Source organism: Pseudomonas frederiksbergensis, assembly GCF_003732665.1.
Lineage (GTDB): Bacteria > Pseudomonadota > Gammaproteobacteria > Pseudomonadales > Pseudomonadaceae > Aquipseudomonas > Aquipseudomonas frederiksbergensis_G.
In genome coordinates this window covers 37,524-95,194 of the sequence record NZ_MOBP01000011.1, presented here as the reverse complement: position 1 = coordinate 95,194, position 57,671 = coordinate 37,524, and the positions used below count along the sequence as shown (strand labels likewise).

Here is a 57,671-nt window from a genome sequence, read left to right as displayed (position 1 = left end):
GACCTGGTGGGTGTCGACCTTGTCCTTCTTGAACTGGGCGAATTCAGCCTTGGCATCGCTGATACCGTCTTCCAGCGCCTTGCGTTGTTCGGCGCTGAGGCTGGTGAGTTTGAATGGCTGTCCGCCGACGATGCCGATCTTGGCGAAGCGTGCCAGCAGGTCTTTTTCCACGTCCTGGGGCGGGGCGAAACCGAGCATGAAATTGAGGTAGCGAAACAGGTCCGGGGTGTCGCTCATGTCGGCCGTAGGCTTGGGCCAATCGACCTTCGGTGCAGCCGCGGGCGCCGGTTGCTTGAGGTACTGGCTCAGGGTCTGGACCTTGTAGGCGTTCTGGATCAGCTTGACCTTGGCCAGGTCGGCATTGTCGAACAACTGCGTGCGATACAACGCGTAGGCGATATTGCTTTCGCTGCGCACCAGGCGATCAATGTTCACCGGTTGCTGACCCTGCCAGTCCGGGCCGGCGACCATAAACGTGCCGCCCTTGTTGCCAGTGCTGCGGGTGCCCAGGTAGGCGAAGTTCTGGGTGTAGAGGTCGATCAGTTGCACCGAGTAATAACGGCTTTCCGCAATCGGCGGCAGGGTCAGCACCACCGGTTCGGCGCGCAGGTCCATCCAGACGAAGGAGTAGGGCGTATCGGAATTCGGCGTGACAAACGCGGTGTCCGCCGGGGTGAAGACCTTGGCGGTGTTGCCGATCTTGTTGAACGGCGCCTTGAAATTCGGCCCGGCCTTGTCCACCGCCTGGGTGTAGAGGGTCTTGTACATCTCCACCACCGGGAAGCCGTACAGATACGCCTCTTTGGCGATGCCCCGCGCTTCTTCCGGGGAGGCGCTGAAGTCGGCCCAGGCGCTGCAACTCAGCAGGAGCGAAAGACTGACGAGCAGTAGGCGTGGGGCTTTTTCAAAACGCATGGGGTGTCCTTTCAAAGTAATACCGGGTTAGCCACAACCCCTGTTGGAGCGGGCTTGCTCGCGAATGCGTCGGCACTGTCACTACAGGTGTCGTCTGATACACCGCCTTCGCGAGCAAGCCCGCTCCCACAGGTTGTTCAGTGATGACAGGCTGCGTGTCGATTTCCTGGGCCTGGGCGCCGACGCCGCAACTGACGAACGCCGCCATGATGCTGAAACCAGCGGCTCGAAGTGCAATGTGCATATCAATCTCCTTACTTGCCGAACGTGACGTTGATCCCGGCGAACAGCGTGAATTGCGGCAGGCCATCGCCTTTGCGTTCCACGGTCCATTGGGGCTCTACGAAGGTGTTGAAAATGTTGGTCCCGGATTTCCAGACCTTGCCGCCACCGAAACCGATGGGGATGTAATGGGTGTCGTTCTTAAGGTCGAAGGTCCAGGTGCCGGTGGAGCGCAAGTACCAACCTTTTTCCAGGTTGTGAATGATGAACGGCTGCATCGTCGCGGTTTCGACGTGGGCGCGGTCATGGTCACCGGCGAACGAACTCTGGTACTGCACCAGCGCACCCAACAGGCCACGGGGGGACGAGTCGATGGCGACAGCGGCCAGGCCGGCCTGCCATTTGCCGGTGCCCAACTCGTCCTGCTCGGCGGTGGGCGCGCTGATTTGCGGGCCGATGCCCAACTGCACGCCGTCGGTCTTGAGCAGGAAGATATCGAACAGGTTCAGATCACCGATGCCGGTGCTGTAGCCGTTGTGCGGGTCGGGGCGGGTGCTGATCGGCAGGGTCGCGCGTAGCAATTGCGGGACGCCGATGAAATCGTTGGGCGCCACCGGCAAGGTGCCGCGCAGCAACGCGTCATTGGTGTGGACGTTGGTATCAAAGAGTTTGGGCGTGTAGTAATCCTGCAGATTCGCGCCCGGCGCGAGGTTCAGCGGGTTGTTGCTTTTGTTGGCTTCCTCGGCGTTATCGGCGTGCGCACAAAAGGCAGACGTCAGGAGTGCCGCCAACAAAAAGGCGTGGTTTCCCTGAATTTTCGACATGATTCCCCGGTTCCCTGGTGGCTCAGTGGACGAACTCGGCCATATGTTTGGCCGTTACTACGTAGTCTTTTTCCTAATCAAGCCTGTAGGACACGTCTTTTGAAGCTAGCAGCTAACCGGGAGTTATCCAGCCGAAAGGGTTAACTCTTTCGCTTTATTCGCGAATTGGCGTTTTTTCTGTGTACTAAAAAGTTAATACGAATCAGCGGGTTGATGGCGGGGTGTGAAAGAGGTTGTGAGGTTTTAATCAGTTGAGCCGGGCGCAAATGCTGTGCCCGCTAAAGATTTAACTGTGGGAGCGGGCTTGCTCGCGAAGGCGTCGTGTCAGGCAATCTAACTATCGACTGACACGACGCCTTCGCGAGCAAGCCCGCTCCCACAATGGATCACCTGTTCAGGTAGATCATCTATCTAAATATTCAGTTCTTTTTCGCCTGCTCCCGCACTCGATCTTCCTGTTCCCGCAACTGCGGCGTGAACTCGGCACCGAAATCCTCTGCTGCGAATACCTGGCGAATCTCGATCTCAGCCTCGGTCCCCGGCATCGGGTTCGGGCAGCGCTTGACCCATTCGATGGCTTCTTCTTTTGACTTCACGTCCCACAACCAATACCCGGCGATCAATTCCTTGGTTTCGGCAAACGGCCCGTCGATCACCGTGCGTTTTTCGCCCGAGAACCGCACACGGGCGCCTTTGCTGCTGGGTTGCAGGCCGTCGCACGACAGGAGAATACCGGCCTTGGCCAGTTCCTCGTTGTAATTGCCCATCGCGGTCAGCAGTTCCTCGGTGGGCATGACACCGGCCTCGGAATCCGGGCTGGCTTTGACAATGATCATAAATTGCATGGCGTTATCTCCGCTGGAGGTGAGTGATTCACTGCTAGTCGAACAGGCATCGCCAATATCGACAACGCATCCAAAAATATCTTAGGCGTTTGTCCCGGAACATCGGATTGATTTCAGGTAGCTAAAACACCTTCCAGCGTTCCGGTTATATAGAATTTTTTTATTATTGAAAATAAATATTAAAACCTGTCAATTATGACAGTTGTTGAGTTTTATGAAGGCGCTTAATGTGAAAATTACCGGGTTGTAGTTGCTTCATTGATCCGGCGTTTGTGGGTGTTAAGTGTTTTTTTGAGTGTTTAGTTGTGAAGGTCATATGTTTAATAAACGATTAAAAATGTATTGATTAAGGAGATCTGCGATGAGCGAAAAAACTGTTGGCAAGTCCATAGAGGATTCGCCTAAACGCCCCAATGTATTGTTTGCCATTATCAATTCGGCAGCCTCGGATGCCAGTAGCGCTTGGAATCAAAAACCGAAGGATGAAAGTGTGAGCGGGTCAGTTCAAGATGTGTCGCTACAGTCAGGTGAAACGACGGTCCATGTAAGGACAGAGGGGGGGTCGATGCAGGGGTGGGTAAAATTTCCATGGACAGTGGTAGGGGATCAAATCAGGTTTGGAAATGTCCAGTACAAGATCGATAGAGGGGCAACCCCAGGAGGCAATCAAGCCAGAATTTGGGGGTACGTTATGGCTGGAAGTACTGGGGACTTTAGTAAAACAGGCGGAATTCAAGACAATCAATGGCATGATTTAGGGGGGAGTATGAGTATTTATCTAGGCTCTTTTATGATTCTGATAGTCGCAATAAGGTTTGATAGGAGTGGTCAGTGGGACTTGGAGGGTGAAGGTGCTGAACATGTTATCTTTTAATGTTCGACCGGCGTCGTGTGTTCACGCAGATGGGGCGTGAGATCGTTATCGAAATCCTCGGTATAAATAGTCCGAGAAACGTGTACAGATCACTTAATGGGTGAGGGTATCTAGAGGGGGATGTGTCGCCATTTGAGCGTGGTGGCAGGCTGCGCGTCTCCTGACCAATGGAATGCCTGCCAATCATGCCCACCCTGATCCTCAAGCGCACCCCGACGCAGGTCATCGACTTCTGTCTGGAAGGCATCAACTTCCCGAAAATCTTCCCCGAACGTGTCACGCCGCTGGGGGATATCAACATCAATAACCTGCGCATCGAGGCCGGGCGTCAGTTTCGTTTTCGGCACTGGATGTTCAACCTCATTCCGTCGAACTGGACGGTGATCATCCGGGAAGTCGACGACACGCATTTCATCGACGAAATTCTCAACGGGCCGATGGCTGCCTTTCGTCATGAACACCGGGTAGCGGCGGGAGAGGGCGGTACGCTATATACCGACCGGGCGACCTACGCGGCTGTTGCTGGCCTGAACACAAACCTGTAGGAGCGAGGCTTGCCCGCGAAGAACGATGATGCGGTCTGCCTGATACACCGCAGTGTGGCCTTCGCGGGCAAGCCTCGCTCCTACAGGGTTTTTGTGTCGCTTGTAAGAGTTGTATCCAATTTGTGCGCTGGCACATCACAATTTGTATCCGGGCATAGGTCGGCAGACCATTTCGTGGTTAACTTCGGCCTCTTCAGATTTCCAACAACACCATCAGAAGGACTCCGTTCATGGCTCAAGTCACTCTTAAAGGCAACCCGGTTCAAGTCAACGGCCAACTGCCACAAGCCGGTTCCAAGGCGCCAGCCTTTTCCCTGGTTGCCGGCAATCTGTCGGACGTGACCCTGGCGAGCTTCGCCGGCAAACGCAAAGTGCTGAACATCTTCCCAAGCGTCGACACCCCGACTTGCGCCACTTCGGTACGCAAGTTCAACGCTCAGGCCAATGACGTCGCCAACACTGTCGTGCTGTGCATCTCCGCTGACCTGCCGTTCGCCCAGGCCCGTTTCTGCGGCGCCGAAGGCCTGGAAAACGTGCAGAACCTGTCGACCCTGCGTGGCGCCGAGTTCATCGAAAACTACGGCGTGGCCATTGCTGACGGCCCGCTCAAAGGCCTGACCGCTCGCGCTGTCGTAGTGCTGGATGAAAACGACAACGTGCTGCACAGCGAATTGGTAAAAGAAATCGCTGAAGAGCCTAACTACGAAGCGGCACTCGCTGTTCTGAAGTAAGCGCTTTTACAATTGTTAACGGCCTGGCACTCGCTAGGCCGTTTTCATTTGTGCTTCAGTGTTTTAGACAAACATCCTGTTACGTAAGCCGAAGGTAAATTGCCGGTAAAGCCGCTTTGCTTAATGCGCGCCAGTGCTTATCGTTCAGCCTCCTGTAAAAGAAGCCCCCGCGCCCATGGTTGATCATTCAATGCAATCCTCCTCCCGTAGTCCCCGTCGCTGGCTGTTCGGCCTGCTTGTCCTGTTGGTCGTCGCTGCTGTGTGCTGGAAATTCTGGCCGGCCGGTACTGACCATAAAACGGGCGAAAAGCCGAAAGCCGTCGCCGGGCATACGGGCAAGGCCGGGGGCATGCGTCCGGGCTTTGGCGGCGCGACCGGGCCGATCCCGGTGCGGGTGGCTCCGGCGGTCAAGGGTGATTTCCCACTGTATTACAAGGCGCTGGGCACGGTGACGGCGCTGAACACCATCAATGTGCGCAGCCGCGTGGCCGGCGAGTTGATGAAGATTGCCTTCGAGGAAGGGCAGATGGTCAAGGCCGGGGACTTGCTGGCCGAGATCGACCCGCGTCCTTACCAGAACGCCTTGCTCCAGGCTGAAGGCACCTTGCTGCAAAACCAGGCGCAATTGAAAAACGCCCAGGTCGATGTCGAGCGTTATCGCGGCCTGTTTAAAGAAGACAGCATCGCCAAGCAGACCCTCGACACCGCCGAAGCGCTGGTCGGCCAATACCTGGGCACGGTCAAGACCAACCAGGCGGCGGTCAACGACGCCAAGCTCAATCTCGAATTCACCAAGATCCGCGCACCGATTACTGGGCGTGTCGGCTTGCGTCAGCTCGATGTCGGCAACCTCGTCGCCGCCAACGACACCACCGCCCTGGCGATCATCACCCAGACCCAACCGATCAGCGTGGTGTTCACCCTGCCGGAAAACAACCTCGACACCGTGCTCGCCCGCTACCACACCGGCGCCAAGTTGCCGGTGGAAGCCTGGGACCGTGGCGACATGAAGATGCAGGCCAGCGGCGTGTTGCAGAGCCTGGACAACCAGATCGACGTCACCACCGGCACCCTGAAATTCAAGGCCCGCTACGATAACCGCGATCAGGCGTTGTTCCCCAACCAGTTCGTCAACGTGCACCTGCTGGCCGACACTCTCAAAGACGTGGTGCTCGCGCCTTCGGCTGCGATCCAGTTCGGCACCAACGGCACCTTCGTCTACGCCATGGACGGGGACAAGAAGGTCAAGATTCGCCCGCTTAAAGTCGGCGCCAGTGACGGTGACAACACCGTCATTACCGAAGGCCTGGCCGTGGGTGATCGCGTAGTCCTGGAAGGCACCGACCGCCTCAAGGAAGGCAGCGAAGTGGAAGTGGTCAACGACAGCCAGGACGTACCGACCACCCCGACCGAGCACCTGCAGGGCAAATCGGCGACGAAAACCTCGGAAACCACCGCCAATGACAAGGTGAAGAAGGGCGCATGAACATCTCGCGGCTGTTCATCCTTCGCCCGGTCGCCACGACCCTGAGCATGCTGGCCATTATCCTGGCCGGCATCATCGCTTATCGCTTGCTGCCGGTGTCGGCGCTGCCCCAGGTCGATTACCCGACCATCCGCGTCATGACCCTCTATCCCGGCGCCAGCCCGGATGTGATGACCAGTGCGGTCACCGCGCCCCTTGAGCGCCAGTTCGGGCAAATGCCGGGCCTGACGCAAATGGCGTCCACCAGTTCCGGCGGTGCCTCGGTGCTGACCTTGCGTTTCAGCCTCGACATCAACATGGACGTCGCCGAGCAGCAGGTGCAAGCGGCGATCAACGCCGCGACCAATCTGCTGCCCAAAGACCTGCCGGCACCGCCGGTGTACAACAAGGTCAACCCGGCGGACACCCCGGTGCTGACCCTGGCCATTACTTCCAAAACCATGCTGCTGCCCAAACTCAATGATTTGGTCGATACGCGCATGGCGCAGAAAATCGCCCAGATCAGTGGCGTCGGCATGGTCAGCATTGCCGGCGGCCAGCGTCAGGCCGTGCGGATCAAGGTCAATCCGGAAGCCCTGGCGGCCAATGGTTTGAACCTGTCGGACGTGCGCACCCTGGTCGGCGCGTCCAACGTCAACCAGCCCAAGGGCAACTTCGACGGCCCGACCCGGGTGTCGATGCTCGATGCCAACGACCAACTGACCTCGCCCAAGGACTACGCCAACCTGATCCTCGCCTACGCCAACGGCGCGCCGTTGCGGCTCAAGGACGTGGCGGAAATCGTCGACGGTGCCGAGAACGAACGACTGGCGGCGTGGGCCAATGAAAACCAGGCGGTGTTGCTGAATATCCAGCGCCAACCCGGGGCCAACGTTATCGAAGTGGTGGACCGGATCAAGGCGCTGCTGCCGAGCATCACCGACAACCTGCCGGCCGGCCTCGACGTCACCGTGCTGACCGACCGCACCCAGACCATCCGCGCCTCCGTCACCGACGTACAACATGAGCTACTGATCGCCATCGCCCTGGTGGTGATGGTGACGTTCCTGTTCCTGCGCCGGGCCAGCGCGACCATCATTCCGTCGGTCGCGGTGCCGCTGTCGCTGATCGGCACCTTCGGCGTGATGTACCTCGCGGGGTTCTCGGTCAACAACCTGACCTTGATGGCCCTGACCATCGCCACCGGTTTCGTGGTGGACGATGCCATCGTCATGCTGGAGAACATTTCCCGGTTTATCGAAGAGGGCGACACGCCGCTGAACGCCGCGCTCAAGGGCGCCAAACAAATCGGCTTCACCCTGATTTCCCTGACCCTGTCGCTGATTGCGGTACTGATCCCACTGCTGTTCATGGCCGACGTGGTCGGGCGCCTGTTCCGCGAGTTCGCCATCACGTTGGCGGTGGCGATCCTGATTTCCCTCGTGGTGTCCCTGACCCTGACGCCGATGATGTGCGCGCGGCTGCTCAAGCGTGAACCGAAGGAAGAAGAGCAGGGCCGTTTCTACCGGGCCAGCGGTGCGACCATCGACTGGATGATCGCTGCCTACGGGCGCAAATTGCAGTGGGTGCTCAAGCACCAGCCGCTGACCTTGCTGGTGGCCATCGCCACTTTGGGCTTGACCGTGTTCCTCTACATGGTGGTGCCCAAGGGCTTCTTCCCGGTGCAGGACACTGGGGTGATCCAGGGCATTTCCGAGGCGCCGCAGTCGATTTCCTTTGCGGCGATGAGCGAGCGTCAGCAGGAACTGGCCAAAGTGATCCTGGCTGATCCGGCGGTAGAGAGCCTGTCGTCCTACATCGGCGTGGACGGTGACAACTCGACGCTGAACAGCGGCCGCATGTTGATCAACCTCAAGCCCCACAGTGCCCGGGACCTCAGCGCGACCAAGATCATTGCGCGTCTGCAACCGGAAGTGGACAAACTGGTGGGCATCCGTCTGTTTATGCAGCCGGTGCAGGACCTGACCATCGAGGATCGGGTCAGCCGCACCCAGTACCAATTCAGCATGTCGTCGCCGGATTCGGAGCTGCTGAGCCTGTGGAGCGGGCGTCTGGTCGAGGCTCTGGTTCAACGCCCGGAACTGACCGACGTTGCCAGCGATTTGCAGGACAAGGGTTTGCAGGTGTACCTGGTGATCGACCGCGATGCGGCGTCCCGGGTCGGGGTGTCGGTGTCGAACATTACCGATGCGCTGTACGACGCCTTCGGCCAGCGGCAGATTTCCACCATCTACACCCAGGCCAGCCAATACAGGGTGGTGCTGCAATCCCAGTCCGGCGAGAAGATCGGCCCGGACGCGCTGAACCAGATTCACGTCAAGACCACCGATGGCGGTCAGGTGCGCCTGTCCAGCCTGGCCCATATCGAACAGCGGCAGACGCAGTTGGCGATCACCCACATCGGCCAGTTCCCGGCCGTGATGATGTCGTTCAACCTCGCGCCCGGCGTGGCGTTGGGGCATGCGGTGGAGGTCATCGACCAAGTGCAGAAAGACATCGGCATGCCGATTGGCGTGCAGACCCAGTTCCAGGGCGCGGCCGAAGCATTCCAGGCCTCGCTGTCCAGCACCTTGCTGCTGATCCTGGCGGCGGTGGTCACCATGTACATCGTGCTCGGCGTGCTCTACGAGAGTTACATTCACCCGATCACCATCCTCTCGACCCTGCCCTCGGCGGCGGTCGGCGCCTTGCTCGCGCTGCTGCTGACCGGCAACGACCTGGGGATGATCGCGATCATCGGCATCATTTTGCTGATCGGCATCGTGAAAAAGAACGCGATCATGATGATCGACTTCGCCCTCGACGCCGAGCGCAACCAGGGCATGGCGCCGGAGCAGGCGATCTATCAAGCGGCGCTGCTGCGGTTCCGGCCGATTTTGATGACGACACTGGCCGCATTGTTCGGCGCGGTGCCGCTGATGTTGGCCACCGGGTCGGGCGCGGAGTTGCGTCAGCCTCTGGGTCTGGTGATGGTTGGCGGTTTGCTGGTGAGTCAGGTGTTGACCTTGTTCACCACGCCTGTGATCTACCTGTACTTCGACCGGTTGGGACGCCGCTTTGGCAAGACTGACTCGAAAGAGGTCGCGGTATGACGGCTTGGATTGGCACATCTGTACCTGCAAGGCGCGCCCCTTGTGGGAGCGAGCTTGCTCGCGATAGCGGTGTGTCGGTGAGCATCGATGTTGCCTGTGCCGGCCCCATCGCGAGCAAGCTCGCTCCCACAGGGATCGATGTCCGGAGCTGTCGTCCATGAACCTGTCCGGACCTTTCATCAAGCGCCCGGTCGCTACCATGTTGCTGAGCCTGGCAATCATGCTGCTGGGCGGCGTGAGCTTCGGCCTGCTGCCGGTGTCGCCGCTGCCGCAGATGGACTTCCCGGTGATCGTGGTCCAGGCCAGTCTGCCCGGTGCCAGCCCGGAGGTAATGGCTTCGACTGTGGCCACGCCGCTTGAGCGTTCCTTCGGCGCCATCGCCGGGGTCAACACCATGAGCAGCCGCTCCAGCCAGGGTTCGACCCGGGTGATTTTGCAGTTCGACCTCGACCGCGACATCAACGGCGCGGCGCGGGAAGTGCAAGCGGCGATCAATGCCTCGCGCAATCTGCTGCCCAGCGGGATGCGCAGCATGCCGACCTATAAAAAGGTCAACCCGTCGCAAGCGCCGATCATGGTGTTGTCCCTGACCTCGGACGTACTGGAGAAAGGCCAGCTCTACGACTTGGCCTCGACGATTTTGTCCCAGAGCCTGTCCCAGGTGCAGGGCGTCGGTGAAGTGCAGATCGGCGGCAGTTCCCTGCCGGCAGTGCGCATCGAACTCGAACCCCAGGCGCTGAACCAATACGGCGTGGCCCTGGACGACGTGCGCAATACCATCGCCAACGCCAACGTGCGCCGGCCCAAAGGTTCGGTCGAGGACGGCCAGCGGCTGTGGCAGGTGCAGGCCAACGATCAACTGGAAAAGGCCAAGGACTACGAGTCGCTGATCATTCACTACAACAACGGCGCGGCCCTGCGCCTGAAGGACGTAGCGACGGTCAGCGATGGCGTCGAGGACCGCTACAACAGCGGTTTCTTCAACGACGACGCGGCGGTGCTGCTGGTGATCAACCGTCAGGCCGGCGCCAACATCATCGAGACCGTCAACGAAATCAAGGCGCAGTTGCCGGCGTTGCAAGCGGTGTTGCCGGCCAGCGTCAAGCTGAACCTGGCCATGGACCGCTCACCGGTGATCAAGGCCACGCTGCATGAAGCGGAAATGACCCTGCTGATTGCCGTGGCCCTGGTGATCCTGGTGGTGTTCCTGTTCCTCGGTAACTTCCGCGCCTCCTTGATTCCGACGCTCGCGGTGCCGGTATCGCTGGTCGGCACCTTCGCGGTGATGTACCTCTACGGGTTTTCCCTGAACAACCTGTCGCTGATGGCGTTGATCCTGGCCACCGGGCTGGTGGTGGACGACGCCATCGTGGTGCTGGAGAACATTTCCCGGCACATCGACGAAGGCGTGCCGCCGATGAAAGCGGCGTACCTCGGCGCCCAGGAAGTTGGTTTCACGCTGCTGTCGATGAACGTGTCGCTGGTGGCGGTGTTTCTCTCGATCCTGTTTATGGGCGGGATCATCGAGAGCCTGTTCCGCGAATTTTCCATCACATTGGCGGCGTCTATCGTTGTCTCGCTGATTGTGTCCCTGACTCTGACGCCGATGCTCTGCGCCCGGTGGCTCAAGCCGCACACCCCGGGCCAGGAAAACCGCCTGCAGCGCTGGAGCCAGCGGGCCAACGAATGGATGGTCGGCAAATACGCCACCAGCCTCGACTGGGTGCTGCGTCACCGGCGCCTGACCTTGCTCAGCCTGTTGCTGACCATCGGCGTCAACGTCGCGTTGTACGTGGTGGTGCCGAAAACCTTTATGCCGCAGCAGGACACCGGGCAGTTGATCGGTTTCGTGCGTGGCGATGACGGCCTGTCGTTCAGCGTGATGCAGCCGAAGATGGAAATCTTCCGCCGCGCCGTGCTCAAGGACGAGGCGGTGCAAAGCGTGGCCGGCTTCATTGGCGGCACCAACGGCACCAACAACGCGTTCATGCTGGTGCGCTTGAAACCGATCAAGGAGCGCAATATCTCGGCGCAAAAAGTCATCGAACGCTTGCGCAAGGAAATGCCCAAGGTCGCCGGCGCGCAGTTGATGCTGATGGCCGACCAGGACCTGCAATTCGGCGGCGGCCGGGAACAGACCACCTCGCAGTATTCCTACATCCTGCAAAGCGCCGACCTGGGGACATTGCGTGAGTGGTATCCGAAAGTCGTCACCGCGCTGCGGGCCTTGCCCGAGCTGACGGCGATTGATGCCCGCGAAGGACGCGGCGCGCAACAGGTGACGCTGATTGTCGACCGCGACCAGGCCAAACGCCTGGGGGTGGACATGGACATGGTCACCGCCGTGTTGAACAACGCTTACAGCCAGCGGCAGATTTCGACGATCTACGACAGCCTCAACCAATACCAGGTGGTGATGGAGGTCAATCCGAAATATGCCCAGGACCCGATTACCCTCAAGCAAGTCCAGGTGATCACGGCCGATGGTGCGCGGATTCCGTTGTCCACCATCGCTCACTATGAAAACAGTCTGGAAGATGACCGGGTCAGCCACGAAGGCCAGTTCGCCTCCGACAGCATTTCCTTCGACATGGCCGAAGGGGTGACGGTGGAGCAGGGCACGGCCGCCATCGAGCGGGCGATTGCCCGGCTCGGCATGCCGGAAGACGTGATCGTAAAAATGGCCGGCACCGCCGATGCCTTTGCCGCGACCCAGAAGAGCCAGCCGTTCATGATCCTCGGCGCACTGGTGGCGGTGTACCTGGTGTTGGGCGTGCTGTATGAAAGCTACATTCACCCGCTGACCATTCTCTCGACCTTGCCTTCGGCCGGGGTTGGCGCGTTGCTGTCGATCTATGCCCTGGGCGGGGAGTTCAGCCTGATCTCGTTGCTGGGGCTGTTCCTGCTGATCGGGGTGGTGAAGAAAAACGCCATCCTGATGATCGACCTCGCGTTGCAACTGGAACGGCATCAAGGCATGACGCCGCTGGATTCGATTCGCAGCGCCTGTTTGCAACGTCTGCGACCGATTCTGATGACGACCCTGGCGGCGATCCTCGGCGCATTGCCGCTGTTGCTCAGCCGTGCCGAAGGCGCGGAAATGCGCCAGCCGTTGGGCCTGACCATTATCGGCGGGCTGATCTTCAGCCAGGTGCTGACCCTTTACACCACCCCGGTGGTTTACCTCTATCTCGACAAACTGCGCCATCGTTTCAATAAATGGCGTGGGGTACGTACCGATGCAGCTCTGGAAACTCCGCTATGACTGACCGTTCGCTTATCACTCTGGCTGCACCGATCGCCATGGCCCGGGGCTCGCGTTTGTTGAGCCTGGCGCTGTGCGTGGCCATGCTCAGCGCTTGCGCCGTCGGCCCGGATTATCAGCGCCCGCACACCGCCGAGCCGGCGCAGTACAAGGAAGCCGAGGGCTGGCGTCAGGCCAGTCCGAGCGATTCCCTGGCCCGTGGCGCCTGGTGGGAGTTGTACGGCGACCAACAGCTCAACAGCCTGATCGAGCAGATGAACAATGCCAACCAGACCGTCGCCCAGGCTGAAGCCCGGTATCGCCAGTCCCAGGCGTTGGTGAGCAGCGCCCGTGCGGCGTTTTATCCAACGGTCGACTTGAGCGCGGGCAAGACCCGCTCCAGCCAGGGCGCGGGCAGCAGCAGTTCCAGCCTGAGCAGCTCCGCCAGCGGGATTCGCAATACCTACAGCACCGAGTTGGGTGTCAGTTGGGAAGCGGATATCTGGGGCAAGCTGCGTCGCGGCCTGGAAGCCGATACCGCCAGCGCCCAGGCAAGTTTCGCTGACCTGGCGGCGATGCGTCTGAGCCAACAGTCGGAACTGGTGCAGAACTACTTGCAGTTGCGGGTGATCGATCAGCAGAAGCGTTTGCTCGAATCGACCGTCGCGGCGTACGAGCGCTCCCTGCAAATGACCCAGAACCAGTACCGCGCCGGTGTGTCCGGGCGTGATGCGGTGGCCCAGGCACAGACCCAGCTGAAAAGCACCCAGGCCGATCTGGTGGACTTGATCTGGCAGCGGGCGCAGTTTGAAAACGCCATCGCGGTGCTGATCGGCCTGGCGCCGGCGGAGTTCAAACTGGCGCAAACCCAGGACATTCCCAAACTGCCACAGATTCCCCTGAGCCTGCCGTCGCAATTGCTTGAACGCCGCCCGGACATCGCCTCCGCCGAGCGCTCGGTAATTGCCGCCAACGCCAACATCGGCGTGGCGAAAGCCGCGTACTACCCGGATTTGAGTTTGAGCTTGAGCGGCGGCTACAGCAGCAGTACGTCCAGCAACCTGATCAGCTTGCCGAACCGTTTCTGGTCGGTGGGGCCGAAGCTGGACTTGCCGCTGTTCGATGGCGGCGCTCGCTCGGCGGAAGTGGATCGCAATGAGGCGGTCTACGACGAAACCGTGGCCAAGTACCGCCAGACCGTGCTCGATGGCTTCCGCGAGGTGGAAAACTATCTGGTGCAGCTCAAGGTGTATGAAAACGAAGCGGCGGTGCGCCAGGAAGCGCTGGACGCCGCCCGGGATTCCTTGCGCCTGACCGAAAACCAGTACAAGGCCGGGCTGATCGCCTACCTGGACGTGGTGGTGGTGCAAGCCACGGCGCTGAACAATGAACAAAGTGTGTTGAACGTGCTGCAGAGCCGGTTGATTGCCAGTGTGCAGTTGATCGCCGCGCTGGGCGGTGGGTGGGATGGGCAGTTGCAGGTGAGTGACAAGGAATAACCTGCATGCTGATCGTTCACCGATCGTTCCCACGCAGAGCGTGGGAACGATCACCGGCGTTGTCATGACGATTTAAAAGTGTCAAACAAGCGTTTCATCGGGTTGATGGCCAATTGATAATTTTGTCAGTGCGTTCTTCCGCGCAATCAGTACAATCGCCGACTTTGCTCCCCGAGAACGGACGCGGTACGGTGGGCTGTCACGGATAATCCCATGCTCATCGGCACCTATTCCCCCACGCTGGTTTTCATCTCGCTGTGCGTGGCGATTCTCGCTTCCTATACCGCGCTGGACCTGACCGGCCGCATCGCCACCACCAAGGGCCGGGCTGTTCACCTGTGGACTGCCGGGGGGGCGGTGGCCATGGGCATTGGCGTGTGGTCGATGCATTTCATCGGCATGCTCGCCTTCAAATTACCGATCGATCTGGGCTACGACTTGGGCATTACCGTGCTCTCGCTGGTCATCGCCGTCCTGTCCTGCGGCTTTGCCCTGTGGCTGGTCAGCCAGCCGAAGCTGCCGGCCTGGCAACTGGCGTTCGGGGCGTTGGTGATGGGTGCGGGGATCAGCGCCATGCATTACACCGGCATGGCCGCGATGCTCATGGTGCCGGGCATCGATTACGACCCGGCGCTGTTCGGCGCGTCGCTGCTGATTGCGGTGGTGGCGTCGGCTGCGGCGCTGTGGATTGCCTTCCGCCTGCGCCAGCACACGCCTTATGTGGGCCTGATCCGCGGCGGCGCTGCGGTGATCATGGGGTTCGCCATCGTCGGCATGCATTACACCGGCATGGCTGCGGCGCGTTTCCCGGACGGCAGTTTCTGTGGCGCCGCCCTTAACGGCTTGAGCGGCAAGGGCCTGGACAACCTGGTGCTGATCACCACCCTGGCGGTGTTGAGCATCGCCTTGCTGACCTCAATCCTCGATGCACGCCTGGAAGCTCGCACCGCCGACCTCGCGCACTCGCTGACCGAAGCCAACCGCGAACTGACCCAACTGGCCCTGCACGACACCCTGACCGGCCTGCCGAACCGCACTCTTCTGGCGGATCGCATCGAGCTGGCCATGTCCAAGGTGCAGGAGCAGGGCGGCTGTTTTGCGTTGATGTTCATCGATCTGGATGGCTTCAAACCGGTCAACGACGCCTTCGGCCACCATATGGGCGACCAGTTATTGCGCGAAGTCGGGATACGTCTACGCGAAGATTTGCGCAGCCAGGACACTCTGGCGCGGATCGGCGGTGACGAATTCGTGCTGCTGGTGCGCCTGAGTGAGCCGGACGATGCGCTGAACCTCGCGGCGCGCCAGGTCAACCTGATCTCGCGTTCGTTCCGGGTGGCCGAACATGACCTGCAGATTTCCGCCAGCGTCGGCATCGCGCTCTACCCGGGCAATGGCCAGACTGCGCAAGAACTGCTGATGAACGCCGACGCTGCGATGTACCACGCCAAGGGCGCGGGCAAAAACGGCCACAGCTTCTTCGACGCCTCGATGAACAGCAACGCCCGCAAGCAACTGCAACTGCTGCAAGACCTGCGCGCCGCCCTGGAACACCAACAGTTCAGCCTGTATTACCAACCCAAGTTCGACGCCGGCAATGGCCGCCCGGTGGGTGCCGAGGCGTTGCTGCGTTGGCAGCACCCGACCCAGGGCATGTTGCTGCCGGACAAGTTCATCGACTTGGCGGAAAAGACCGGCCTGATCATCCCCATCGGCGAGTGGGTGCTCAACGAAGCTTGCCGGCAGATGCGCGAATGGTACGTGCTCGGCTACACCGACTGGCGCATCGCCGTGAACCTCTCGGCCTTGCAGTTTTGCCACGCCGGCCTGGTCCAGAGCGTAGCCAAGGCCCTGGCAACCCACCATTTGCCGGCGAACAGCCTGACCCTGGAAATCACCGAAACCACGGCCATGAGCGACGCCGACGCGAGCATGACCGTGCTCCAGGAACTGTCGGAAATGGGCGTGGATCTGTCCATCGATGACTTTGGCACCGGTTATTCGAGCCTGATGTACCTCAAGCGTTTGCCGGCCAATGAGTTGAAGATCGACCGTGGCTTCGTCCGCGATCTGGAGCACGACAGCGATGACGCGGCAATCGTTTCGGCGATTGTGGCCCTGGGCCAGGCGCTGGGCTTGCGGATTGTGGCCGAAGGGGTCGAGACCGGTGTGCAGCAGGATTTCCTGACGAAATTGGGCTGTGATTCGTTGCAGGGTTACCTGCTGGGGCATCCGCTGCCCGCCGAACGCTTCATGATCGATATTCACCGTGGCGAGCAACTGGCGGCGGGCTGATAGACCCTGCCTGGAGTGAGGTAGAACCCTGTGGCGAGGGAGCTTGCTCCCGTTGGGCCGCGCAGCGGCCCCCAAAAACAGGACTGCTGCGCAGTCCAGCGGGAGCAAGCTCCCTCGCCACAGAAAAGCACCTCATCAAACATCTGTGTTGTCACCCCTATAGATGCAGGTCATGCAAAACCCGCCAATGACGGTTATTCTTGCCCCCGACCGCAAAAGCTTGAATCGAGGGAATGTCAGCATGGAAAAAGTCATCGTCATCACCGGCGGCAGCCGTGGCATCGGCGCTGCCACGGCATTGTTGGCCGCAGAGCAGGGCTATCGGATCTGTATCAACTATCTGGCTGACGAACAGGCTGCGCAAAGTGTGCTGGAGCAAGTCCGCGCACTGGGCGCCCAAGCCATTGCGGTGCGGGCCGACGTCAGCATCGAAGACGAGGTGGTCGCGATGTTCCACCGCGTCGACACCGAACTGGGCCGGGTCACCGCCCTGGTGAACAACGCCGGCACCGTCGGGCACAAGTCCCGGGTCGACGAAATGTCCGAATTCCGCATTCTGAAAATCCTCAAGACCAACGTCCTGGCGCCGATCCTCTGCGCCAAGCACGCGATCCTGCGCATGTCGCCCAAGCATGGCGGGCAGGGCGGCAGCATCGTCAACGTGTCGTCGGTCGCCGCACGCCTGGGCGCGCCCAGTGAGTACGTCGATTACGCGGCGTCCAAAGGCGCGCTGGACACCTTCACCCTGGGGCTCTCGAAAGAAGTGGCAGGTGAAGGGATTCGGGTCAACGCCGTGCGTCCCGGCTACATCTACACCGATTTCCACGCGCTGAGCGGCGATCCGGATCGGGTCAGCAAGCTGGAATCGGCGATCCCGATGGCCCGTGGCGGGCGGCCGGATGAAGTGGCGGAGGCCATTATCTGGTTGCTCTCGGATAAGGCCTCGTATGCGACCGGGACGTTTGTGGATCTTGGGGGTGGGCGTTAAGCCCTGAAATTTGCGGTGCCTTGGCGGGCCTCTTCGCGAGCAAGCCCGCTCCCACAGTGGATTGTCGTGAACACAGTATTTGTGGACACCACCGAACCCTGTGGGAGCGGGCTTGCTCGCGAAGGCAATAGACCTGACAACATCGAATCCTCAGAACGACCGCACAATCCGCCCCAACGTCTCCATCGCTTTCTCCGAAGCCTCATCCCACGGGCTGCCATAGTTCAAGCGAATGCAATTCCGGAAGCGCTGGGTCGGTGAAAAGATCGGCCCCGGCGCGATGCTGATGCCTTGGGCCAGGGCCATCTGGAACAGCTTCAACGAATCCATCTGGGGCGGCAGTTCCAGCCACAGGAAATAACCACCGGCCGGTTGGCTGACCCGGGTCTGGGCCGGGAAGTAGCGGGCGATGGCGGCGAGCATGGCGCTTTGCTGTTCTTCCAGGGCGTAACGCAGTTTGCGCAGGTGGCGGTCGTAGCCGCCGTGTTGCAGGTAATCGGCAATCGCCGCCTGGGCCGGCATCGAGGCGCAGAGCGAAGTCATGAGTTTCAGCCGTTCGATTTTCTGCGCATAGCGCCCGGCGGCAACCCAACCGATGCGGTAGCCGGGGGCCAGGCTCTTGGCGAATGAACCGCAGTGCATCACCAACCCTTCGGTATCAAACGCCTTGGCCGGTTTCGGTGCGTGCTGGCCGTAATAGAGTTCGGCGTAGACGTCGTCTTCGATCAGCGGCACCTGATGGCTACGCAGCAACTCCACCAGTTCCTGTTTCTTCGCCTCGGGCATGGTCGCGCCCATCGGGTTCTGGAAACTGGTCATGCACCAGCAGGCCTTGATCGGGTGGCGTTCCAGGGTCTGTGCGAGCACGCCCAGATCAATGCCATCGCGCGGGTGCACGGGAATTTCCACGGCTTTGAGCTTCAGCCGTTCCAGCACTTGCAGGCTGGCGTAGAACGCCGGGGCTTCGATGGCCACCAGGTCGCCGGGTTCGGTGACGGCTTGCAGGCACAGGTTCAGGGCTTCGAGGGCGCCGTTGGTGATCAGCAGTTCTTCCATCGGCAGCATCAAACCGCCGACCATGTATCGCAGGGCGATTTGCCGACGCAACTGCGGATTGCCCGGCGACATGTCGGTGACCACCATGCGCGGGTCCATCTCCCGGGCGGCACTGGCCAGAGAGCGGGACAGGCGTTGCAGCGGGAACAGGGTCGGGCTGGGGAAGGCCGAGCCGAACGGCACGGTGTTGGGGTCCTTGATCGAGTCGAGGACCGAGAACACCAGTTCGCTGACATCGACTTTGGTGGACTCGTTAACCTGGCTGCTGATCACCGGCTCCGAGAACGGGCTCGGGGCGTGGGTGTTGACGAAGTAGCCGGAACGCGGCCGCGCACGGATCAGGCCGCGCCGTTCCAGCAGGTAATAGGCCTGGAACACCGTGGACGGGCTGACCCCGTAGGTCTGGCTGGCGTAGCGCACCGACGGCACGCGCTGGCCGGGGCCGAGGACCCCGGAGCGGATCAGTTCAGCGATGTCATCGGCGAATTTTTCGTAGCGTTTCATCTAGAGCCTGGATTGGTTTCGTTCTGGGGAATCGGCGGTGGCTTCTTCGCGAGCAAGCCCGCTCCCACATTTGAAATGCATTCCAATGTGGGAGCGGGCTTGCTCGCGAATGGCCGCACCGCAGTCTAAGGGATCAGCGATTCATCGGCGCAACAAACCGGCTCTGGGCCACGCTGTAGATGTCCGGCTCGTCGCTGTCGACAATCTTGAAACTGATCGTCTGGGAGCTGCTGCTCGGCCGTTCCGTGGTCATGGCCACCGACAGCGGCACATCGACAATCTCACCCGGCGCCAGGCTCAACTCCGTCTTGCCTTGCAACTGGAAGCCCTCGCCATTCACCAGGCTCAGACGGTAATCCTGGCGCTGCTGGGTCTTGTTGATGACTTTGAGGCTGTAGATGTTCTCGATCAGGCCTTCGCTGTTCTCACGGTACATGCCCCGGTCCTTGGTGACGTCCAGCGACACCATCGGCCGTTCCACCAGGGCCAGGGCCAGGGCGCCGATCATGATCAGCAGCACCGCCGTGTAACCGATCAACCTTGGGCGCAGCAGGTGGGTTTTGCCGCCCTGCAATTCATGCTCCGAGGTGTAGCTGATCAAGCCGCGAGCGTAGCCCATTTTGTCCATGATCGAATCACAGGCGTCGATGCACGCCGCGCAGCCGATGCATTCCATCTGCAAGCCGTCGCGGATGTCGATGCCGGTGGGGCAGACCTGCACGCAGACCTGGCAGTCGATGCAATCGCCCAGGCCCACGTCGGCCGGTTTCACCTCGCGCTTGCGCGGGCCACGGTTTTCGCCACGGGCCACGTCGTAGGAAATGGTCAGGGTGTCCTTGTCGAACATCACGCTCTGGAACCGCGCATAGGGGCACATGTGCATGCACACCGCTTCACGCAGCCAACCGGCATTGATGTAGGTGGCGCCGGTGAAGAAGATCACCCAGAACAGACTGACGCCGGCCATTTGCAGGGTCAGCAGTTCTTCGGCCAGGGGCCGGATCGGCGTGAAGTAGCCGACGAAGGTCAGGCCGGTGAGCAGGCTGATGCCCAGCCACAAGGTGTGCTTGGCCGAACGGCGCAGCAGTTTGTTCAGGCTCCAGGGCGCCGCTTGCAGTTTGATCCGCTGGTTGCGTTCGCCTTCGGTGATCTTCTCGCACCACATGAAGATCCAGGTCCAGGAGCTTTGCGGGCAGGTGTAGCCACACCAGACCCGGCCGGCGAACACCGTTATCGCAAACAGGCCGAACGCGGCAATGATCAGCAGCGCCGAGAGCAGGATGAAATCCTGGGGCCAGAAGGTCGCGCCAAAAATGTGGAATTTGCTTTCGGACAAATCCCACAGCACGGCCTGGCGGCCGCCCCAGTTCAGCCACACAGTGCCGAAGAAGGCGAGGAACAGGAAACCGGCGCCGCTCATGCGCAAGGTGCGGTACAGGCCGGTGAAACTGCGGGTGTGGATCAGGTTATCGCTGGATTTGACCTTCATCTTCGGGCGTGAAGGTTCATAGGTTTCTACGGTTCGGACGGGGATTCTCTCGCTCATGGTCGTTCGCTCATCAGCCTCCATCAGGCCGGGGCACTATGAGCGTCGATCTGTTTGCATAACAGACTCAGGTCTAGCAATAAAAAGCGGATCAGATGAAGCAGTGAGCGATGCCTGCGACAACTTGATGCACCCGTGAGCGCAGGCCGCGAACGCTTATTCCAGGCGTTCGCGGTGGGTGTTGATCCGGGTCAATCAAATCACCGAACCACTGTCGCTGGCCTTCAAATGCCTACGACCGTCCACAGCACCTGCTACGGTCAATGCGTCGGCTTCTGCTTCGGTGATGTAGAGGCGTCGGCCGTTGATTTCCACGGCGGACATGGCTTTTTCCGAGTCGGTAATGATTTTGACGTCGGGCCCCAGGCGAATTTCCTCGCCACTTTCAAGGGTGAAAAAACAAACCTGGGTTTCGGGATCGGTGCGCACGGTCATGGGACTGTCCTTTTTTCGGCGGAGACTGAAACGTTAGGTCGCCAGGAACGGCCATCGTTCGGTGCAACCGATTAATGGTCGGCGCGGTCCATCCTCTATTGATCCATACAAAGGACTGCACCATGAACGCCTGGTGGCATGAAGTTTGGGAGACGCTGCAAGCGGAGTTCGCCGACGTTGGCGACGCTTCACAATTGACGCGCATCACTGTGCGTTTGCTGATGGCCGCAGTGCTGGGCGGCATTCTCGGTTTTGAGCGCGAGCACAAGGGCAAGGCCGCCGGGGTTCGCACGCACATGCTGGTGGCGTTGGGGGCGGCGCTGTTTGTGCTGGTGCCACAGATGTCCGGCTCCCAGGCCGATGCCATGAGCCGGGTGGTCCAGGGGGTGATTGCCGGGATCGGCTTCCTTGGCGCCGGGACGATTCTGAAGAACACCGAGGGCGACGAAGGTCACGTCAAAGGCCTGACCACCGCCGCCGGTTTATGGATGACCGCGGCCATCGGCGTGTCTGCCGGGTTGGGCCGCGAAGCGACGGCGGTGCTCAGTACGTTGCTGGCATTGGCGATCTTCAGCGTGATGCCGATGGTGGTACGCATGCTCGACAAAGAACGGAGCCCCAAGGACTGATCGTTCCCACGCTCTGCGTGGGAATGCAGCCCGGGACGCTCTGCGTCCCAGTGGAACGCGGAGCGTCCCTTGAGGCATTCCCACGCGGAGCGTGGGAACGATCTTACTCAGGGCTGACGATCACCGGCGGCATGGTGTCCGGCGGGTCTTCGCGAGGCGGCGGAGTGGTTCCCGGTGGTTCTTGCTCGGGCACCGGTTCCGGCTCGGTGGGCGGAATGGTCGGGTTGTCGATGTTCGGATCGGGGGTTTCAGCAGGGATCGGGATACTCATCGGTCAAGCTCCTTATGGCACATGGCGTAACTCGTGCTTAAGTGTGTTGACCACCGCGAAAAGGATTTGATTCCAACCAACACTCAGGCAAATCAGCGTGAACTTTTACCAATGCCTGTCGCTCGGAACCTAAGTGAGTTCATTCCGGGCGGACCGGCTCACGGGATGAATATCAGGCACAAGAGCGTCCTTGGGGCGTAAAGGAGAGATGCTCGATGATCGCTGAAAAACCGACCGAACTCAGTTACAACCCGCATATGCCGCTGTCGCAGGCGTTATTGCTGCCGCGCATTGCGATTGAAAATGTGATGCCGACCCTCGATGGCGGGCAGTTTGCCGTCAAGGCCGTGGTCGGCCAGGACGTGCTGGTAACCGGCAAAGTGTTTGCCGACGGCCATGACAAACTGGCCGTGCGTATCCGTTGGCGCGGCGAGGGCGAGGAGTCCTGGCACAGCGAAACCATGGCCGAGCTGGGCAACAACGGCTGGCAGGGGCGCTTTCGCGTCGAACGCCAGGGCCGCCATGTGTTCTGCATCGAAGCCTGGATCGATCAGTTCGCCAGCTTCTGTTATGAATTGGAAAAGAAACACAGCGCCCGCGTGCCGATCAGCCTGGAGTTGCAAGAAGGCCGCACCCTGGTGCATCAAGCCGCCGAACGCAGCGACGGGCAACTGAGCGAGCAACTGGCCGGCCTGCACCATGAACTGTCAGGACTGCTCGAAACCGAGCAGGTCGCGCTGTTCCTGCACCAACGTAGCGCCGACCTCATGGCCCAGGCCGACCACCGCGCCTACCTGAGCCTGAGCCAGGAATTCCCCCTGGACGTGGAACGCGATATCGCCCAGTTCGCCAGTTGGTACGAGCTGTTTCCCCGCTCAATCACCGACGATCCTGCCCGTCATGGCACTTTTAACGACGTGCACTCGCGGTTGCCGATGATCCAGGACATGGGTTTCGACGTGCTGTACTTCCCGCCGATCCACCCGATCGGCCGCAGCTACCGCAAAGGCCCGAACAATTCCCTGACCGCCGGTCCCGACGATCCGGGCAGCCCGTACGCCATCGGCAGCGCTGAGGGTGGGCACGAAGCGATTCACCCAGAGCTCGGCACCCGCGAAGATTTTCGCCGACTGGTTGTTGCGGCGGCGGACCATGGTCTGGAAATCGCCCTCGACTTTGCCATCCAGTGTTCCCAGGACCACCCGTGGCTGCAACAGCACCCAGGCTGGTTCAACTGGCGGCCCGACGGCACGATCAAATACGCCGAAAACCCGCCGAAGAAATACCAGGACATCGTCAACGTCGATTTCTACGCCGCCGATGCGATCCCCGGTCTTTGGGTGGAATTGCGCGACATCGTGGTCGGCTGGGTCGAGGAGGGCGTGAAGATCTTTCGCGTGGACAATCCCCACACCAAACCGCTGCCGTTCTGGCAATGGCTGATCGCCGATGTGCGGGCGCTGCACCCTGAAGTGATCTTCCTCGCCGAAGCCTTTACCACCCCGGCGATGATGGCGCGCCTGGGCAAAGTCGGTTACTCCCAGAGCTACACCTACTTCACCTGGCGCAACACCAAGTACGAACTCTCGACCTATTTCAGCGAGTTGAACGAGTCGCCGTGGCGCGAATGCTATCGCCCGAACTTCTTCGTCAACACGCCCGACATCAACCCGGCATTTCTTCACGAATCCGGACGCGCCGGGTTCCTGATCCGCGCGGCGCTGGCGACCATGGGCTCGGGCCTGTGGGGCATGTATTCGGGGTTTGAACTGTGCGAGGCGGCGCCGATTCCGGGTAAGGAGGAATACCTCAACTCGGAGAAATACGAGATCCGCCCGCGGGACTTCAATGCGCCGGGCAACATCATTGCCGAGATCGCCCAGCTCAACCGCATCCGCCGCCAGAACCCGGCGCTGCAAACCCATTTGGGGCTGAAGATCTACAACGCCTGGAACGACAACATCCTGTACTTCGGCAAGCGCAGCGCCGACGGCAGCAATTTCATTCTGGTGGCGGTCAACCTCGATCCGCATAACGTCCAGGAAGCCAATTTCGAGTTGCCGCTGTGGGAAATGGGCTTGCCCGACGACGCCCACACCCAAGGCGAAGACCTGATGAGCGGCCATCGCTGGACCTGGTACGGCAAGTACCAATTCATGCGGATCGACCCGGCCCACCAGCCGTTCGGGATTTGGCGCATTACCGTCTAGCACGCCGCTTTCCCTGTGGGAGCGGGCTTGCTCGCGAAGGCGTCATGTCAGTGACGTTTGTTCTGGCTGACACGCCCCATTCGCGAGCAAGCCCGCTCCCACAGGGGATCTCGTTGCGTTTCGGCTCAGCGGCTTTTTCGATTTCAACAGGAGTTTCAAATGGCGAAGAAACCCAAGGCCACACCCTTCACCAAGGACCCGCTCTGGTACAAGGACGCGGTGATCTACCAGGTTCACGTCAAGTCTTTTTTCGACTCCAACAATGACGGGATCGGCGACTTTCCCGGGCTTATCGCCAAACTCGATTACATTGCCGATCTAGGCGTCAACACCATTTGGCTGTTGCCGTTCTATCCGTCGCCACGCCGCGATGACGGCTACGACATCGCCGAATACCGTGGCGTGCATGCCGACTACGGCACCATGGCCGACGCCAAGCGCTTTATCGCCGAGGCGCACAAGCGCGGTCTGCGGGTGATCACCGAGTTGGTCATCAACCACACCTCCGACCAGCACGCCTGGTTCCAGCGCGCACGCAAAGCCAAGAAAGGCTCGGCGGCCCGGGACTTTTACGTGTGGTCCGATGACGATCAAAAGTACGACGGCACTCGCATCATTTTCCTCGACACCGAAAAGTCCAACTGGACCTGGGACCCGGTCGCCGGCCAGTACTTCTGGCACCGCTTCTATTCCCACCAGCCGGACCTGAATTTCGACAACCCGCAAGTCATGAAAGCGGTGTTGTCGGTGATGCGCTACTGGCTGGACATGGGCATCGACGGCCTGCGCCTGGATGCGATCCCGTACCTGATCGAACGGGACGGCACCAACAACGAAAACCTGCCCGAGACCCACGATGTCTTGAAGCAGATCCGTGCCGAAATCGACGCCAATTACCCGGACCGCATGCTGCTGGCCGAGGCTAATCAATGGCCGGAAGACACGCAGCTGTACTTCGGCGCTACCGATAAAAAAGGCCTGAATGGCGACGAATGCCACATGGCGTTCCACTTCCCGCTGATGCCGCGCATGTACATGGCGCTGGCCCAGGAAGACCGCTTCCCGATCACCGACATCCTGCGCCAGACCCCGGAAATCCCGGCCAATTGCCAGTGGGCGATTTTCCTGCGCAACCACGATGAGCTGACCCTGGAAATGGTCACCGACAAGGAGCGCGATTACCTGTGGAATTACTACGCGGCCGACCGTCGGGCGCGGATCAACCTGGGGATTCGCCGCCGTCTCGCGCCGCTGATGGAGCGTGATCGCCGTCGCGTGGAACTGCTCAATAGCTTGCTGCTGTCGATGCCCGGCACGCCGACGATGTATTACGGCGATGAAATCGGCATGGGCGACAACATCTACCTCGGCGACCGCGATGGCGTGCGCACACCGATGCAATGGTCCATCGACCGCAACGGCGGTTTCTCCCGTGCCGACCCGGCCAGTCTGGTGCTGCCGCCGATCATGGACCCGCAATACGGTTACCTGTCGGTCAACGTCGAAACCCAGGCCGGCGACCCGCACTCGCTGCTGAACTGGACCCGCCGCATGCTCGCCGTGCGCAAACAGTCCAAGGCGTTTGGCCGTGGCACCCTGAAAATGCTCTCGCCGAGCAACCGGCGGATCCTGGCCTACACCCGCGAATTCACCGGCGAGGATGGCCGGCACGAAATCATCCTCTGTGTGGCCAACGTGTCCCGCAGCGCGCAAGCGGCGGAACTCGACCTGTCGGCCTACGCCGGCATGGTCCCGGTGGAGATGCTCGGTGGTAACGCCTTCCCACCCATCGGTCAGTTGAATTTCCTGCTGACCCTGGCGCCGTACGGCTTCTATTGGTTCGTATTGGCTGCGGAGAATCAAATGCCGAGCTGGCACGTGGAACCGGCGCAAAGCCTGCCGGACTTCACCACCCTGGTGCTGAAGAAACGCATGGAAGAACTGCTCGAAGCGCCGTCTCGCGGCACCCTGGAGCAAGGCATCCTGCCGAACTGGCTGCAGAATCGGCGCTGGTTCGCCGGCAAGGACGCGGCGATCGAGAAGGTCAATCTGGCCTACGGTGTGCGCTTCGGCGATCCGCAGCATCCGGTGCTGTTGAGCGAAATCGAAGTCACCAGCGGCGGCCAGACCAGCCGTTATCAACTGCCGTTCGGCTTTATCGCCGAAGATCAGGTTGGCGCGCCGTTGCCGCAACAACTGGCGTTGTCCCGGGTTCGGCGCGGGCCGCAGGTGGGTTTGATCACCGATGCGTTTGCCCTGGAAAACTTTATCCGCACCGTGGTGGAGGGCATGCAGAGCAACACCGTGTTGCCGTCCGATGGCGGCGAAATCCGTTTCGAACCGACCTCGCAACTGGCGAAGCTCGGCCTGAACGCGGAGTCCGAAGTGCGTTACCTGTCCGCCGAACAGTCCAACAGTTCGGTGGTGGTCGGCAAAAGCATGGTGCTCAAGCTGATCCGCAAAATCGCCTCGGGCGTGCACCCGGAACTGGAGATGAGCGCCTACCTGACCAACGCCGGGTTCGCCAACATTTCCCCTTTGCTGGGCTCGGTGATTCGTCACGATGCCCAGGGTGAAGACAACCTGCTGATGATCGCCCAGGGCTACTTGAGCAATCAGGGCGACGCCTGGGAATGGACCCAGAACAACCTCGAACGGGCACTGCGCGATGAACTGGCCGATGCCATGTCCGAGCAAGAGCAGCACTACAACGCCTTGGGTGAGCTGAAAGATTTCGCCGGCATGCTCGGCCAGCGCCTGGGGGAAATGCACGTGGTGCTGGCCGCGACCACCGACAACCCGGACTTCGCCCCGCAGGTCACCACGGAGAAACAAGCCCTGGCCTCGGCCAAGGACGTGGCGGCGCAACTGGAGCACGCGCTGAAGTTGCTCAAGCAGCATCAAAACGAATTGAACCCGGCGGACAAAGCGCTGGTCACTCGCTTGCTGGACAACAAAAAAATCATCCTCGGCCATGTTCAGGAACTGGGCAAAAAGGCTGCGGGTGGTTTGCGCATTCGGGTCCATGGCGATTTGCATTTGGGCCAGGTGCTGGTGATCAAGGGCGACGCTTACCTGATCGACTTCGAAGGCGAGCCGGCACGGCCGCTCAGCGAACGTCGCGGTAAGCACAGCCCGTATAAAGATGTCAGCGGCGTGTTGCGATCCTTCGACTACGCCGCCGCGATGGCGATCAACGTGCACAACGTCGACAACACCGCCGATGCCCAAGCGGCGCGGCAACGGGTCGCTGATCGCTACTTGAATGAAGCGCAACAGGCATTTATCGACGCTTATCGGCTGGCGGCAGCTAGTCTTGGTCATGCGTGGCAAGATCCTGAAGGCGAGGACGCCGCACTGGCGTTGTTCGGCCTGGAGAAGGCGGCCTATGAAGTGGCTTATGAGGCGGAAAACCGCCCCACCTGGCTGCCGGTGCCGTTGCACGGTTTGTATGGGTTATTGAGTGGGCTCAAACCCTTTTCCGATCTTGGTGGAGAGTAGTCATGAGTTTCTCGAACAAGGAACAGGGGCATCACAAAGAAGCGTTGCTGCCCAGAGCGCGGGACATTGACGCGTTGGTACGCGCCGAACACCACGATCCGTTTTCTATCCTCGGCCCCCACGGCGATGACCAAGGCGGGCAATTTATCCGCGCTTACCTGCCTGACGCATTGAGCGTCCAGGTGCTGGCCAAGGATTCCGGCGAAGAGCTGGGCAGCCTTGAAGCCACCCAGACGCCGGGGCTGTTCGTCGGCCACTTCGACCGCGCCCAGCCGTATCTGCTGCGCACGCGCTGGGCCGGTGGCGAGCAAGTCGCCGAAGATCCCTACAGTTTCGGGCCGTTGCTCGGCGAGATGGACTTGTACCTGTTCGCCGAAGGCAATCACCGCGACCTCAGCGCCTGCCTTGGCGCGCAACTGAAGAATGTCGATGGCGTGGACGGCGTGCGTTTCGCCGTGTGGGCGCCGAATGCCAAACGGGTTTCCGTCGTGGGCGATTTCAACGTCTGGGACGGTCGCCGGCATCCGATGCGTTTACGCCATCCGACCGGGGTCTGGGAGTTGTTCATCCCACGGCTGCAAGCGGGGGAGGCGTACAAGTACGAAGTCCTCGGTGCCCAGGGCATTCTGCCGCTCAAGGCCGACCCGATGGCCCTGGCCACGCAATTGCCGCCGGACACCGCGTCGAAAGTCGCTGCGCCGCTGAGCATCGATTGGCAGGATCACGAGTGGATGCAGGCTCGCGCTGACAAACACAAACCGAGTGCGCCCCTGTCGATCTACGAATTGCACGCCGGCTCGTGGCAATGCGAGCTGGATGATCTGGGTGAAGTCGCCCGCCAGTACACCTGGCACGAGTTGGGCGAGCGACTGATTCCTTATGTGAAGGAATTGGGCTTCACCCACATCGAACTGATGCCGATCATGGAACACCCGTTCGGCGGTTCATGGGGTTACCAGTTGCTGTCGCAATTTGCCCCGAGCGCCCGCTACGGCTCGCCTGATGATTTCGCCGCGTTCGTCAACGCCTGTCACCAGGCTGACATCGGCGTGATCCTCGATTGGGTCCCGGCGCATTTCCCCACCGATACCCACGGTCTGGCGCAGTTCGACGGCACGGCGCTGTACGAATACGCCAACCCGATGGAAGGCTTTCACCAGGATTGGGACACCTTGATCTACAACCTGGGGCGCACCGAAGTGCACGGCTATATGCTCGCTTCGGCACTGCACTGGCTCAAGCACTTCCACGTCGATGGCCTGCGGGTCGATGCCGTGGCCTCGATGTTGTATCGCGACTACTCGCGCAAGGCTGGCGAATGGGTGCCGAACCGTCATGGCGGTCGCGAGAACCTGGAAGCCATCGACTTCCTGCGCCACCTCAATGATGTGGTCGACCTGGAAGCGCCCGGCGCGCTGGTGATCGCCGAAGAATCCACGGCGTGGCCCGGTGTCAGCCAGAACACGCAACAGGGTGGCCTCGGTTTCGACTACAAGTGGAACATGGGCTGGATGCACGATTCGCTGCATTACATCCAGCAGGATCCGGTGTACCGCGCTCATCATCACAACGAACTGAGTTTCGGCCTAGTGTATGCGTGGTCCGAGCGCTTTATCCTGCCGATTTCCCACGATGAAGTGGTGCACGGCAAGCATTCGCTGATCGACAAGATGCCCGGCGACCGCTGGCAGAAATTCGCCAACCTGCGCGCTTATCTGAGTTTCATGTGGGCGCATCCGGGCAAGAAGCTGTTGTTCATGGGCTGCGAGTTCGGCCAGTGGCGCGAGTGGAATCACGATCAGCAACTCGATTGGTATTTGCTGCAGTATTCCGAGCACAAAGGTGTGCAGAAACTCGTCGGCGATCTCAACCGGTTGTACCGCGAAGAGCCGGCGTTGCACGATCAGGACGATGCGCCGCAAGGCTTCCAGTGGTTGATCGGCGATGATGCGGTCAACAGCGTTTATGCCTTTATGCGCTGGAGCAAGGACGGCCGACCGGCGCTGGTGGTGGCTAACTTTACCCCGGTGCCGCGTCAGGCCTATCGCATCGGCGTGCCGTTTGCCGGGCGCTGGACCGAGGTTATCAACAGCGATGCCGACACCTATGCCGGGTCCAACTATGGCAATGGTGGCGGGGCGTTTACCGAGGAAGAGCCGAGCCATGGCCAGGCAATGTCGCTGGTGTTGAACCTGCCGCCGTTGGCGGTGTTGATCTTGCGGCCGGAGGGTTGATCCGCTAGCACCGCAGCGCTTCATTCGCGGGCAAGCCCGCTCCCACAATTTGGAATGCATTCAACTGTGGGAGCGGGCTTGCTCGCGAAAGCGGTGTGTCAGGCTACATCGATATTGACTGTGCCATCGCCTTCGCGAGCAAGCTTCGCTCCTACAGGACCCGGTGGTTAGACGGGTTTGTGGTTATCCAGTACGCGGTTGACCGCCAGCTCACCCATCAGGATCACCCGGGCCAGCACCAGCATCGTATGACGTCGCGGGTTGTCCGCCAGGTCCGCGAGGTCGTTGACCATCTCGCGGGCTTGTGCGAACGAATCACTGGCCTCGACCAGCAACGTTTCGTCATCCACCGCTGCGTCGATGGTGAAGCAGGTGTGGCGCTTGCGGGGCGGTATCTGCGTTTTCGTCGCCCCGGGGTTGAGGTAGTGGCTGAGCGCGCGGTCGGCCGCTTCTTTCATTTTCCTGGGGTCAAGCTCGAAAGAGGCGTCGCACGGTACTGGACCGGTGTTCGGGGGATTGGGCGTTACTTTGAACATAGATGAAACTCCGATTGCAATGATTCAAGGAGCCATCACTCTCGCTACCAAACGAGGGTGGCGGCCATGCGCGGATTGGTAGACCGGTGCAACAGGAAAAACCGGCGCCCCCGAAGGAGCCCCACGCATGACCACCATATAAAACAGAGTCCCAAAAAGGAGACGTCATAAGGCGTTGCCATACGGCTGTTACAACGGGCTACCAAACCCGATCACTGTTTTGCAGTGACCCGGAAACGATATAGCCCACCCCTCAGCCGCACAAGCCGGCGGATTCTGGCGTACGCGTAGGCAACGGCGCAAGGTGTTGTAGCCGTTTATGACGTAACACTGGGTGTCTTTAAACGGGCGTTTTTAAACATGTTTATGCGGTGGGCAAAATGACGCCTTCGCGAGCAGGCTCGCTCCCACATTGGAATGCATTCCAAATTGTGGGAGCGAGCCTGCTCGCGAAAGCGGTGTGTCAGGCGACATCGATATTGACTGTGCCATCGCCTTCGCGAGCAAGCCCGCTCCCACATTGGAATGCATTCCAAATTGTAGGAGCGAGGCTTGCCCGCGAAGGCGTCAGTCCAGACGCAACATTTCTTGCGGCAAACACCTCACCACCGCATCCGAACCCCCAGACTCCCGATCAGCCCATTCAAATCATTGTCATCCACGTCACTGCTGTAATCGGCGCTGACGTACAGGCTGACCGTGGGCGTCACCCGCGCCACCAGGCCCAACCCCACATCCACGGTCGATGAATTGCGGCTGCTGCTGATTTTGTCCACTTGATCCAGGGTCACGGTATTGCCGGTGTACACCGTGTGCCACAAGTTGGTCCGCACATAGGGTTCGACCGGCAGGCCATTGATGTCGTAACTGCCTTTCAATCGCGCACCGACCCGGCCGCTCCAGGACGACAGGTCGCTGGAGGTGGCGTTGTTGGCGCCGGCATAGGGCGTGTCCAGGGTGATGCGTTGATTGATCAACTGCGCCTGGGGTTCCACCACCCAGTTCTCACCCAGGCCGATGGGGAAGCCGCCTTCCACCGACACGGTCATCGCGCTGCCCTCGGCGGTTTGCCGCAGGCCTTGGGCATCGCGACTGAAGCCATTGACCCGGCCACCGCTGGCGGTCAAATCGACATGCCAGCCTTGAGGACCGGTCAGGCTCCAGTAGGCGCCGAGGCTTTGGCCTTGCAGGTTGAGGGTTTCATTGCCCGGGTCGACCAGGGCGCGACCGGTATACAAGCCGTCGCCATTGCCCTGAAACTGGCTGGTGCCGCCGATCAGTCCAACCCGTTGCACATGACCGCTACTGCTTTGCAGGGTCAGGAGGGCCGGGCCTTTGAATTCGTCTGCGCCGGGGATCGCAGAATCCCCGAACTGGAAATCGGTTTGCGCCTGTCGCGAAGGCTGCCCGTAGAGTTGATCCCAGGCAGTGGGCGAGGCGTCTTCGGTGGTCAGGCGTGAACTTCGCAAATCCGGGTTGACGCTGAAGCGTCCCGGGTAAGTGGCAGCGGCGGCAGGTAACGCCAGGGTAGGCACCTCCTGGCGATACCAGGGGGCGGTTTCATCCTCGGCAGGATCGGCCTGCACATCCATGGACGAACACAGCAGGAGGGTGCTCGAGACTGTGCAAACAGTGATTTTGATCTCATGAGGGGTGAATGAAGTTTTCATGGAGGTCTACCTGGCAAACGCATACCGAATCTCGCTCTGGCGTCTCTCCTACCCCGAATGAGGGGCGACCGAATGGATTGAGGCAAGCCCGTAGCCGCCCGTTTTGCGGGTGTCTGAAGGTTTGCCCCGGGCGTATTTCCGGGGGTAGTAACGTGTAGCTAAGAAGACCTGTGGCGCTGCGTCAAGAAAATGGCCGATAAGTGGTATGGCTATTTTAGCGATGACAAGTGGCTGATTTTTGGCGCGTCCCTAAGTGGTTGTTTGTAAAAAAAATCATCAAAAGACCAGCGGGCCAGAGGCTTTTGATAGCTGGCTAACGGCCTACCAGCTCAGCCGGACACCGACATTGCCAACCACGCCGCGCAGCTGATTACTGTCAATATTGCTGGCGTAGTCGGCGCTGGCGTACACGCTGACCGAAGCGTCCAGGCTCAGGATCACGCCCACCCCGAGATCGGCGGACGAGGCCTTTTGTTCGCTCTCGATCCGGTCGACATGATCGAAGGTCACCGTGTCGGTTCCGGAAAAGGTGTGCCACAGGTTGGCCCGCAGATACGGCTCCAGCGGCCGGCCACTGATTTCGTAGCGACCCTTGAGGCGTGCGCCGAGGCGACCAGTCCATGAACCGTCGGAATCGAACGATACCCGGGAGATGCCGTCGTCCTGGCTGTCGAGGGAAATTTTCTGGTGGATCACCTGCACCTGGGGTTCCACCACCCAGTTGCCCGGCAACGGGAACTGATAACCAGCCTCGGCCGAGAGGGTCAGCGCATGGCCACGGTTGTCGAGCTTGAGGCCGCGCTCGGAACGGTTATCACCGTCAAACCGGGTGCCCATGGCGACGGTATCGACGTACCAGCCCTTGGGATCGGTCAGGGTCCAGTACACGCCGTAGCTGTCGCCTTCCAGCTCCACGCTGCCGGCGCGTTTGCCCTCGAAGCCTTCGTTGAAGCCGTCGACATCGCCCTGCAAACGGGTATGGCCGACGAAGAACCCGGTGCGCTGGGTTTGACCGCCAGCGGTTTGCGCGCTGTACAGGTCGTTACCCACTTGAAAACCGTTCAGCGATCCGTTGAGCCGTGGCGTCACGGTGCCGGCCCAGGTCTGGTCGAAGTTCTTGCCATAGACCCGCGCCCAACCTGCGCTGAAGGCGCCGGTTTCCGAGAGCAGGCGCTGGTCGCCCTGGCGGTCATGGAAGGTGCCGAGGGCGCTGAGGGTCAATTGCGCGGCGGCCGGTGGCAGCACCGACCAGGTCGGGACTTCCGGGCGGTACAAGGGAATCGGCGCCGCACCGGGTACGGCGGCGGGCAACACCGGCAGCGGCGAACTGCCGGCCGGTGCCGCGGGCACTGTGACGAGGGTCGGAGGCAGTGTCGGGTCAGCGTTGGGGATGCTGATGACCGTGGGCGTCGCCGCCGCGGCAACGAGGATCGGTGGCAAGCCTGGATCGGGGTTGGGAATGCTGACGATGGTCGGTGTCGCCGCTGCCACGGGTGTCGCCACCGCCGGCACGATAATCGGCGGCAAGTCTGGATCGGGATTGGGAATGCTCAAGGCTGCCGGCGCGACCACCGCTGAACGCAGATACCAACTGTTCTCGGTGCCTGCGGTCACACCGCCCTTGAACAGACGGTAATCGTAGGCACCCGCCGACACTGTGCCACTGAGGACAAACGCGCTGTTGTTGCTGACGGCCGTGCCTTGGGCCTGGACCAATTGGATGCCGTTCTGCTGGGTCAAACCGCCGACGCCGCCGAGGTTGCTGACGCTGATCACGGTGCTGCCGGTCAAGGTGCCGTTGTTCACGACCAGTTTGTCGCTGGGGGAATCGTCGCCGCCCACCACGCTTTGCAGCAGCAGTTGGCCGTTGTTGCCGGCGTAATTGCCCTGGACCGTCAGGGTGTCGTCGGTGCGGGTGTTGCCGCTGGCCAGGTCGATCACCCCGGCGTTGTTCAGGGTGGCGAACTGGCCGGGGGTGAACGGCGTGATGCTGCCCTGGGCTGACGTCAGCGTGCTGCTGGCATCGATATTGAACACCCCGGTGCCGCTGGCGCTGTCGCCCAGGACGAAATTACCGGCCAGGTCGAATCGCGAGCCGTTGCTCAGGTTGACCGTTTCCCAGTTGATGTAGCGCGCGGGGTTGGTGGAGACGGTGCGGTCGAAGGTCAGCAGGTCGTTGCCGGGGCCGCCATCGAGACTCGGGGTAAGGGCGAGGGTGCTTTCATCCAGGTTGCTCAGGGTTGCGCGGTCATTGCCTTCGGCCATCAGAATCGCCGAGCGGATAATGCCGCCACCGCTCCAGTTCAAAATGTCATCGCCGACACTGGCGCGAATTTCACCGACGATCTCGCCGCCGGTCACGGTGATGCTGTCGTTGCCCCCGCTGACGCTGACATTGCCGCCGATGCGCCCACCGGAAACGATGATGGTGTCGGTGCCGAACCCGGTCACCAGGTTGCCGAGGATCTGCCCGCCGGACAGGTCGAAAATATTGTTATCGAGCTTCATGTCGACCCGGCCGATGGTGCCGCCGGTCATTCTCGCCACATCGCCGTCCTCGAAGGCGCCAGTGATCGTGCCGCCGGTCATGAGGAAGGTGTCGCGGCCATCACCCTGGGCCAGGGACTGGATCGTGCCGCCACTCATGACGAAATCATCGATGCCATTGCCCTGGCTGACGGCGCCGGTGATTTGCCCGGCGCTGATGCGCATGCGGTCGCTGCCATCCCCCAGGTCGAGCGCGCCGGCGAGGGTGCCGGCGTCCATGTCCAGGCTGTCGCTGCCGGCGCCAAAGGTCACGTTGCCGTTGATACGGCCCGTGCCGTTGGCGGGGAAGGTCAGGCTGTTGTTGCCCGCCAGGTCGGTCAGTGCACCGCTGGTGCCGCTGTCGCAAGTGAAGGCATCGTTGCCGGGGCCGGCGACCAATGTGCAGGCGCCCCAGGCATGGGGGCTGACGAAAATCAGCAGTGAAGCGGGAACCACACAGACCTGCGGCAACGACCGCAGCAGCTTGGCGTAGCGACTCATGGCGAATCCCTTCTCGTGTTTCGGGGATGTCATCCTTGGTGGTTCGCCGGACAGTAAAACAACCCTAATTCATAAACTGCGTGAGGCCCGCGCCCTAACGAATTGAATGTGCTAGTCCTTAAGCTTTTTTAAGGTGTAGTCGCATTCTTTGGCCGGGGGTAGCGCTACTGACGAATGGTTCAGGCTCACAGATGCACTTCCACCGCCAACGGCAAGTGGTCCGAGAGGTGCGTCCAGGGCCGGGTGCCGAGGATTTTCGGGTGATGGCTGGTGGCATTGCGCAGGTAGATCCGGTCCAGGCGCAGCAATGGAAAGCGCGCCGGATAGGTCTTGGCGGGGCGGCCATGATGGCGTTCGAAGGCTTCGTGCAGGTAGTCCCGTCGGGCGAGGGCGGCATTGCCTTGTAACTGCCAGTCGTTGAAGTCGCCAGCGATGATCACCGGCGCGTCGTCGGGCAGGGATTCGAGTAGCTGGCAGAGCAACTGCAACTGCAATTGACGATGGCTTTCGAGCAGGCTCAGGTGCACGCAAATCGCATGGACCTCGGCGTGCCCCGGCACATCCAGCACACAGTGCAACAGGCCCCGGCGCTCGGGGCCGGTGATCGAAACGTCGAGGTTGCGGAATTCGCGGATCGGGTACTTCGACAACAGCGCGTTGCCGTGATGGCCGTCGGGGTACACGGCGTTACGGCCATAGGCGAAATCACTCCACATGCTGTCGGCGAGGAACTCGTATTGCGACATCTGCGGCCATTCGTTGTAGCGCGAAGAGTGCCGTTCGTGTTCGCCAACCACTTCCTGGAGAAACACCAGGTCCGCCGAAGTACTGCGCACCGCTTCGCGCAATTCCGGGAGGATGAAGCGCCGGTTCAACGCGGTAAAACCCTTGTGGGTGTTGACCGTGAGAACCCGCAGTCGGTGAATGGCTGTGGGGGTGTCTGAAGGCACGCAATTGAGTGCGCGGTGTTCTGAGTCGCTGGTCACGTTGGCTCCTGTGAATCGGGGCTGCATAACTATGCGACTGATGTGGAGGCGGGCAGTTCAGCGCAAATTCAGGATCATCACGGACACCGGTGGGAGCGGGCTTGCTTGCGAAGAGGCGGGCACATTCAACATCGATGTTGATTGACCCACCGCTTTCGCGAGCAAGCCCGCTCCCACAGTTGATGTGCGGTGAACACAAGATTTGCTGAGGACTGCGACCCCTTGCAGGAGCAAAGCTTGCTCGCGATAGCGATCTCAAGGGTGCCATCGCGAGCAAGCTTTGCTCCTACAGAAATCAGCTTCAGACGAAAACGATTTCATACGGCAATCGAATCCGCTCCAGCAACGCCTTGGGCAGCAGCGGGGGAATGCCGATGGCCGGTTCGCCGTCGAGTTGGCTGGCGTAGGCGTGGGTGGCGTGGCTTTTGCGGGCGATGGTCCAGGTGTCGAGGCGCACCTTGCGCGCTCGGTGCCAAGGGATCATTCCCTGGTCACGCGTCGGCCAGTGCCAGGCCCAAACGGGGAGTTCGTGGTACGCCACACCGACAATCGCCGCCGCCCTGGCGCCAGCGCGCCCGACCGCGTCGTGATCGGCGATGCCGTCTTCGCGCCAGGTACTGAACACCACATCCCCCGGTCGCAGGTAGCGGGCAATGTAATGGCTCAATTGCTGCTCACGCTCGGCCAGGGCGTTATCGGTGAAGCCGCCGCGAATCCATTTCAGGCTGTGCATCGGCAAACCGAGGCGGCGCACGGCTTCGACACTTTCCTGGGGCCGAAACACGCTCAAGCGTTTTTCCGACCACTGCTGCGAGCCCGGGTGGCTGGCGCTGCCGTCGGTAATCGAGATCAATTGCAAGGGGTGGCCGAGGGTGGACAGCAGTTGCAGCAAGCCGCCGCACATGACCACTTCGTCGCCGGGGTGAGGCGCGATCACCACGGCGCGTGCGCCTTCGGGGACCAGACTCTGGGTGTTGATGACCGGAATGTTGTCCAGTTGCGCAGCGTTGTTCCAGATCTGTGTCGGCAGGGTACTTTCGTTGAGGTAAACCGTTTTCATGGCTACGTCCTTGTTGTGTCTCGCCCTCAGTCGCGCCACTTGAATATTCAAGCCTGGCCGACCCGTGAAGGCTGGTTGATAGCAATGTGCCGCGCTCCAAACCCTGGATTGCAGCCCGCAGAGTATTGCTCATACAACCGCTTTCGTCGCGTGACTACTCAATCTGATACGGTTTTTTTTAGTCCATCTGTACTAAATTTCGCAAAAAGTCCCCGAAACCGCCCCGTGCCCGACTGTCCAGGCGCGCACTGGTCAGCACTTGCGGCTGATGGCTCCAGGCGATGTTCGCGCCGCTCAGCTCCAGTTGACGCACCAGTTGCACATCTTCATCACAGGCCAGGGCTTCGAAGCCGCCGGCACGCTGGTACGCCTCGGCGCTGATCCCCAGATTGGCGCCGTGGATATGCCGGTGTCCGTCCCGGGCCTGGTAGTGCTGGTGATAACGAATCTGTGCCGACTCATCGAAATCGGCGGTCCACTGATCCACCGTGACCGTACCGCACACCGCGTCGGCGCCGAGGGCAAGTTGCGCCACCAGCCAGTCTTTCGAGACCAGGCTGTCGGCATCCGAGCAGGAAATCCACCGCGCTCCCTGTTCGAGCAGATACCGCGCCCCGGCGGCCCGGGCCTGGCCGACATTGCGCGCCTCGATCGCCAGGCTGTGCACCGGGTATTGCGCAACAATCTGCGCCGAGCGGTCGGTGCAACTGTCGAGCACCACCAGCACCATCACCGGTTCGCCCTCCAATCGTTCATGGCAGCCGGCGCGCAGGGCCGCGCGGATGCAGCCTTCGAGCAGGTCTTCCTCGTTGTGCGCGGGGATCAGGATTCCAATCATCGCAAGCCCTCCAGAGCCGCCACGGAGCGGGGTTCCCGGCTCCAGAGTTCCAACAGAAAATCCGCTTCCTGGTGCAAGACCAGGCGCGGCAAGTGCAACTGTTCGTGGAGCAGGTCATGGACCTGACGGGCATTCAGCGGGCAGCCGTCGATGGGCGGGCGCCAGTGGCAGGCGAGCAATTGGCCGTCCGCCGTCAGTGACTGTTCGGCGAGGACGATCAGGCGTTTGAGGTCGTCGGCATCCAGGTAATAGCCGATTTCGCTAATGACAATCAGGTCGAATTTTTCTTCGGGCCACTCGGCGGGCAATCGGCTCTGGCGCACTTCAGCGTGATCGAACAGGCTCAAGCGCGTGCGGGCCAGGGCGACGGCGGCGGCCGCGGTGTCGCAACACAGCAAGCGATCGCAACGGGCGGCCAGTTGCGCGCTGAGTTCGCCATTGGCGCAACCGGGTTCGAAGATCGCGCGGTAATGCGGCCGAGGCAGGGCGGCGAGGGTCACGGCGCGTTTGCGTTGTTCGTACCAGCGTTCACGGAACGCCCAGGGGTCGTCGTTGCCGGCGAACAATCCATCGAAATAACGATCCTCGACGCTCATAGAAACACCACTTCAAACGGTTGCAGTAATCGGTCCAGCACATAGGGCGCCAGCACTGGCGGCAGGCCGACCTGCGGATCGCCTTCCAGTTGGCTGGCGAAGGCGTGGATGGCGTGGCGCTTCCGGGCGACCAGGTGCGGGTCGAGCAGAATCTTGCGGGCGCGATGCCACGGCACGGAACTGTCCTCGGGAGTTGCCCAGTGCCAGGTCCACACCGGCAGTTCATGCAGCGTCGCGCCCACCCGTTGCGCCGCCTCGGCACTGGCGCGGCCTACGGCTTCATGGTCGCAATGGCCGTCCTCGCGCCACGTCGTGAACACCACGTCATTGGGCCGCAAATGCCGTTCGATAAACGCGCTGAGTTCCGCTTCCCGCTCTGCGACACGGCTGTCGGCGAAGCCCCCGCGCAACCACTTCAAGCTGTGCAACGGCAGACCGAGGCGGTGCAAGGCTTCGACGGACTCTTGCGGCCGCACCGCGCTCAGGCGTTCCACGGGCCAGCGCCGGGAGCCGGGGTGACTGGCGCTGCCGTCGGTGACCGAGATCAGTTGCAAGGGGCGGCCCGCATCGGCGAGCACTTGCAGGAAACCGCCGCAGCCGAGAATTTCGTCGTCCGGGTGCGGGGCGATGATCACGGCGCGGGAGCCTTCCGGCACCAGATCGAGAATTTCGATCACTGGCACTTGTGCCAGATGTCGGGAGGTTTGCCACAGGTGCAGGGACGTGCCCTGGCCGACGATGGGGTTGGCCTTCATAACGTCCAGCCCCCGTTGGTGACCTGTTGGCCGAGGGCGGCGAGGTCCCGTTCGGCGTGGCTTTGGCGCAGGAACACCGGCAGATCCGCCATCAGTTGGGCGAATTGCCGATCCTTGCAAAAAGGTCCGGCGCCGAGGGCATGGCCGACGTGCTGGATGACTTGCTCGGCGCACTGTTCAACCACGGCGCGGGCGCGTCGGGCCAGCAGTTCGGCGTCGGCCAATGGAAGGGTGTCGATGCTCAGGGCACTGCCCCGCAACACTTCAGCCGCGGCGTGCAAGGCGCTATCCACCGCGCCGAGATGGGCCAATGCGTGAAGTTCCGGGTGTTGCGCGCAGTGACGGCGCAAACGCTCGGCGATGCTGCGGGCCGCGCCGTACCAGCAGGCGGCAATGCCGATTCCGCCTTGCCAGAAACCCGGCCGCTGCAAGTAGTCGCCGGGGTTGCCGATGGCTTGGGCTTCGGCGCCTTCGAACAACACGTCTACGCTGCCGGTGGCCCCCATGCCCACGGCGTGCCAGCCGTCCGTGGTCACGTTCACCCCCGGCTGATCCAGCGCCACCGCCACCAGTTGCTGACGGTCCTGATCATCCCACGCCGTGAGCAACGCATGACTGAGCACCGCCGCGCCGGAGCACCAGGCCTTGCGCCCATCCAGTAGAACCATGTGCCCCGAAGGGCTGATCCGGACTTTGGCTTGCGGCGGTTCGGCAGCCCACATGCCCCAGGTGCTGGCCGGTGTCGGCGAGCCCCCGAGTTGCTGGATGATCGCCAATGCGTCGGTGTGGCCTTCGTACAATTTGCACAACCCGAGATCGTGGCCAGCGACCTCGGCCAAGCCCTGGAAACGCACCAGGGTCTGGCCGTCGCCGGGCAATGGCAACCGGTCGAGACCGGCCTCCACCATTGCCCGCAGGCATCGGCCTAGCGCTTGAGTGTCAGCGTAGTCCGGTGGTTGCTGTTGAAGAAACGCCTGGAGGTCCATTTCACTCTTCTTCCTCATGCTGCAATTCGAACAGCAGCAGCGAACGGCCGGTGACCGAATATTCGTGACCGATCTCGAAGCGTTCCTGACCGCGAATCGACGGCTGATTGGTGTCGATCATGCAGGTCCAGTGACCGCCGTCCGGGACTTCCGGCAACGTGAAGTTGACGATGTCATGGTGGGCATTGACCACCAGCAGCAACGTCGCATCGCCACCCTTGCGGCGGATGCCGGTTTCCTGGGCGCGACCGTCGAGCAGCATGCCCAGGCAACGACCGTGGGCTTCCTGCCATTGTTCGGTGCTCATCTCGCTGCCGTCCGGGGCCAGCCAAGTCACGTCCTTGACGCCGATGTCCTCATTGTAATTACCCACCAGGAAGCGCCCGCGACGCAGGATCGGGTAGGCCAGGCGCAGCTTGATCAGGCGTTTGACGAATTTGAGCAAGGCCTTGCCGTCTTCGCTCAGGTCCCAGTTGACCCAACCGATGTCGCTGTCCTGGCAATAGGCGTTGTTGTTGCCGTCCTGGGTGCGGGCGAATTCATCGCCGGCCACCAGCATCGGCGTGCCCTGGGACAGCAGCAGCGTGGCGAAGAAGTTGCGCATCTGGCGCTGGCGCAGTTCGTTGATCTCGGGATCATCGGTCGGGCCTTCGACGCCGTGGTTCCAGGACAGGTTGTTGTTGCTGCCGTCCTGGTTGTTTTCGTCGTTGGCTTCGTTGTGCTTGTCGTTGTACGACACCAGGTCGTTGAGGGTGAAACCGTCGTGGGCGGTGATGAAATTCACCGAGGCATATGGCCGCCGTCCACGCTGGTTGAACATCTCGCCGGAGGCGGTCATGCGGCTGGCGAAGTCCGCCAGTTGCCCGTCATCACCTTTCCAGAACGCACGCACGGTGTCGCGGAACTTGTCGTTCCACTCGACCCAGCCCGGCGGAAAGCCACCGACCTGATAACCACCGGGGCCGCAGTCCCAGGGTTCGGCAATCATCTTCACTTGGCGCAACACCGGGTCCTGGCGGCAAGCCACGAGGAAGCTGTGGCGTTCGTCAAAACCGTCGTGATAACGCCCGAGAATGGTCGCCAGGTCGAAGCGGAAACCGTCGACGTGCATTTCCGTGGCCCAGTAGCGCAACGAGTCGGTGACCATTTGCAGCACGCACGGGTGACTCAAATCCAGGGTGTTGCCGGTGCCGGAATCGTTGATGTAGAAGCGCTTGTCATCGGGCATCAAGCGGTAGTACGAGGCGTTGTCGATGCCGCGCATGGACAGGGTCGGGCCTTGTTCGTTGCCCTCGGCGGTGTGGTTGTAGACCACGTCGAGGATCACTTCCAGATTGGCTTCGTGCAGGTGCGCGACCATCTCCTTGAACTCGGCGATCTTGCCGCTGGCCAGGTAGCGCGGGTCCGGGGCGAAGAAGGCGATGCTGTTGTAGCCCCAATAATTGGTCATGCCTTTGTGCAGCAGATGCTGGTCGTTGACGAAGGCGTGGATCGGCAGCAATTCCACGCTCGACACGCCGAGTTTGCGGATGTGTTCGAGCACGTCATCGACCATCAACCCGGCGAAGGTGCCACGCACGTTCTCGGGGACGGAAGGGTGACGCATGCTGATGCCGCGTACGTGGGTCTCATAAATGATCGTTTTGTCCCACGGCACACTGACCCGATGGTCGTTGCCCCAGGTGTGGGCCGGGTCGATGACTTTGCACTTGGGTACGAACGGCGCGCTGTCCCGTTCATCGAAACTGAGGTCGGCGTCGGGGTGGCCAATGGTGTAGCCGAACAGGGCTTCCGACCATTTCAACTCACCGACCAATTGTTTGGCATAGGGGTCGATCAGCAATTTATTGTGGTTGAAACGATGGCCGTTGGCCGGGTCGTACGGACCGTAGACACGGTAGCCATAGATCAGCCCCGGATGGGCGTCCGGCAGATAACCGTGATAGATCTCGTCGGTGTATTCCGGCAGCTCGATGCGTTCCAGTTCCACTTCGCCGGCGTCGTCGAAGATGCACAGTTCGACCTTGGTGGCGTTGGCGGAGAACAAGGCAAAGTTGACCCCCAGGCCATCCCAGGTCGCGCCCAGCGGGAAGGGCAGGCCTTCACGGATTCGCGAGGCCTCGGCTTGAGGTTCTGGCGCGGCTTTCTTTGGATTGGTCATAGATGCTCCTGCAAAAAAGGGGTACGAGTACGGTGATGTCAGTCGGTCTGGCGCAGACCCTGTGGGAGCGAGCCTGCTCGCGAAAGCGGTGTGTCAGCACCATCAATGCCGGCTGACAGGTCGCTTTCGCGAGCAGGCTCGCTCCCACAGGGATTGCAGTCTTTCAGTTCACGAAGCTCTTTATTCAGGGCGAGCGCGCCCACGGTGGCGAGCGGGCTCGCCACGAGTTCAATCAAGTGCGATTAAGCGAAGCGTCAAACCGCGGGTGGTTTCTTCGTGGTACGCGGTTTTTTCTCGGCGGCTTTTTCACCCGGCGGTGTTACTTTTGCCGCAGCGGCAGGCTTGGCCTTGGCTTTCGCCGCCGTGGCTTTACCGTCAGCCTGACCGTTGAGCTTGCTATCGGCCTTGGCCGCCGGTTTGGCGGTAGCGGTCTTGCTGCCAGCCGCCTTCGTTGATTTCTTGGGTGCCAGTGCCTCGGCTTCGGCCAATTTGCGCGCCATCTCCCAATGACGTTCTTCCTGGCCTTCGGGCTTCCCTTCGGACTCCCAGATTTGATAGGCAAATTCGCGAACGCGTTTATCGTCGGTACTCATCGCAATGCTCCTGAACTGAACTCAAGTTTGGATAAAGAGATTGACCGGGAAATCCCCCAGCGCGGCGCTGATGTTCAGCTCCCTGTGGTTTGTGACTGCGGTGTTTGAAAAAAGTCCCTTCAGGTTTTGCTCCGGGGCGGCGAACGGTAATTTCACCCGCGTATCGCCCCACTGCGGCGCGCCAACCTGAGGTTCGGCACTGTTTTCCAGCAAACCGGCGCAGCGGATTGGCACGATGACGATGGCGTATTGGCCGTCGTGTTCGCGAGCAAACGCCAACACCCGATGCGCCTCGCTGCCGACCACTTCAAGGGCATGATAGGCCCCTTGCCGGAACAGCTCGGCGTGTTCGGCCCGGCAGTGCAACGTCGTGGCGATCAGGCGCTGCTTGATACGTCCGTCACGCCAGTTCGCCAATAGCTGCGGCAACTCGAATGACGCTTGCAACGCCTGTTCCCGAGCCGGGTAATCCACCGGCCGGCGGTTGTCCGGGTCCACCAGGGTAAAGTCCCAGAAGTCGTTGCCCTGATAGAGGTCCGGCACTCCCGGCACGGTCATGCGCAGCAAGGTTTGCGCCAAGCTGTTCAATGCACCGGGCGTGGCGATTGCGTGGGCCGCTTCAGCGAGAGAGGCGCGCAATGGCTGACCTTCCGGGCTCAGCAGCAGTCGGTTGAGGAAGGCTTCGGTGGCCTGTTCATAGGCCTCGCTCGGCGCGCTCCAACTGCTTTGCAACTTGGCTTCGCGCAGGGCTTTTTGTTGCCACTGCCACAGGCGTTTGGCGTAGTCCTGCAGGGCCGGTTGATCGTCGCTGCGCAATTCCAGCGGCCAACTGCCGAGGAGCGCTTGATAGAGAATCAACTCGTCACCCGCCGAGGGCGCGCTGTCGTCGCTGCGCAGGTCCCGGGCCAGGTGGCGCCACTGCTCGACCTGTTCGGCGTACCAGCCGCTGCGTTCGCTCAACACCGCGAGCCGCGCCCGGGTGTCTTCACCGCGCTTGTGGTCGTGGGTGGCGGTGGCCAGCAGGTTGTTGGGGAAGGCCTCGAAGCGCTGGATGCAGGCGTCGTGGAAATCACTGACCGGCGCACTGAACTGCTCGGTGCTGAAGCCCACGTCATTGCGCGACAGCAACACCGCCGAGCGATAGAACGCAGTGTCTTCCACGGCTTTGGCCGCCGCCGGTGAGGTCAGTTGCTGAAAACGCACGCAGGCATGCTTGAGGATCTTGCGCTGACGGCCCACCGGGCGATGTCGCCAGGGTTCGCCGCCGAGCCAACCGGCGATGCAATCGAGCACCGGCCAATCGGCCTCGCTCAAGGTCAGCCGCGCACCGTCCATGGCTTGCTGGAAAAACACGTCATCTTCAGCCGAGCGCCCACGGGGGCTGATGTAAGTGCGGTACACCGGGAAATGCACGATCAATTCCTGCAACGCCCGGCGGATCGCGCCGAGGGTCAGGTCGCGGGTCATCAGGTCGTCGCGTGCCACTTGCAACAGGGCCTGGGCAACGCTTTCAAAATCCCCGGCCAATGAACCATTGAGGATCTGCTGGCGCGCCAGTCGCGCTTCCTGGATGAACTCGGCGGGGCGTTCGCTGTGACGATTCCACAGCTCGCCCAAGGTTTCGGCACCGGCCGGGTCGTGCTGCAGCAGCGACAACTGGTTCATGAATTCATAGCCCGTGGTGCCGTCCACCGACCAGTCACGGTGCAGGGTTTCGCCTTCGCCGAGGATCTTCTCGACGTAGATCGGCAAGTGCCGCTGGGGTGAGAGGCTATCGACCCGACGCCGAAGTTTGCGGCAATACCCCCGTGGGTCGGCGAGACCGTCGATGTGGTCGATGCGCAAACCGTCCACCAAGCCCTCGGCAATCAGCTCGAAGATTTTCGCGTGGGTGGCTTCGAACACCGCCGGGCGCTCAACGCGCAAACCGCCGAGTTCGTTGACATCGAAAAAGCGCCGCCAATTGATGTCATCCGCCGCCGTGCGCCAACTGGCCAAGCGATAGCTCTGGCGTTCCAGCAGGTTGTGCAGGTTGTGGAAGCCTTCTGTTGTCAGCGAGTCATAAGTGCTGATTTGCTGTTGGATGGCGTGCAGGATCGCCGGGTCGCCGGCCAGCTCACGCAGTTCCTCTTGCAGGGGAATCGCCAGGCTGTGGGCGTCGGTCTGGTAGCTCAGAGCGGCGAAACGGTCGCTGAGAAACTTCAGTTGCTCGGCTTGTTCATCATTCAACGACTCGCTTGGCTTGAGCAGTTCGCCGTACTGGGTCGGGCAGATTGGAAAGTGATGGTCGTAGTGTTCGACGTAAAACGCGCCATGCGCGGCATCGAAGCGCAGGGGCAGGGTGCCGTCCTGCAACGCCACGCCGTAATCGCTGCCCAGGAAGGGCAGGAGCAATTGGCCTTCCATCAACGGGTCGGGGGAGTGCCACTGGATGTCGAAAAACTCGCCGTAGGGACTCAGGCGTCCCCACTCCAGCAGGTCCAGCCACCACGGGTTATCGCCACCACCGACGGCCATGTGGTTGGACACGATGTCGAGGATCAACCCCATCTTCTGCTCGCGCAGGGCGTCGACCAAACGACGCAATGCCGCTTCGCCGCCGAGTTCAGGGTTGACCGTGGTCGGGTCCACCACGTCGTAGCCGTGCATCGAACCGGCGCGGGCGCTCAGCAGCGGCGAGGCGTAGACATGACTGATGCCGAGGCTGGCGAAGTACGGCACCAGCGGCACTGCATCGTCCAGGGTAAAGCCTTTATGAAATTGCAGCCGCAGGGTCGCCCGCAGCGGTTGAATAAGGGCTTGATTCATTGGTCACGCTCGGCCGCCTGAAGTCGCGCACAGGCGAGCAGTTCCAGACGCCGGGCGGCGTCCGGGTCATCGAGCAAGGCTTCGCTGTTACCGGGCAGGCGCCGCGACCAGTTGGGGTGCGAGTCGGTGGTGCCGGGCAGGTTGGCTTGCTGTTCGATGCCCAGGGCATCTTCCAGCGGCAACAACACCAGCGGCGCACGGGTATGGCCGAGGAACCGGATCGCGGCGTCGAGCACCTGATCGGTTTCGTGGGACTCTTCGCGGAAGTTCTGCGGGTCTTCACTCAAGACCCGGCGCAAGCCTTCGCGCTCCCGTTCGCGGTGATGACGCCACTCGATTTCTCCGGTGGCATCCACCAGACCGAGCCGGGCATTCCAGTCGATATCGTGGCCATGCCACCAACCGTTGAGCGTGGGCAAGTCGTGGGTGCTGGTGGTGGCGAGCGCGTTGTCCGGCCAGTCGAGGGTCGGCTTGAAGTGGCTGTTGTCCTGTTCGAACAGCAACACGCGCATGCCGAGGATCGAGCGGGCGATGAGTTTTTCCCGCAGGCCTTCGGCCACCGTGCCCAGGTCTTCACCGAGAACGATGGCCTGATGGCGATGGGATTCGAGGCTCAGCAGACGCAACAGGTCGTCCACCGGGTAATACAGATAGGCGCCATCGGCTGGTGGTGCATCGTTGGGAATGACCCACAACCGTTGCAGCCCCATCACGTGGTCGATGCGCAGGCCACCGGCGTGGGCGAAGTTGGCCCGCAGCATTTCGATAAACGCACGGAAGCCGTTACGCACCAGGCCTTCCGGGGAGAACGCGGAAATCCCCCAGCCCTGGCCAGAACGGTTGAGGATGTCCGGCGGCGCACCGACGGTGAGCGAGGCGAGTAATTCATCCTGGCGACTCCAGGCCTGGCTGCCACCGCCATCGGCGCCGACTGCAAGGTCAGCCACCAGGCCAATGCCCATACCGGCGCTGATCGCAGCGGCTTGGGCGCGGGCCAGGCAGCGGTCGATCAGCCATTGGCAGAAGGCGAAGAAGCCGATGCGTCCGGCGTTTTCTTCGGCAAAATCGGCGAGGGCGGCGCTGCGCGGGTCTTGCCATTCTTGCGGCCAGTGACGCCAGTCGAGGTCTTCACCGCGAGCGGCGCGGGCTTCCTGGATGGCTTCGAAACGGCAGTGGTTTTCCAGGGCATCGCCGCCGGCATGGCGGAAGCTGCTGAAGTCTTCGTGCAGGGGATGTTCACCGTGGACGAAGCCTTCGTAGAGCGCCTGCAACAAACGATGCTTGGCTTCGGCGGCCACCGGCCAGTCGATCAGCGGCAGGGCTTCGAGTGCTTGCAGTTGTTCGGCCAGCCCGGTGGCGTCAATCGCATCACGCAGGGCGCGCTCGCCAAGGATCGCCCCCGGCGCGGCGTAGAGGCTGTTGAGGAACAAGCGGCTGGACGGCGAATACGGGCTGTAGCGGTGGGTATCGCTGCTGAACATCGCGTGCATCGGGCTGATCGCCAACGCTTCGGCGCCGCGTTCGCCGGCTACCCGAGCGAGGTCTTCCAACGCCTGGGTATCGCCGAAACCGCCATCGCCGGGACGGCGCAGGGAATATAGCTGCACGCTCAAGCCCCAGGTGCGCGGGATCGGGCTGTCGACGGCATCGCCGACGCTGTAGCAGCGCTCCGGGGCCACCGCCAGGGTGAAGGATTGGCCGTCGATGCTCACATGTTGATAGCCGACCGGGATCAGGCCCGGCAGGACTGCTTCGGCATCGAGTTTCAGGTGCAGACGCGAACCGTCTTCCAGGTGCACTTCGCACGGCGTTTCGGGCTCGAAATAGCGCGCCAGGTCGAGACCCTTGCCGACGTCGGCGGTGATCAGCGGTGGCAGGTGACGGGTCTGTTGCACTTGCTGCAATTGCAGCAGGCTGGCGTCGATTTCCTGAGTCGTGCTGGCCGGGTGGCCGAGCCCGATCAGTACCGCGCGCAGCACTGCCGGGGCGACTTTCTGTGGACGGCCATTGGCGTCGATCCAATCGACCGCCAGGCCAGCTCGGCTGGCCAGTATTTCCAGTTGCGCATCGCTCATAGGCGCTCTCCATCAGGTAGCAAAGGGTTTGCAGCCGTGAGGCTGACGAGCACGCTAAATGGGGCGAGGCTGCTCTGATTCAGCAGGTCGGACGCGGGCGGGTGTTCGAACAGCAGCAACGCATCGGCCTGTGGAGGGTGGACCACAGGCGTGTCGCTGAGGTTCAGGTCAATACGCAGCAGGTTGCCGTTGCCCAGGCGCCAGCGCGCGCTCACCGCACCTTCGCCCAGTACCTCGGCGCCCAAGGCCCGGGCGCCGGGCAGGTGCGGCATGATGTGCGCGTGGCGCAGCTTCAGCAGGTGCCGATACAACGCGTGAATCGCCTGTTGCGCCGGCTGCTCCGCCGGGCGTGGCTGTGACGCCTCGAAGGTTTGCGGTGCATTCGGGTCGGGGATCTTTTCCCGTTTGTGCGGATCCTTGAACGCGCTGAAGGCCTTGAATTCGTTGCGCCGACCCTCGCGCACCAGTTCCGCCAGTTCACCGTGGTGGCTGGTGAAAAACAGGAAGGGTTGCTCGGCGGCAAACTCGTCGCCCATGAACATCAGCGGAATCATCGGCGACAGTAGCAGCAACGCGGTGGCGGCTTTCAAGGCGTCGGTCGGCGCCAGTTGATGCAGGCGTTCGCCAAAGGCGCGATTGCCGATCTGGTCATGGTTTTGCAGGAACAGCACAAACGCGCTTGGCGGCAAGTGACCACTGAGCTCGCCCCGTGCATCACCGTGGCGATTGATATGGCCCTGGAACACGAAACCTTCGCTCAGGCAGCGCGCCAGTTGTTCGGTGGGGTTCTCGGCGTAGTCTTCGTAATAAGCGTCGGTTTCGCCGGTCAGCAGTACGTGCAGGGCGTTGTGGCCGTCGTCGTTCCACTGCGCGTCGAAACCTTGCTCCAAAAGGCTGGCCTGGTTGTGTTCGTTTTCCAGGTTCAGCCACACATGGCGGCCCGGTTCGACCTGGTGGCGAACCCGTTGCGCCAGTTCCTGGAGGAAATCCGGGTCTTCGATGGCGTGCACCGCGTCCAGGCGCAAGCCGTCGAAGCGGTATTCCTGTAGCCACATCAGCGCGTTTTCGATAAAGAAGTCCCGCACTTCGCGGCGGCGGAAGTCGATAGCGGCGCCCCACGGGGTGTGTTTGTCCTCGCGGAAGAAGCTTTTGGCGTAGCGATGCAGGTAATTGCCGTCGGGGCCGAAGTGGTTGTAGACCACATCTAGAATCACCGCCAGGCCATGGCCGTGGGCCGTGTCGATCAGGTGCTTGAGTTGTTCAGGCGTGCCGTAGGAGGCCTGGGGCGCGTAGGGCAGGACCCCGTCGTAGCCCCAATTGCGCTCGCCGGGGAATTGCGCCAGGGGCATCAGTTCGATGGCGGTGATGCCCAACTCGACCAGGCGCGCCAGGTGTTGCTCGACTTCACTGAAACCGCCGAGGGTGCCGACGTGCAATTCGTAGATCACCGCTTCATTCCACGGCCGACCTTGCCAGTCGGGGTGTTGCCAGCGGTAGGCGAGGGGGTCGACCACCACGCTGTGGCGATCGAGGTCCCCGGCCTGGGCGCGGGAGGCCGGGTCCGGCACCTCCAGTTCGCCATCGATGTTGTAGCGGTATCGCGTGCCGGCCGGGCAGCGGGTCTTGATCACAAACCAGCCATCGGCCTGGGGTTGCAGCGGTATGGATTGTCCATCATCCAGTTCGACGCTCACGTCAAACGCATCTGGCGCCCACAAGGCAAAACGCGTGTGTTCAGCGTCCAGCATGATTGCGCCGTGGGGCCAGGTCTCAAGGGTCCGTAACGGCATCTTTGAAAGCCTCTTTTTTATTTGTGTCCTGATTTACCCAGGGCTTTAGCCACCAGTTTTTCGTAAAGATCAGCGTAGGGTTCGACCGCCTTGCACCAGTTGAACGGTGCGGCCATGGCACGGCAGCGCATAGCGTTGAGCAGTTCGGGATAAGCGAAGACTTTGAACGCACGGCCCACGGCTTCGCGGTAGCTCTCGACCGTGGATTCGTCGAACAGGAAACCGGTCACGCCGTTTTCAATGGTGTCGGCCAGGCCGCCGGTATTGCGGGCCACCGGCAACGAGCCGAAGCGCTGGGCGTACATCTGGCTCAAACCGCAAGGTTCGTAGCGCGAAGGCATCAGCAGGAAATCGCTGCCGGCGAACATGCGGCGGGCGTCGGTTTCGTTGAAGCCGATGCGCACGCCGACCTGACCAGGGAAGCGCAGGGCCAGCTCACGCATGGCTTGCTCTTCTTCCGGCTCGCCACGGCCGATGATTGCGATTTGACCGCCGTGTTCGACGATGAAATCGGCCACGGCTTCGGTGAGGTCCAGGCCTTTCTGGTAGACCAGCCGCGAGACCACGGCGAATAGCGGGCCTTCGGAGTCGTCCAGGCCGAACAACTCACGGACATGGGCCGCGTTGACGGCTTTGCCGTCCCAGTCGCCGATGGTGAACGGGCAGAACAAGTGCGGGTCGGTGGCCGCGTCCCAGCTTTCGTCGATACCGTTGGGAATCCCACTGAGCAGGCCTTGCTGGGTCTTGGCGGCAAGAAAGCCGTCGAGGCCGCAGCCGAAGGCCGGGGTGGTGATTTCCTGGGCGTAGGTAGCGCTGACCGTGGTGATGTGGCTCGAATAGGCCATGCCGGCCTTGAGGAACGACATCTTGCCGTAGAACTCCATGCCTTCCTGTTGCAGCGCGTGCATCGGGATACCCAGTTCCGGGCAAGAGCCGAGGCTGGTCACGCCCTGGTAGGCGAGGTTATGGATGGTGAACAGGGTCGGGGTGCGTTGTCCACGCCAGTGCATGTACGCCGGGGCCAGGCCAGCAGGCCAGTCATGGGCGTGCACCAGGTCCGGGCACCAGTGGATTTGTGCGAGGTTGGCGGCGATATCGGCAGCGGCCAGGCCCAGGCGGGCGAAACGAATGTGGTTGTCCGGCCAGTCGCGGCCGTTGTTGGCGCCGTAGGGCGAACCTTCGCGCTCGTAGAGTTCGGGGCAGATCAACACGTAAATGACCAGGCCGTCGGGCATGTCCATGCGCCCGATCTTGCAGGGTGGCAACGCGGCATGGCCGCCGAGTTCGCCAATAATGTGGATCGGGTTCTCGCTGTGCAGCACTTGCGGATAACCGGGGATCAATACCCGAACGTCGTGCAGGTGGGCCATGGCCCGGGGCAGTGCCGCGGAAACGTCACCCAGACCGCCGGTCTTCACCAGGTCGGCGATTTCCGAGGTGACAAACAGGACCTTTTTCTTGTTGGGGTTCTGGCTGGCTACCGCCGTCAGCGTCTTGGTGCCGGGGACGCTGACCTTTTTGGTGCTCGGGGCATTCACGGCGCTCGTTTCGCCGACCTGCTGATGAGCACGTTCTCCCTGAATATCTAAAGCCGCACTGATCATATGAATCTCCCGTGTTGTTGATCTAATTCTAGGCCTGGCACAAACGGTGTTCGTGGCCAAATCCTGTGGCCGGGCGCAAACGCGCTACGCATCGGTAAGCAAGGGCTGCCCAATACGCTAAAGCACAAAGGGTGGAGCGGCTCATACAGGGGCTGTTGCAAGGATTGCACCAGTCGGAACACACCTGTCTAAGAGAGGACTCTGCACAACAGGTAAAAGTTTCGACTAATTTCCTGCTTTGTGACCAACCGGTTCCGACTCGCGAAAATCAGTCTAGGCCAGAACTTAGAGCGTCGCGGACCAGATGGCAAAATTGTTCGACAATCGGTTTAAAGAGGTACGGACGTGCAAGTTTGCAGGGCGAACGCACCGACGAAGGGCAGGTTTATTTGCAAGGGCGGGCCAAAATGTCACCGGGGATTCATATTGGTGTGCACGGGGAGAACGGGGTATGCACTGTTGCGGTGCGTTGGGTTTGAAAGGTGTGGTGAATGTGAGGGCCTCTTCGCGAGCAAGCCCGCTCCCACAGGGGATTTGTGTGTACACAACATTTGTGTTCACGGTAAAACCCTGTGGGAGCGGGCTTGCTCGCGAAGAACGATAACGCGGTCTTAGCTCAACAACCGAACCGGCGCACCCGCCGACCAAGCCTGTATGTCTTCGATCATCTGGGAAAAGAACTGATGGTAATTCTGCTGGCTGACATACCCGACGTGGGGCGTGGCCAGCACATTGGGCAGGTTGCGGAACGGGTGCAATTCGGGCAACGGCTCCTGATCGAACACATCCAGCGCCGCCCCCGCCAGGCGATTTTTCTGCAACGCCTTGATCAGCGCCGCCTCATCGACAATCGGCCCGCGTGCAGTGTTGACCAGCAGCGCCGTGGGTTTCATCCAGTCCAACGCCTGCGCATCAACCATCCCACGGCTGCGGTCGCTCAGCACCAAATGCACCGACAGCACATCCGCCTGTTCGAACAGTTCCTGCTTATTGACATAGGTCACGCCAACTTCGGCGGCCCGTTCGGCGGTGAGGTTTTCGCTCCAGGCGATCACCCGCATGCCGAACACTTGGCCGAACTGCGCCACGCGCTGGCCGATGCTGCCCAGGCCGAGGATCGCCAGGGTCTTGCCGTGCAGGTCGCCGCCCAGGCTTTGCTGCCAAAGGCCTGCGCGCAGGGCGTTGGCTTCCGCGACGAGGTTGCGGGTAGCGGCCATGATCAGGGCCCAGGTCAGCTCGGGGGCCGCGTGTTTGTAGCTGTCGGTGCCGGTGACCTGAATGCCCAACGCGGCGGCGGCTTTCAGGTCCAGGGCGGCGTTGCGCATGCCGCCGGTGACCAACAGTTTCAGTTTCGGCAAACGCCGCAGCAGGTCTTCGTCGAACCGAGTACGCTCGCGCATCACACAAATCACCTCGAACCCGCCCAAGCGTTCGGCCAGGACGTCATTGTCGGCCGGGTAATCGTGGATAAAACTCACTTGCCCGATGCTGTCGAGCACCGACCAGTCCACCACGCCGCTGGCCACGTCCTGCCAGTCATCGATCACCGCAATCTGCACAGCCATCAGCCTTACCTCATCCGCGAACAGGGTTGTATTTGCTTAGCCAGCCCAGAAGGGCCTGATGAAATTGTGTGGGCTCTTCCATTTGGGGCGCGTGGCCCATTCCCGGGAATTCCACCAGTGTCGAGTGGGGAATCAGTTTTGCCACCTGCTTGCCGAGCACATCGTAGTGACCGAGCTTCGCCTTGACCTCGGGGCTGGCGATGTCGCTGCCGATGGCCGTGGTGTCGGAGGTGCCGATCAGCAGCAAGGTCGGCATTTGCAGGTTCTTGAACTCGTAGAACACCGGTTGGGTGAAGATCATGTCGTAGATCAGCGCCGAGTTCCACGCCACCTGTTTATGCCCCGGGCCTTTGTTCAGGCCGGCGAGCATGTCGACCCAGCGATCGAACTCCGGTTTCCAGCGGCCGCCGTAATAGGTATTGCGTTCATAGGTGCGAATGCCGTCGGCGCTGAGCTTGAGTTCCCGTTCATACCATTGATCGACAGAGCGATACGGCACGCCCAACGCTTTCCAGTCCTCCAGGCCAATCGGATTGACCAGCGCCAGTTGTTCGACCTGTTCCGGGTATTGCAGCGCATAGCGGGTGGCGAGCATGCCGCCGGTGGAGTGCCCGAGCAACGTGGTTTTCTGGATACCCAGGGCCTTGAGCAATTGCTGGGTGTTGGTGGCCAGTTGCTGGAAGCTGTATTGATAGTTGTCCGGTTTGCTGGAGGTGCAGAAGCCAATCTGGTCCGGGGCGATCACCCGGTAACCGGCCTCGCTCAGGGCCTTGATCGAGCTGTCCCAGGTGGCACCGCAGAAATTCTTGCCATGCAGCAGCACCACGCTGCGGCCGTTGGCCTTGCCATGGGCGGCGACGTCCATGTAACCCATCTGCAGGGATTTGCCCTGGGATTGAAAGGCGAAATGCTTGACCGTGTAGGGGTACTCGAAGCCCTGGAGTTCCGGGCCATATTCCGGGCCTTCGGCGTGAGCCAGGATGGGCAGGGCGGCGGTCAGCAGCAGGCAGGGTAGCCAGCGGGAAGGGGACATAGGTTCACTCCATGTAAATGCGGCGATGTTGGAAGGACGCGATTATGCCGACATTAAACACCGGCCCCTGTGGGAGCGGGCTTGCTCGCGAAGGCAGTGTGTCAATCAACATAGATGCTGAATGCCACACCGCTTTCGCGAGCAAGCCCGCTCCCACAGGTTCAATCAAGCCATCCAGCCGAGTGTTATCAGGGCCAGCACCGCATAACGGGCGCCCTTGGCGAAGGTCACGATCAACAGAAATCGCCCCAACGGCTCACGCATGACCCCGGCCACCAGCGTCAGCGGATCACCGATCACCGGCACCCAACTGAGCAGCAGCGACCAGTGACCATAGCGCTGATAATGTTTGCGCGCTGTTTCCAGATGTCGAGGCTTGACCGGAAACCAGCGCCGCTCACGAAAACGCTCGATGCCGCGCCCCAGCCACCAGTTGACCAGCGAGCCGAGGACATTGCCCAGGGTCGCCACCGCCAGCAGCGACCACAGCCAATACCGGTCGCTGAGCAACAACCCCACCAGCACCGCTTCGGACTGCAACGGCAACAGCGTCGCGGCACCGAACGCCGCCAGAAACAGCCCAACGTACGCGCCGGACATCAATGGGCGGGGTAGTCCGCCACCACCGTGTCAGTTCCGTCCTTCTTCAGACCAATCACTTGATAGGCATCACTCATGCCGTCCATTTCCATGCCCGGTGAACCCATCGGCATGCCCGGCGCGGCCACGCCGAGCAGATCATCCCGTTTGCTCAGCGCCACGACTTGCTCGGCCGGCACATGGCCTTCGACGAACTTGCCGTTGATCAACGCCGTATGGCAAGACGCCAGGCGAGGCGGCACGCCGTGCTGTTGCTTGAAGGTGCTCATATCGGCTTCGACGTGATCTTCGACCTTGAAACCGTTGGCTTCCAGGTGGCTGATCCATTTCTTGCAGCAGCCGCAATTGGCGTCGCGGTGGACCTCGATGGGGATCGGGTTGGCAGCCTGGGCCAGGGAGGAGATGAAAAGGGCGCTCAGGGCGAGCAGACGCAGGTGGGTTCGCATGGGACGGACTCGACTCGGATGGCGGTCAAAAAAAGACGCATTTTGACGACTTTAGCCAATGAAGCGGGGCGAGAGTGTTTCGAAGTAATACAAAAACGACACCAATCCTGTAGGAGCAAAGCTTGCTCGCGAAGGCGTCGCGTCAGCCACCATCCCTGTTGAATGTGAAATCGCCATCGCGAGCAAGCTTTGCTCCTACGGGGGGGCGTCGTACACAGCATTTGCGTACACAGCCGATCCCTGTAGGAGCATGGCTTGCCCGCGAAGAGGCCCTGCCAATCAACATCAAACCCGGCGTTTAAACCCGAGCCCGAATCCGCCGCCCCAACACATCCATCACATCACACCCATCCTTCAACAACATCGCCGCCGCCTGCGCCAGTTGCTGCACATCGGCACCCTTGGCCTGGCTGATATCGAGGCTGGCCAGACTCTCCATCATTTGCGTCCCCGCCAAAAACCGCGTGGCGGCGTTGCTGTGCAATTCATCCAACGGCGCTTGCGTGGCCACCAGCAAAACCGGAACCTCGCCCTCATTGCTGGTCATCGGCATATGCGGGTTCATGCTTCACCTCCCGCTTGCGCGGCGTGCAAACCATCGACCGAGGCCTGCACCAGTGAACGGGCGGTGTCGAGCATGTGCTTGCTGGCCCAGCGCAGGGTCGCGATGTGTTCAGGACGGGTGGCGTTGGGGGCTTGATGGGCGAGGGCTTCGGCGCCGCTGAGGAAGACCGAGGCTTGTTCCAGGGCGTCGAGCAGGGGGATGTCGGGTTGTACGGCGAAGAGGTGGTGGTCGGTGTGATCGCAGGGGGAAAACGGGGTGGATTTTGTGGTTGCGTTGGTCATAAGTGAGGTAACTCTTTATAGGTTCAAAAAGAGCTGCCACGAAATCGCCGTCAAACGAAGTGGGTGGCAACTGTGCGCAGGTTGACGGACCGGTCCTCACTAACCCGGCGCATCCGAAGATGCCCCACACACAGTCACCATATGCAATGAACGGGCACGCAAGTGCACGAGCAAAGAAAAGCTATGCGCGTAGTAAGGAAGTCCAGGCCGTCAAACCCGATCACGAATGAGTCGTGACGGGCGTGAGGATAGGGAGAGAGGGCAGGGCAGTCAACCGGCGCAAGGCTGGAAAAGGCGGCGTTACATGTAGGCATATTCTGGCGTGACGCTGCCACTGTAGGAGCTGCCGAAGGCTGCGATCTTTTGATCTTGCCCTTGAAAATCAAGATCAAAAGATCGCAGCCTTCGGCAGCTCATGTTTAGGGGGCGGCCCGTTAAATAAATGCGTCCCCTTTTTTTCTCTTTTTTTCTATTTTTCGTCTTTTCTTGATTTTTCTCATTCTATTATAATGGTGTCTATAATAAATTTGGATTTGTTCACGTATATGTCGATCATATATAGGTTGGGTAAGTTGAACTCTGCTTTTCCTGAGCTGCCAGAACCGATGCTGAAGTTTTGAGATATTGGTCCGTGGCGTATTGTGCGTCCTTTAAGTGGTTGGGCGGGGTAGATTTGGTACCAGAACGTTATTTTTGAAAATTGACTGGGTCCAGTCTGGCCGGGTACTTCGATTCTAAATGATTCATCGAGAATGAGGCTGTTAAGTTCATATGCGTGTCCCTCAAATTGGCCTGAAGTAGGATTGGGGATCTTGATGATGGAATGTTGGCTTTGGTTGGAATTGAGTGCTTTGCCTATCGCAAGCCAAGGGTAAGGGATGAATCGCGATGAAATATCTTGCGTCTCCAGGTCATTGAAGTCTTGCCCCATTACAACCTTGACATTCCAGAGTGAGGATTGTGGTTTATTGCTGTATTGGGCTCTGGCAATGAAGTCGTGATTGCCAAGCGATATATCTATTAAAGGCGTGCTCCAGATGCCCTGGGTATTGGCTCTCGCTGAAGTGAGGGTCCTGCTGCCCGAGACAATATCGACGTATTGTTCAGACATCGCTGTACCTTTGAGTGCGAGGGTCGTCGTGGTTGTTATGCCGTTTTTTGGGATCTCAAATTGCCTACGGTTTTGAACTGAAGTAATAGTCGGTGCGACAACTGCTATTACGGTCAACGTGCGCACCGCCGATGTGGCGCCCGAGCCGTACAGAGCCTTGGCAGTGAAACTGTGTGCGGCGATGGTCAGCCCGGACACCGTCAAGGTCCAGATGCCGGTGCTCGCATTGGCAGTAGCTTCACCCTTGGACACGGTGCTATCGAAGATCTGCACCTTCTGCCCTTTGGCAGCAGCGCCGGTCAGGACTACAGCGGTTTCAATCGTGGAGCCGCCGTTGGGGATATCGGCACCGCTCGGCGAGCCCTTGACCGAGGTGATGGTTGGAGCGGTGGCGGCAGTGACGGTCAACGTGCGCGCCGCCGATGTGGCGCCCGAGCCGTACAGAGCCTTGGCGGTGAAAATGTGTGCGGCGACGGTCAGCCCGGACACGGTCAAGGTCCAGATGCCGGTGCTCGTATTGGCAGTAGCTTCACCCTTGGACACGGTGCCATCGAAGATCTGCACCTTCTGTCCTTTGGCAGCAGCGCCGGTCAGGACCACAGCGGTTTCAACCGTGATGCCGCCGTTGGGGATCTCGAC

At 61.0% G+C, this 57,671-nt stretch carries 42 protein-coding genes (1 of these 42 only partly in view); 13 read left to right on the top strand and 29 right to left on the bottom strand.

Annotation, left to right across the window (positions count from 1 at the left end):
- The 4 genes from BK665_RS17320 to BK665_RS17305 all read right to left on the bottom strand — a co-directional run.
- Positions 1-915: the 5' portion of a DUF1254 domain-containing protein gene (locus BK665_RS17320; protein ID WP_123407556.1), read on the bottom strand. 492 nt of this gene lie to the left of the window's left edge; 915 of the gene's 1,407 nt are visible here — the first part of the coding sequence; it begins with the start codon at positions 913-915; the stop codon falls past the left edge of the window.
- Positions 905-1,159, bottom strand: a complete 255-nt coding sequence (locus BK665_RS17315) for a hypothetical protein (protein ID WP_123407554.1) — start codon at positions 1,157-1,159, stop codon at positions 905-907. Before BK665_RS17315 ends, BK665_RS17320 begins: the two co-directional genes overlap by 11 nt.
- Before the next feature lie 10 nt (positions 1,160-1,169).
- Entirely contained in the window at positions 1,170-1,961 is a 792-nt protein-coding gene (locus BK665_RS17310) for a hypothetical protein (protein ID WP_123407552.1), read from the bottom strand.
- Positions 1,962-2,380: 419 nt separating this feature from the next.
- Entirely contained in the window at positions 2,381-2,806 is a 426-nt protein-coding gene (locus BK665_RS17305; RefSeq protein ID WP_123407550.1) for a YciI family protein, read from the bottom strand.
- 361 nt (positions 2,807-3,167) lie between these two features.
- On the opposite strand from BK665_RS17305, the gene BK665_RS17300 reads away from it, so the two are divergent.
- The 9 genes from BK665_RS17300 to BK665_RS17250 all read left to right on the top strand — a co-directional run bounded on the left by BK665_RS17300 (position 3,168) and on the right by BK665_RS17250 (position 17,560).
- Positions 3,168-3,680, top strand: a complete 513-nt coding sequence (locus BK665_RS17300) for a hypothetical protein (RefSeq protein WP_123407548.1) — start codon at positions 3,168-3,170, stop codon at positions 3,678-3,680.
- Positions 3,681-3,865: 185 nt separating this feature from the next.
- Positions 3,866-4,225 (top strand): SRPBCC family protein, encoded by a 360-nt coding sequence (locus tag BK665_RS17295; protein WP_375538939.1) that lies wholly within the window; start codon positions 3,866-3,868, stop codon positions 4,223-4,225.
- Positions 4,226-4,455: 230 nt separating this feature from the next.
- Entirely contained in the window at positions 4,456-4,956 is a 501-nt protein-coding gene (gene tpx / locus BK665_RS17285; protein WP_008030203.1) for a thiol peroxidase, read from the top strand.
- Between the two features lie 175 nt (positions 4,957-5,131).
- Positions 5,132-6,442, top strand: a complete 1,311-nt coding sequence (locus BK665_RS17280; RefSeq protein WP_123407544.1) for an MdtA/MuxA family multidrug efflux RND transporter periplasmic adaptor subunit — start codon at positions 5,132-5,134, stop codon at positions 6,440-6,442.
- Entirely contained in the window at positions 6,439-9,534 is a 3,096-nt protein-coding gene (locus BK665_RS17275; RefSeq protein ID WP_123407542.1) for an MdtB/MuxB family multidrug efflux RND transporter permease subunit, read from the top strand. The genes BK665_RS17280 and BK665_RS17275 overlap by 4 nt, the downstream gene beginning before the upstream one ends.
- 157 nt (positions 9,535-9,691) lie before the next feature.
- Positions 9,692-12,799 (top strand): efflux RND transporter permease subunit, encoded by a 3,108-nt coding sequence (locus BK665_RS17265; RefSeq protein WP_123407540.1) that lies wholly within the window; start codon positions 9,692-9,694, stop codon positions 12,797-12,799.
- On the top strand, positions 12,796-14,277 hold the full coding sequence (locus BK665_RS17260; protein WP_123407538.1) for an efflux transporter outer membrane subunit: 1,482 nt from the start codon (positions 12,796-12,798) through the stop codon (positions 14,275-14,277). Before BK665_RS17265 ends, BK665_RS17260 begins: the two co-directional genes overlap by 4 nt.
- Positions 14,278-14,490: 213 nt before the next feature.
- Positions 14,491-16,572, top strand: a complete 2,082-nt coding sequence (locus BK665_RS17255) for a putative bifunctional diguanylate cyclase/phosphodiesterase (RefSeq protein WP_123407536.1) — start codon at positions 14,491-14,493, stop codon at positions 16,570-16,572.
- 241 nt (positions 16,573-16,813) lie between these two features.
- Positions 16,814-17,560 (top strand): SDR family oxidoreductase, encoded by a 747-nt coding sequence (locus BK665_RS17250; protein ID WP_123407534.1) that lies wholly within the window; start codon positions 16,814-16,816, stop codon positions 17,558-17,560.
- A 150-nt stretch (positions 17,561-17,710) separates the two neighbouring features.
- Here BK665_RS17250 and mapR read toward each other — a convergent pair whose 3' ends face one another.
- The 3 genes from mapR to BK665_RS17235 all read right to left on the bottom strand — a co-directional run bounded on the left by mapR (position 17,711) and on the right by BK665_RS17235 (position 21,101).
- Positions 17,711-19,120: a GntR family transcriptional regulator MpaR gene (mapR, locus tag BK665_RS17245; RefSeq protein ID WP_123407532.1), complete on the bottom strand. Its 1,410-nt coding sequence runs from the start codon at positions 19,118-19,120 to the stop codon at positions 17,711-17,713.
- Positions 19,121-19,253: 133 nt separating this feature from the next.
- Positions 19,254-20,666: a cytochrome c oxidase accessory protein CcoG gene (gene ccoG / locus BK665_RS17240; RefSeq protein WP_123407530.1), complete on the bottom strand. Its 1,413-nt coding sequence runs from the start codon at positions 20,664-20,666 to the stop codon at positions 19,254-19,256.
- A 195-nt stretch (positions 20,667-20,861) separates the two neighbouring features.
- Positions 20,862-21,101: a DUF3203 family protein gene (locus BK665_RS17235; protein WP_123407528.1), complete on the bottom strand. Its 240-nt coding sequence runs from the start codon at positions 21,099-21,101 to the stop codon at positions 20,862-20,864.
- Positions 21,102-21,223: 122 nt separating this feature from the next.
- On the opposite strand from BK665_RS17235, the gene BK665_RS17230 reads away from it, so the two are divergent.
- Positions 21,224-21,730, top strand: coding sequence for an MgtC/SapB family protein (locus BK665_RS17230; protein WP_123407526.1), 507 nt, complete (start codon positions 21,224-21,226; stop codon positions 21,728-21,730).
- Positions 21,731-21,833: 103 nt separating this feature from the next.
- Here BK665_RS17230 and BK665_RS34470 read toward each other — a convergent pair whose 3' ends face one another.
- Positions 21,834-22,001, bottom strand: a complete 168-nt coding sequence (locus tag BK665_RS34470) for a hypothetical protein (protein WP_185066878.1) — start codon at positions 21,999-22,001, stop codon at positions 21,834-21,836.
- 215 nt (positions 22,002-22,216) lie between these two features.
- On the opposite strand from BK665_RS34470, the gene BK665_RS17225 reads away from it, so the two are divergent.
- From BK665_RS17225 to glgB, 3 genes are all read left to right on the top strand, one after another.
- A complete protein-coding gene (locus BK665_RS17225; RefSeq protein ID WP_123407524.1) occupies positions 22,217-24,211 on the top strand; it encodes an alpha-1,4-glucan--maltose-1-phosphate maltosyltransferase in 1,995 nt (664 codons plus the stop codon).
- A gap of 159 nt (positions 24,212-24,370) precedes the next feature.
- Positions 24,371-27,712, top strand: a complete 3,342-nt coding sequence (gene treS, locus BK665_RS17215; protein ID WP_123407520.1) for a maltose alpha-D-glucosyltransferase — start codon at positions 24,371-24,373, stop codon at positions 27,710-27,712.
- 2 nt (positions 27,713-27,714) lie between these two features.
- Positions 27,715-29,946, top strand: coding sequence for a 1,4-alpha-glucan branching protein GlgB (glgB, locus tag BK665_RS17210; RefSeq protein ID WP_123407518.1), 2,232 nt, complete (start codon positions 27,715-27,717; stop codon positions 29,944-29,946).
- A 167-nt stretch (positions 29,947-30,113) separates the two neighbouring features.
- Here the strand turns inward: glgB and BK665_RS17205 are convergent, their stop codons facing one another.
- The 21 genes from BK665_RS17205 to BK665_RS17105 all read right to left on the bottom strand — a co-directional run bounded on the left by BK665_RS17205 (position 30,114) and on the right by BK665_RS17105 (position 55,921).
- A complete protein-coding gene (locus BK665_RS17205; RefSeq protein WP_123407516.1) occupies positions 30,114-30,482 on the bottom strand; it encodes a DUF6124 family protein in 369 nt (122 codons plus the stop codon).
- Positions 30,483-31,084: 602 nt separating this feature from the next.
- Positions 31,085-32,152, bottom strand: a complete 1,068-nt coding sequence (locus tag BK665_RS17200; RefSeq protein ID WP_123407514.1) for an autotransporter domain-containing protein — start codon at positions 32,150-32,152, stop codon at positions 31,085-31,087.
- A 321-nt stretch (positions 32,153-32,473) separates the two neighbouring features.
- Positions 32,474-35,179, bottom strand: coding sequence for an autotransporter family protein (locus BK665_RS17195; protein ID WP_123407512.1), 2,706 nt, complete (start codon positions 35,177-35,179; stop codon positions 32,474-32,476).
- Positions 35,180-35,364: 185 nt separating this feature from the next.
- Positions 35,365-36,165, bottom strand: a complete 801-nt coding sequence (locus BK665_RS17190) for an endonuclease/exonuclease/phosphatase family protein (RefSeq protein ID WP_123407510.1) — start codon at positions 36,163-36,165, stop codon at positions 35,365-35,367.
- A gap of 301 nt (positions 36,166-36,466) precedes the next feature.
- Positions 36,467-37,225: a PIG-L deacetylase family protein gene (locus BK665_RS17185; RefSeq protein ID WP_123407508.1), complete on the bottom strand. Its 759-nt coding sequence runs from the start codon at positions 37,223-37,225 to the stop codon at positions 36,467-36,469.
- 178 nt (positions 37,226-37,403) lie between these two features.
- Positions 37,404-38,063: a glycosyltransferase family 2 protein gene (locus tag BK665_RS17180; RefSeq protein WP_123407505.1), complete on the bottom strand. Its 660-nt coding sequence runs from the start codon at positions 38,061-38,063 to the stop codon at positions 37,404-37,406.
- The gene (locus BK665_RS17175) at positions 38,060-38,659 is read right to left on the bottom strand and encodes an SAM-dependent methyltransferase (protein WP_123407503.1); all 600 of its coding nucleotides are present in this window, start codon (positions 38,657-38,659) and stop codon (positions 38,060-38,062) included. The genes BK665_RS17180 and BK665_RS17175 overlap by 4 nt, the downstream gene beginning before the upstream one ends.
- Positions 38,656-39,414 (bottom strand): PIG-L deacetylase family protein, encoded by a 759-nt coding sequence (locus tag BK665_RS17170; RefSeq protein ID WP_123407501.1) that lies wholly within the window; start codon positions 39,412-39,414, stop codon positions 38,656-38,658. The genes BK665_RS17175 and BK665_RS17170 overlap by 4 nt, the downstream gene beginning before the upstream one ends.
- A complete protein-coding gene (locus tag BK665_RS17165; protein WP_123407499.1) occupies positions 39,411-40,400 on the bottom strand; it encodes an acyl-CoA dehydrogenase family protein in 990 nt (329 codons plus the stop codon). Before BK665_RS17165 ends, BK665_RS17170 begins: the two co-directional genes overlap by 4 nt.
- Position 40,401: 1 nt before the next feature.
- The gene (glgX, locus tag BK665_RS17160) at positions 40,402-42,561 is read right to left on the bottom strand and encodes a glycogen debranching protein GlgX (protein WP_123407497.1); all 2,160 of its coding nucleotides are present in this window, start codon (positions 42,559-42,561) and stop codon (positions 40,402-40,404) included.
- A gap of 254 nt (positions 42,562-42,815) precedes the next feature.
- Positions 42,816-43,154 (bottom strand): DUF2934 domain-containing protein, encoded by a 339-nt coding sequence (locus BK665_RS17155; protein ID WP_123407495.1) that lies wholly within the window; start codon positions 43,152-43,154, stop codon positions 42,816-42,818.
- 21 nt (positions 43,155-43,175) lie between these two features.
- Positions 43,176-45,962, bottom strand: a complete 2,787-nt coding sequence (locus BK665_RS17150) for a malto-oligosyltrehalose synthase (protein WP_123407493.1) — start codon at positions 45,960-45,962, stop codon at positions 43,176-43,178.
- A complete protein-coding gene (gene malQ / locus BK665_RS17145; RefSeq protein ID WP_123407491.1) occupies positions 45,959-48,037 on the bottom strand; it encodes a 4-alpha-glucanotransferase in 2,079 nt (692 codons plus the stop codon). The genes BK665_RS17150 and malQ overlap by 4 nt, the downstream gene beginning before the upstream one ends.
- Complete coding sequence (gene treZ, locus BK665_RS17140) at positions 48,034-49,827, bottom strand: malto-oligosyltrehalose trehalohydrolase (protein ID WP_123407489.1); 1,794 nt, start codon at positions 49,825-49,827, stop codon at positions 48,034-48,036. The genes malQ and treZ overlap by 4 nt, the downstream gene beginning before the upstream one ends.
- A 17-nt stretch (positions 49,828-49,844) precedes the next feature.
- Positions 49,845-51,431, bottom strand: coding sequence for a glycogen synthase GlgA (gene glgA, locus BK665_RS17135; RefSeq protein ID WP_123407487.1), 1,587 nt, complete (start codon positions 51,429-51,431; stop codon positions 49,845-49,847).
- 611 nt (positions 51,432-52,042) lie between these two features.
- Positions 52,043-52,996: a D-2-hydroxyacid dehydrogenase family protein gene (locus tag BK665_RS17130; protein WP_123407484.1), complete on the bottom strand. Its 954-nt coding sequence runs from the start codon at positions 52,994-52,996 to the stop codon at positions 52,043-52,045.
- A gap of 10 nt (positions 52,997-53,006) precedes the next feature.
- Positions 53,007-54,029 (bottom strand): alpha/beta fold hydrolase, encoded by a 1,023-nt coding sequence (locus BK665_RS17125; RefSeq protein ID WP_123407483.1) that lies wholly within the window; start codon positions 54,027-54,029, stop codon positions 53,007-53,009.
- Between the two features lie 165 nt (positions 54,030-54,194).
- Positions 54,195-54,629 (bottom strand): YqaA family protein, encoded by a 435-nt coding sequence (locus tag BK665_RS17120; RefSeq protein ID WP_123407481.1) that lies wholly within the window; start codon positions 54,627-54,629, stop codon positions 54,195-54,197.
- Positions 54,629-55,075, bottom strand: a complete 447-nt coding sequence (locus BK665_RS17115) for a DUF411 domain-containing protein (protein WP_123407479.1) — start codon at positions 55,073-55,075, stop codon at positions 54,629-54,631. The genes BK665_RS17120 and BK665_RS17115 overlap by 1 nt, the downstream gene beginning before the upstream one ends.
- Positions 55,076-55,373: 298 nt before the next feature.
- On the bottom strand, positions 55,374-55,640 hold the full coding sequence (locus BK665_RS17110) for a short-chain dehydrogenase (RefSeq protein ID WP_123407477.1): 267 nt from the start codon (positions 55,638-55,640) through the stop codon (positions 55,374-55,376).
- Complete coding sequence (locus tag BK665_RS17105; protein WP_123407475.1) at positions 55,637-55,921, bottom strand: DUF3077 domain-containing protein; 285 nt, start codon at positions 55,919-55,921, stop codon at positions 55,637-55,639. The genes BK665_RS17110 and BK665_RS17105 overlap by 4 nt, the downstream gene beginning before the upstream one ends.
- Positions 55,922-57,671 lie beyond the last annotated feature (1,750 nt).

What these genes read in the sequence shown, in the direction of transcription:
- BK665_RS17120 (WP_123407481.1), bottom strand. Translation starts at nt 54,629, where the DNA reads ATGTCCGGCGCGTACGTTGGGCTGTTTCTGGCGGCGTTCGGTGCCGCG.
- malQ (WP_123407491.1), bottom strand. Translation starts at nt 48,037, where the DNA reads ATGAGCGATGCGCAACTGGAAATACTGGCCAGCCGAGCTGGCCTGGCG.
- BK665_RS17180 (WP_123407505.1), bottom strand. Translation starts at nt 38,063, where the DNA reads ATGATTGGAATCCTGATCCCCGCGCACAACGAGGAAGACCTGCTCGAA.
- BK665_RS17150 (WP_123407493.1), bottom strand. Translation starts at nt 45,962, where the DNA reads ATGAATCAAGCCCTTATTCAACCGCTGCGGGCGACCCTGCGGCTGCAA.
- tpx (WP_008030203.1), top strand. Translation starts at nt 4,456, where the DNA reads ATGGCTCAAGTCACTCTTAAAGGCAACCCGGTTCAAGTCAACGGCCAA.
- BK665_RS17235 (WP_123407528.1), bottom strand. Translation starts at nt 21,101, where the DNA reads ATGACCGTGCGCACCGATCCCGAAACCCAGGTTTGTTTTTTCACCCTT.
- BK665_RS17280 (WP_123407544.1), top strand. Translation starts at nt 5,132, where the DNA reads ATGGTTGATCATTCAATGCAATCCTCCTCCCGTAGTCCCCGTCGCTGG.
- BK665_RS17310 (WP_123407552.1), bottom strand. Translation starts at nt 1,961, where the DNA reads ATGTCGAAAATTCAGGGAAACCACGCCTTTTTGTTGGCGGCACTCCTG.
- glgB (WP_123407518.1), top strand. Translation starts at nt 27,715, where the DNA reads ATGAGTTTCTCGAACAAGGAACAGGGGCATCACAAAGAAGCGTTGCTG.
- BK665_RS17165 (WP_123407499.1), bottom strand. Translation starts at nt 40,400, where the DNA reads ATGGACCTCCAGGCGTTTCTTCAACAGCAACCACCGGACTACGCTGAC.
- BK665_RS17185 (WP_123407508.1), bottom strand. Translation starts at nt 37,225, where the DNA reads ATGAAAACGGTTTACCTCAACGAAAGTACCCTGCCGACACAGATCTGG.
- BK665_RS17205 (WP_123407516.1), bottom strand. Translation starts at nt 30,482, where the DNA reads ATGTTCAAAGTAACGCCCAATCCCCCGAACACCGGTCCAGTACCGTGC.
- BK665_RS17260 (WP_123407538.1), top strand. Translation starts at nt 12,796, where the DNA reads ATGACTGACCGTTCGCTTATCACTCTGGCTGCACCGATCGCCATGGCC.
- ccoG (WP_123407530.1), bottom strand. Translation starts at nt 20,666, where the DNA reads ATGAGCGAGAGAATCCCCGTCCGAACCGTAGAAACCTATGAACCTTCA.
- treZ (WP_123407489.1), bottom strand. Translation starts at nt 49,827, where the DNA reads ATGCCGTTACGGACCCTTGAGACCTGGCCCCACGGCGCAATCATGCTG.
- BK665_RS17255 (WP_123407536.1), top strand. Translation starts at nt 14,491, where the DNA reads ATGCTCATCGGCACCTATTCCCCCACGCTGGTTTTCATCTCGCTGTGC.
- BK665_RS17225 (WP_123407524.1), top strand. Translation starts at nt 22,217, where the DNA reads ATGATCGCTGAAAAACCGACCGAACTCAGTTACAACCCGCATATGCCG.
- BK665_RS17275 (WP_123407542.1), top strand. Translation starts at nt 6,439, where the DNA reads ATGAACATCTCGCGGCTGTTCATCCTTCGCCCGGTCGCCACGACCCTG.
- BK665_RS17315 (WP_123407554.1), bottom strand. Translation starts at nt 1,159, where the DNA reads ATGCACATTGCACTTCGAGCCGCTGGTTTCAGCATCATGGCGGCGTTC.
- BK665_RS17155 (WP_123407495.1), bottom strand. Translation starts at nt 43,154, where the DNA reads ATGAGTACCGACGATAAACGCGTTCGCGAATTTGCCTATCAAATCTGG.
- BK665_RS17105 (WP_123407475.1), bottom strand. Translation starts at nt 55,921, where the DNA reads ATGACCAACGCAACCACAAAATCCACCCCGTTTTCCCCCTGCGATCAC.
- BK665_RS17115 (WP_123407479.1), bottom strand. Translation starts at nt 55,075, where the DNA reads ATGCGAACCCACCTGCGTCTGCTCGCCCTGAGCGCCCTTTTCATCTCC.
- BK665_RS17175 (WP_123407503.1), bottom strand. Translation starts at nt 38,659, where the DNA reads ATGAGCGTCGAGGATCGTTATTTCGATGGATTGTTCGCCGGCAACGAC.
- BK665_RS17295 (WP_375538939.1), top strand. Translation starts at nt 3,866, where the DNA reads ATGCCCACCCTGATCCTCAAGCGCACCCCGACGCAGGTCATCGACTTC.
- BK665_RS17130 (WP_123407484.1), bottom strand. Translation starts at nt 52,996, where the DNA reads ATGGCTGTGCAGATTGCGGTGATCGATGACTGGCAGGACGTGGCCAGC.
- BK665_RS17305 (WP_123407550.1), bottom strand. Translation starts at nt 2,806, where the DNA reads ATGCAATTTATGATCATTGTCAAAGCCAGCCCGGATTCCGAGGCCGGT.
- BK665_RS17230 (WP_123407526.1), top strand. Translation starts at nt 21,224, where the DNA reads ATGAACGCCTGGTGGCATGAAGTTTGGGAGACGCTGCAAGCGGAGTTC.
- mapR (WP_123407532.1), bottom strand. Translation starts at nt 19,120, where the DNA reads ATGAAACGCTACGAAAAATTCGCCGATGACATCGCTGAACTGATCCGC.
- BK665_RS17110 (WP_123407477.1), bottom strand. Translation starts at nt 55,640, where the DNA reads ATGAACCCGCATATGCCGATGACCAGCAATGAGGGCGAGGTTCCGGTT.
- BK665_RS17200 (WP_123407514.1), bottom strand. Translation starts at nt 32,152, where the DNA reads ATGAAAACTTCATTCACCCCTCATGAGATCAAAATCACTGTTTGCACA.
- BK665_RS17170 (WP_123407501.1), bottom strand. Translation starts at nt 39,414, where the DNA reads ATGAAGGCCAACCCCATCGTCGGCCAGGGCACGTCCCTGCACCTGTGG.
- BK665_RS17125 (WP_123407483.1), bottom strand. Translation starts at nt 54,029, where the DNA reads ATGTCCCCTTCCCGCTGGCTACCCTGCCTGCTGCTGACCGCCGCCCTG.
- BK665_RS34470 (WP_185066878.1), bottom strand. Translation starts at nt 22,001, where the DNA reads ATGAGTATCCCGATCCCTGCTGAAACCCCCGATCCGAACATCGACAAC.
- glgX (WP_123407497.1), bottom strand. Translation starts at nt 42,561, where the DNA reads ATGACCAATCCAAAGAAAGCCGCGCCAGAACCTCAAGCCGAGGCCTCG.
- BK665_RS17250 (WP_123407534.1), top strand. Translation starts at nt 16,814, where the DNA reads ATGGAAAAAGTCATCGTCATCACCGGCGGCAGCCGTGGCATCGGCGCT.
- BK665_RS17265 (WP_123407540.1), top strand. Translation starts at nt 9,692, where the DNA reads ATGAACCTGTCCGGACCTTTCATCAAGCGCCCGGTCGCTACCATGTTG.
- BK665_RS17300 (WP_123407548.1), top strand. Translation starts at nt 3,168, where the DNA reads ATGAGCGAAAAAACTGTTGGCAAGTCCATAGAGGATTCGCCTAAACGC.
- glgA (WP_123407487.1), bottom strand. Translation starts at nt 51,431, where the DNA reads ATGATCAGTGCGGCTTTAGATATTCAGGGAGAACGTGCTCATCAGCAG.
- BK665_RS17195 (WP_123407512.1), bottom strand. Translation starts at nt 35,179, where the DNA reads ATGAGTCGCTACGCCAAGCTGCTGCGGTCGTTGCCGCAGGTCTGTGTG.
- treS (WP_123407520.1), top strand. Translation starts at nt 24,371, where the DNA reads ATGGCGAAGAAACCCAAGGCCACACCCTTCACCAAGGACCCGCTCTGG.